A 56,043-nucleotide genomic window follows, 5' to 3' on the forward strand; every position below is an offset into this window, starting at 1 on the left:
GCTATCCGTTCAGCCTGTCATCGCGGTCATGATGCTCATTCTTACCTGGCAAATTGCCGCCGATGGCATCAAAGCGATCGGCTGGATCCAATCTATCGTGATTGCGGGGATTTCCCTCCTTGCCATGACAAAATTCAAGATGCATCCGGCATTTCTGATTATCGCCGCGTTTTTGTATGGCGGTCTTGTAATTCCTCATTTGTAGAAAAAAGCACCCGGACAGGTGCTTTTTTATTTTGGTCCCGAAATGCCGTTCGATATGACAATTTGTTCTTCGCCTGCATCATTCTTCTTAATGTGCTTGATTTGCAGCGTGGTCCCTGCCATTCTCACAGATTGCTTTATCTGATGCGAATTGGTTTCAATCTGAATCCAATCAGCAGGCGGAGCCTCCCAAATGAAAAAGAATGCCAGCATCAGCATGCCAGCAATGACCGACAGCAGAAACTTCATATCGCATCATGTCTTTTCAATAATCGGCTCGCAGCGGACAGCGCCTGATAATCATCAAGAATATCGCCGGGACGATTGCCTTCTCCCAATACATAGCCTTTAAAAGGCATCCTCATGAATGCAAAAATATGCTCAAATTGCTGAATCAACGGCAGCCCCTTTATTTTAGGGTTGTCTCCGCCCACTGCTGCCACATATGCCTGCTTCATCGACATTTGCTGTTGAAAATCAGGGAATCGGGGATCTCTCAATGTCTGAGACCAGCGATCAATAAACAGCTTTAACGTTCCTGACATGCCGAACCAATAAATTGGGGTAGCGAATATGAGAATATCGCATGGCAATGTCCGTTCAATGATTGAATCGTAGTCATCTTGAACCGGGCCAAAGCCGCCTTCAGCATGGCGCAAATCTTCAATTGGCTGGATACGATATTTACGCAAATGAATGTGTTCCGTATCGAATCCTTGAACAGTTTTCTCCGCAAGAATATCCGTATTTCCGCCAGACCGCGTGCCGCCATTAATAACCGCAATTTTCATGATGCATCTGCTCCTTTGTTTACGAATGATTTTCTTCATCATATAATGGATTCATTAATCAATACAGATGATTATTTCGATTAACACAATCGATAAAATCGATTTAGAAAGGAAGAGAACAGGTGGAATTGAAGCAGCTGATAACGTTTATTACGGCGGCAGAACAGGTGAATTTCACCCTAACCGCCAAGATGCTTAATTATGCACAATCAAGTGTTACCTCTCAGATCAAATCACTTGAAGAAGAAATCGGGACGCCTTTATTTGAGCGGCTCGGAAAGCGGCTCATCCTGACAGAAGCCGGCAAAACGTTCAAAGCCTATGCAGAGAAGATCATTACTTTAACAGAAGAGGCAAAAATGGCCGCAAATCAAGTTAGAGAAACAACAGGAACCTTAAAAATCGGGGCGACGGAAAGCCAGTGCACATACCGTCTTCCGCCTATCATAAAAGCATTTAAACAGGCTTTTCCCCAAGTAAAGCTCATCTTCAAACCGTATATTTCCAATGAGCAAGCGAAAGAACAGCTCTTACAGGGCCAGCTTGATATCACCTTTATCTTGGATGTAAGCCGGGCGGACGACGCACTGCACGTTGAATCTCTGGTTCAGGATGAGATTAAAATAGTAGCTGCCAACGATCATCCTTTCCCTGCACATTCACCAGTAACATTGAAGGATCTTCAAAACGAAACCCTTCTGCTGACAGAAGACGGCTGCTCTTACCGCACGCTCTTTGAAAACACTTTACATGACGCCGCTGTCTACCCTGACAAATTAGAATTTGTGAGCATAGAAGCCATCAAACAATGCGTGATGGCGGGACTTGGAATTGGACTATTGCCTGAAATGACAGTAAAAGATGATATCGCAGCAGGCCGGATGAAAGAACTCAATTGGCAGAACGATTGCCCCGTTTTTACTCAATTAGCATGGCACAAGGACAAATGGATGTCTGCGCCATTAAAGGCTTTTATCGATTTGACGAGGAAAACATTCAAATAAAAAACTTGCGGCCCATGTGCCGCAAGTTTTTGAATGAACAAGCAATTCATATCGCTAGGCATTCATTGTAAAACCATTTTCTCATTTATCATCCTTACCCCAAACACTCCGCCCGCTGCTGTTCCCTCTTTGGATTTGAACGTGACAGTTACTCTCTCTTTTCCTTTCGTCCATGCAACTGGAATGTCATAACATACATCAAAAAGCTTTCCCGGATGATTTGCCTTCAGCTGCTGTCTGGCGAGTAATTGATCATCTATCATAATCTCAAAATGTCTTTCGTAAGTTTGTCCTTCTGCTTGAAAGGTATCATCACTTCCAAAATATGTGACCAGCAAATACATGGGTTGACTCGGCTCTGTTTTCATCTCATAACTAAAAAAACCATCTCCTCTGCTGTCTCGCCAGCCTCTGTGAACAATATCCGCGTAACCGGAGTAAGAGTTTTCTTTCTTTAGGTGATGTTCGATCTCCTGCTGCTGCTCATGCGGCTGAACGGCATCAACTGTTATGCGTCTGATGATCTCCTCCTTTTCTTTTTCTTCATCTGTATAATCAAGATATTCTTTCTCGGTCATCACATCCCAATAAACGGAATACCGCTGATGATGCACATTGTAGAACGGCATTAATGTGATTTCTTTATTACCCGGCTGGCCAATCGGTTTCGTTCGAAATATGAGTGATGTTTCATCTATCCGCTTCACCCATTGATCCAATTGACGCTGATCCGCAACCAACACAGGGACATCAATTAATGGATGATTATTAAGGGCGAGATGATCAGCAAGTATATCTGTTTCAGGGAATTCCTCTCTCCCCAGTGCTCCTGCCAATACAACCGGCCCATACATCAGGACGCTTTTTTTAGGATCATCCTTCGCTTGATAGATGTGGAGTTTCATCGGCAAATCAATCTCAATACAATCTCCTGTGTTCCAATGTTTATGGATAACGAGATACCCCTTTTTCTCAACGGATTGAATTCGTTTCCCATTGACCGCAGCTTTAAGGCCGCCATTTGTCCAATAAGGAATACGAATATGCAGCGTCATAGGCACGCCGTCAGCTTTTTTGACAACTAGCCTGGTTTTTTCGGCTGCTGGAAAAGAGGTTTCCTGTGTGATCAACATTTGTTTTTCACGCAGGTCTATTTGTGAAGGAATAAATAAATTCACATACAGATCGTCTTGGTCTATATGATAAATATGCTGCGTATAGCGAGCGGGGTTTTCCATTCCCGTGCCGGTACAGCACCAAAAAGAATCTTCCGGTGAACAATACACCTTAAAATGGCCCGGCTGTGTGGAAACAAAATAAGTTTTCATGCCCGAATCGGGATCTTGGGAAGCAAGAATGTGATTATAAAGCGCGTTTTCATAGTAATCCAGAAATCTCGCTTCGTGAAACCACCGGAACAAATGCTTCGTCAATTTCAGCATGTTATACGTATTGCACGTTTCCGCGGTCGTTACCCCTAACTCCTCGCTGCCTTTTGCTCCGAAATGCTCTCCGATACTGTTGCCGCCAATTGCGTAGGAACGCTGATAGACAACCTGTTCCCAAAAGAAGAGTGCGGCTTTTCTATATGCTTCTTTACCCGTTATATCGTACAGCTTAGCGGCTCCAATCACCTTTGGAATTTGGGTATTGGCATGCTTTCCTTCAAGCTCATCCTTCCTCTCTGCCAGAGGCTGAAGTATGGCTCGATGACAGAAACGTTCCGCAAGTTCAAGATATGCTTTGTTTTTCGTCAGCATATATAGATCGGCCATCGCCTCATTCATTCCGCCATGCTCGCATATCAGCATTCGCTGAAATTGCTCGTCCGTCAGGCGATCCAGCCCCTTTTTTGCCCAGTCAGCCAGCTTGACGACGACTCGTAGAGCCGTTTGATTGCCGGTTAGCCGATACGTATCTATTAATCCCGCAAACAGTTTGTGGAGGCTGTACCACGGCACCCAAGAACCCCCCAGACTAAAGTGGTCCACTCGAAAATCACCGTTGAACACCTCATCAAAACACGCCCTAGAGAAACCGCTTACATATCCCTCTTCATCAAATCGCTGGATAACACTCAGCTCATTCACTGCATACTCTGCTTTCTTTTTTAGCTCCTCATCCCCGGAAGCCTGGTACATAGCTGATGCGGCGGACAGCCAGTGACCGATTGAATGCCCGGCAATTTCCTTTGCCTCCCACCCGCCGTAGCGCGGTTTTTTAGGCAACTGTGATACAGCCTCATAACACGGAGCCAAAAGACGGTCCACATCCAAAAAAAGCAAATATTCCTTCCCTTTCATCTGAGAATCATAAAACATGCCTTTTAATAATGTTACATTTTCCATCTCGATCTCCCCCTATCATGTTTCATCATTCATAGTGATGCTTTTATTATCTAAATGATCATAAGGGATGTGAATTCAATATTTATCAAAAACATATCCTTTTTTTAGATTGAACCGTTACACTGGAGATAAGACAAGAGAAAGATGGTGAAGCCATGTATAAAGTAAAACTCCAAGCCAATCATTTGCCTAAGATCCGTGAGGCCGGACATATGAAGGATATAGAAGGGACTTTACGGCACCCTGACAGGACGATGGATGGAATCAGTGTATTTTTTTACGTAAAACAAGGCGCGATCCATGTATTTGAGAACGAAAACGAGTACCGCATTCAAGCGGGGGGATATCTTTTTCTTAAGAACAATACACCGCATTGGGGAGGCGATTTTTATACACCCGGAACCGAATGGTACTACATTCATTTTTATGCCGAACCTTCCTTGGATCAGGAGGAAGAGTTTTCTCCATTTCACAATTCACCAATCCTTCTCGACAACATCTATTCATCGCAATTAACCTTACCGAAAAGCGGTTCTGTCTCTCATCGTGAGTACACAGAAAAACAGCTAAGCAGCATTGTTCATGCCTTTGAATCATCAAGTGCTTTCAGAGCGCTCCAAGCGTGTTCGCTCACCTATCAATTCTTCATTGACCTGTATAGCAATGCGATACATAGTCAGGCCGGCACCCGCTCTTCAAGGATCATCAGCCGAATTATTGAATTTCTTCACCAAAACAAGCATGCAAAGCTGGTTAGCAGAGATTTTGAGGATGCTTTAGAAATGAATTATGCCTATCTTTCTTCCCTCTTCAAAAAGCAAACCGGGAAAAGCATCACAGCTTATAAAAATGAACTGCTGATCGCACAGGCAATTGATCTATTCAAAACAAGCAACTTAAACGTAACCGAAGTCAGCAGCACATTAGGCTTTTCTAATCCTTATTACTTCAGCAGAGTGTTCAAACGGGTCACAGGAGTAGCCCCGTCTGTATATATAAGCGAGATATACAGGAACCAATAAAAAACACTTGCAGTTCTCGGTCTGCAAGTGTTATACGTGATTTTTTTGATAAAATGTTCGCAAGACGTGTGTTTCAAGGTCAGCAAGGCGGACAGGGATCGGCAGCCGACTTTCTTGATTGATCAGGCTCATCGCGATGTGATAGCTGCTTTCTAAATCAATATGATTTCCGCAAGACAAGAAAATAGGCTTCACGTCCCGCCGCGTCCGCAGCGCCCGTCCATATACCTCGCCGTCAATGATAATATCGGTATATGCACCAACTTCATTTTCAGGCATCACGAAATCACAGCCTTTAATTTTGAGATAGGTTTTCGCAATCCCAATTGTCGGCTTCCCCAGAAAAAAAGCCGCATGGGTGGCAACCCCCATATGGTTGTAATGCAGATACCCGTTGCCATCAAACAAAAACACATCCGGCTCCGTTTCCAGCTTTTTGGCCGCCTCAATGATCAGCGGCAGCTCACGAAACGCAAGGAAGCCGGAAACATACGGCACGCTGCTTTTTCCCACGCTGTGCACTTTTTCAATGACTTCTTTTGTATCAGCGTCAATCACGATAATGCTGCACACCCCATACGGTTCGCCGTCTTGCTCCCAATAAGCGAGGTCGACGCCTGCGTAAGTGCTGATGGAGCCTGGGTGGATAGTGGGGAATAGGTTGATTTTATGTATAAGGGATTGTTGTGTTTGGACAAAATCCGATTCATCTTTTAGATGAAAATCGTGAATTTGATGTATTTTCATTTCACTAGTTTTCCTCTCTTTACTTCTTAAATTAGACGTCTCTGTTCAGATGCTTTCAAGGCTATAAAACTTCCATGAGGATAATCCCCATTCCATCCATTAAACATTAATACTTAAACCTACTTCCACCAAGTAGTTGTTACTTGTTTTAAATGATGTTCAATAAATAAAATCACTTTATTATAGTCATCAGATGAAAATTCTTTAATAGGATCTTCCCAATCATTATTTTTGACTATTAAAACCAGATAACTACCTTTAGGAGAAATGTCAGGAACCCAGCCTAAATCAAGCGTTATTGAGGATTGTTCATGATAAAGCTGCAACAAACTGTCTGTGAATAAAAACCAGGAATCATCATTCGGTTCTAAAGTTCTTGGGTCTATTTCAATAAAATAATTATAATTCACTTTCCAACCTTGTGTTATTCTCAGAGGTTGTATATTTGCTTTTGGGACATTTCATTTAACATGTTTTCTCACAATCATAACCTCTATAGTAACTAGTTTACTTCTATCTGATGATATTCTAATCTCTGACTTGAGAAGACTCCAGTCAATAGTCTAATTAGACAAATGATGCTTCATAGAAAAAAGCAGGTAGTACAACCTGCTTTTTTATTAGTATTCATTTTTAATTTCTTTCATAAAAATATTATCCAATTGTTTAATTAGTTCTTTAAGTTCTCTGCACATAATATCCTCTATCGGATTTTCCCAATCTTCGTTTTTTATAAGTTCAATACCATAACTTCCGGTTGGATCCCCTTCAGGGTACCACCCTACGTCAAGCAACAAGTTTTTTGTCTTGTGAGAAATCTGTAGGAGATCTTGGTTAAAGTCAAATAACCAAGCATCATCATTTGCCTCTAGGGTCTTAGGATCAGTATCTTTTAATGTAATATAATCAACAGTCCAACCAGCCGGTATCTTTAGCCTTAAGAAATTGGGAATCTGTTGGCTTAGTGGCTGCAAACCCTCTAAAACCCCACTTCCCACACTCCAGATTTGATATTCTAACTCTTCTAATAATTGTTCTATCTCATCAAAAGATTCATCTTTATAAATCTTATCTGTATTTAAGCCAGCTACTTTGATATGGTACTGATTATTTTCAAAAATTGCCTTAATAACAGCATTACGTTTTTCATTTTGCAGTATTAGTAATTCATATTTTTCTTCCATTCTTTTTTCGGAATTTAAATTGTTCAGTACTACAGACCAGCCATCACAGATTTTTAATGGCTGCAATTGAGAAATATGATCTCTGCCCATCCCTCTTCTCCTTGTACTCCACATTGTTATACTATCTATAAAAAAACTTGCCGATGACAGCACGGCAAGTTCTAAACTATAGCAATTCTAATACATCAGTAAACAAGGCATCTCCTAATGTTAATCTCCTGTTGAAAGGCTGTATATGTGGCAATTCACTCCACTCATATACAGTATCGTAGTAATCATAAAAATAACTGAGTTCGATAAACCCTTTCTCTTGCATTATTTTATTGATATAGTTCGTTCCCTGAATGAATTCTAAAGATTCAGCGGTCCCTACAATATCATAAGCGCCATCAATTAAATCGTGTCTTAGGGAATAACTATAATCTAGTACATAAACAGGAACCAATTTAGATACTTTCATATTGATTTGCTGTTCTAAATGAAATCCATTTTCTCCAGAAAAATCTTGCAAGTAGATATTGATTTCTCCTGAAGGATTGTTTAAATCTCTAACTTCAATTTTTTTCAAACCTTTTATTTGATTAAATTCATCAGGCACTCTTATTTTCTCTGCACATTTGTTTTTGTACCATTCGTCTAATTCCCTATTCACTAAAAGACGATGCAGCAATTCACCTATCTCCGGGTTTTCAACAGTAAATCTTATTCCATGTTCCATGATTTAACCACAATCCGTTCCTATCACAGGCTTTTCAACATCTGTACATTGGTCGAATGTAATATTCTCTTGCTTTCGTAAAATATAATAAAGCTATAAAAGCAGGTAGTTTACCGCACCTGCTTTTACGATTAAATTTTATGATCACAGTTAATTTCTTTTACAAGGATAGCTTCGTTTCCGTACTCTTCAATGTCCGCCTTTAGCCAACTGCTTTCCTCTTCTCTAAATTTATAAAATCTAAGTGTCGCAAAACCTTCATCAATACTTAGAATCACAACAAATTTATGCTCAGGAAATTTTTCTTTGAAGTGATGTTCCCAACCGTCCATTACCTGAAGCGCATATAGTAAAATTTCTTCATCGGATAAATCACTGTAGTCTAAATAATCGTTTATGCGGAGCTCATTACACGATGCTTCATACCCAGTTTTATCCCCATACATTTTCAAAATTCTATTCCAATTTATAGTTGGACTATCAGTTAACTCATACTCTAGATCTAGAATAAAGCAATCGTCTACTTTAACTATATTAGGTGAAATAATATCCTTTAAATTAGATAGGTCAACTTTTTTTTGTATTGCTCAGATCTTTAGGGACTTTCATTAGTTGACTAGGTCTCAGCCTATCAAAGTTATAATACATTACTCATATAAACTTTCTATTTCAGTACTCCAAAAGTTTCCTTCATTTATACAATTTGAGTCTACTCTCTTCAGTTCTTCTTTCAACCATTCAATTACATCTTCAGGAATATCGTTGTCGATAAAGGCATCCTCGCCATTAATTTTAATGGCCTTGTCAATCATTTCTGAGAAAAGTAATATACATTCTGCAAATTGATTTATTGATGAGTTAATAAATACTTCTTTATATTCATCACCATTATTTAGATAAACAATCCTCTCGTTATTTTCAATGATACATATTGGATCTCCAGAACCAGTGGATCCCAACAGCCAATATTTTTGAAATGCTTCAGACATATCAAAAATACTTGTAATTGGTTTAAATGATGACTGGGAGGAAGTAAAATCTAAATAAGGTGGAGGTGTCTCAGGTAAGCCTCCTAAAGATAAAAATTGTTTAAATTCCTCCGAAAAAGGAATTTCTATTATAGCATCATATGAAAACTTTAATAACGGACCATTTTTATTAACGTCCCAGTTTCTATTAAATTCTTCTGGCAATAACATATTGTCACCTTCCCGATTCTTTTCTGAATGTTTCTAGTCTATTTGCAATTTGATCATCTACCCCGGTAATTCCCCATTCTTTTTCGACATTATGAATACCACCATATCCAGGATGCAAGCTTTTAGGTAAAGCTGCTGCTTGACCTCCTTCTCCAATATGATGATGTCTCATAGGGTCTTTTAAGTAATCAGCATACTGTGGAAAATGTTTTATAAATTGCTCATCAACAACCGGAACTCTTCCTCTTTTAATCTTAGCAGTATTTTCAGTACTCCAAAACTCAGGATTACTTTTAAGTAACGTGTTGAAGAATTTTTTCGCGTTTCTTTCCCAGCCAGCTGCATTTGTTCCAGATTTGCCTTTCCCCTTAAAATTCATCTCTACTACAAGTCTTGGATCAATTAAATATTTATTATCGTATTTTGCAAGATCTCTGCCTTTATAACCTCTAATCCGATCATATTTACCATCATTACTCCATTTACTCGCCATCTTCACAATCCCAAGATCCTTCACAGCCGTCTTTTCCACATCTACACGGACTGTCGGGATTCCGAACGTGGAGCCATCCGGAGTTACAGGGCGTTCTGCGTATACGCGGACGTTGGTTGGGACTTTGAATTGTTTTACTTTTTCTAGTGTCTTGTTAGCTTTTTGGACTTTTGAATGGGTTGCAAGCGGTATGCCTTTGTCTACATGCTTCGCCAGTGCCCCTGCACCAACTAGACTCAGAGCCGCTTCCAGCGCACCCTGCTTCCGCTTCTCCTCAGACACTTTGTTCCCAAACATATCCCGTCCAGTAACTGCTTCTGAGAATCCGTTAGACGCAACTAGGCCGTATGCGCCCATTTCTGACATTTTGAGAATATCTAAAGTTTTGCCTGTTTTGTAGGCGTCTAATGCGTGTTCTGCGGCAATAGCCGCTTTTCCGGTTTTGTAGATCGCTTTTCCGCCTTTGAAGGCGCGGCCTGCCCAGCCGACGACCGGGATGTACCCTGCGGCTGCCATGGCGCCGGCTGTGACGCGTTCGGCTGTGGAGAGTTTTTCTCCTGTGACAGGGTCGTAGCCTTCGGTTGCTCTTATCGTATCATAATAGCCAGTGACTTCGCCTGTGAAGGTGCAGATGCCATCCCATGTTTTTTCATACCATGGTTTATTCGCTTCTTCTTCCGCTTTTTCTTGAAGGCGTCTTGCTTCTGCTTGCTGTTCTTTCGCCTCAATATAAGAAGTCGCTTGCTTTTCCGCTTCTATCGCACCTTTATAAACTTCGCTTGAGGTGAATGCTTTTTTGTTGTAGTGAATGGGAGAGGCGCTTTTTCCTTTGCTTGTCGCTTGCATTAAAGCGGTGTATTTAGCAAGCACGGCATTATCGAGCGACTGCAGGTTTTGATATTCTGTGGTCAGCGACTCGTCCAGCTCATCAATCGCTGTAATGGTATCGAGCCGGATTTTCTGTGCGTCGTACATCTTGTCGGCGTAATCATCAAGAGAATAAGAGGATAAATCCAAAATGCCGACAAGATCGGCGAGAATGTTGTCAATCTCCAATTTGTGCGCGGAGACGATTTCAGACGCTTTCAAACTCCCGTTTGGCAGCTCGTTTTCCAGATATGACGTTTCCACATAATGATCTTTCAGTTCTTTTTCTTTGATATCCCCTGAGATTCCTTTTAAAAAAGCGATTTGTGCCGAGACAAGCTTCAGCCACGTGTCTACAATATCAGCCTGTCCTTGAAAAAAATCTTTGATGTTGTCTGCGCCTTTCCCTGTAAAATCTTGGCCTAGATCGGCTACAGCCTGAAACGCTTTTTTTAGGGTTTCTAACTGCTCTTCAAGCGTTTCATATTGCTTTTTCCTGCTCTTCGCTTCTTCGATTAAAGTCTTTGATTCAAATACTTTACTCATTGCACAACCCTTTCTATGCTATTTTGCGCCAATTGCCTCGTCCTGCTCCTTCAGTGAATCAACATTGTCTTTCGTGTCTTCTATGTTTTTTTGGACGGCTTTTTTATAATCGCCCAGCATGGTTTTAATGCTTGCCTCGCGCTCATGGTACTTTTTTGTATATTCCAGATTGTTTTTCCCATTGGATCCCGCGGCGCCGATTGATACACCAGCAAGCGCGTTTTTAACGGTCTCTAATGTTTTGATGACGGTATCGTACTTCAATTTAATTTCTGACATAAAAAAAGATCACCACCATTTTAGTTGTCTAATTGTATTTCCGACTTCTTCCGCGAATTCTTCTCCCTTTTTAAGAAGATCTCCTGCACCATTTGCTATGAGCAATTCCCCTGCATAAGTGGCTTTTTTTAATTCTAGACTAATAATTTCACCGCTAATCGAAGCCATATACCCGTTATATTTATCATTCACAATCTTGGATGCTTCCGATTTCGCTTCTTCTCTGCCCTTGTCGAAATCATCCGCTTTTGTTCCCGTCCAGTGCTTGCCCAATTCCGGTTTCACAATGTCTTTGATTTCTGTAATGGCCTCTTCTTGCAGTGTGTCTATGTCTTTTTTTGCTTTTTTCAGCTTTTCGATCTTGTCTTCGATATCGGAAATTTTTCCGTTGAGCGAACTTTTGATGTCCGCTAGCATACTTTCATAACCCATCTGAATCACCTCTTAATACTCAAAAAGTCGTATGGAGGGGCTAATGAAGATAGACTTTTCCATACTTTATTTCCATATATTATATTTTAAAATAGCCAGAAGGCGGCATAAATAGGGTAAACGACTTAATTTAGGCGTATAACACTCTCAATATGTAGGTCTATGATCTTGTTTTTGTTCGTCACACAGCTAATGAAAGCGTTTTATGATATTAGAGCACCTAAAGTCATAGTTATAAAGACACTTGAAAGAGACAGATATTAATGATCTGTCTCTTGTTGTAAGAGTACATTCTGCTTTTGTTATTTTTTCGCTTTAGACCTTAGCAGAAAAGAAAAAAACCGGCTCCCAGCCAGTTTTCTCTTTTCCAACTATTGAATTGCGCCTGCTGGAACAACCGACTTCCGTCCCACAGAATAATATTCCACCTCTGCAGCGGCTGCTTCATCCAATGTGTAGCAGTTTCTGCCGTCAAAGATGAGCGGCGTTTCCATCAAGTTCTGATAGGCCGCTAACGGGAATTGTTTAATGTCGGCCCAGTCGGTTAAAATCATGACGGCGTCAGAGCCTTTGACAGCTTCCTCGATTGTCTCTTTATATTCAACGGCTTCTGGCAGAACACGCTTTGCATGGTCCGCGGCAATCGGATCATAGGCTTTAATATGGGCGTCGAGCGCAGCGAGACGGTCTGCGATGACAATCGACGGCGCTTCCCTCAAATCATCTGTATTCGGTTTAAATGAAAGTCCCAAAAGGGCAATCGTTTTTCCCGTCACCCCGCCGAGCCTGTTCAGCGCTTTATCTACCAGGATCGCCTGCTGATTGTTGTTGACTTTGATGACCGATTTCAGCAGTTCAAAATCATGCTCGACATTGCCGGCAATTTGCACGAGGGCGTTTGTGTCCTTCGGAAAACAAGAGCCGCCGTAGCCTATGCCCGCTTTTAAAAACTGGCTCCCGATCCGCTTATCCTGTCCCATGCCGTACGCGACTGCTTCAATATCGGCGCCGACCTTTTCACATATATTTGAAATTTCATTTATAAAACTGATCTTAGTGGCCAGAAAAGCATTTGAGGCATATTTGATCATCTCGGCGCTTCTAATATCCGTTTGATAAATCGGAATTTGGAACGGGCGGAAAAGCTCCTCAAGCGTCTTGGCTGTTGTCTGATCCGCTGTTCCGATCACGATCCTATCGCCATGAAACGTGTCAGAGATTGCCGACCCTTCACGTAAAAATTCCGGATTGGACGCGACCGAAATGCTGACAGGCTCCGCAAGATGTTCAGTGATCAGCCCCTTAATCAAATCGTTTGTCCCGACGGGCACTGTGCTTTTCGTTACCACGATGGCATCCTGTTTGACATGCCGGGCGATGCGTTTGGCCGCATCTGTAATATGCTCCAGATTCGCGTGCCCGTCGCTTTTCTGCGGTGTGCCGACCGCTATAAAAATAATGTCTGCCTGTGCCAAGCCTTTCTCATAGCTCATTTCAAAGTTCAGCCGTCCATCAGCTGTATTTTTCCTCATCAGCTCTTCAAGACCCGGTTCAAATATGGGGGAAATGCCCTTTCTCATTTCATCAATCTTGTGAGCGTCAATATCAATGCAGGTTACATGATATCCAATCTCAGAAAGAGAAACACCTGTCACAAGACCGACATAGCCTGTTCCGATGACTGTTATATTCATTGTTTCCCTCCAACAGTTAAATTGCTGCTTTGCAGCTTCCGTAATATCGTATGAGAACATCCTATCATGAATGCGGATGATCTCCCGAATAGCCTGTCGGGTACAGCCTGTACAGATTTCTGAAATGTGATTCAATCATACAATATACTATTATATCGCGCACAGAAAGGAAGTGGTGAAATGAGAACCGGCTGTTTAAAAGAACCCAAATAATTTTCTTCTTTTGACCGGCCGCGGAGGCTCTCTGAAGATTGTCTGATTCTGCAGGAGAAGCTCGGCGTTTTCCGTCAGTATATAAGGAAATTCCCGACCGAATTCTTTCTCAAGAACATCAAGGGCTTCCCGGCAGCGAAAGTCTCTTGTTTTCAGATTATGAGCATCTGAGGCTACGAAATGAATCAAATTGGCTTCAGCCAGCCGGAGAGAAAATGCTTTCATCTGTTTTCCGAAAGTCCCCGCAAGACTTCCTGAAGTAATCTGAGATACCGCTCCTTTCTCCACAAGATGATACAGCAAGGACGGGTTTTCGCGAATTTCCCTGTTGCGTTCAGGATGGGCGATAACCGGAATATATCCTTTCAGCTGCAACTCATAAAAAAGCCGCTCCGCATATCGTGGAACCTGATCAAACGGAAATTCAATCAGGATGTATTTTGTATCATTCAGCGAAAGCAGCTGCCGTTCAGCAAGGTCCCGCTCTAAATCGCCGTAGATTCTGATTTCCTGTCCCGGAAGCACGGTTAAAGGGATATTTTCTTTGATTAAACGTTTGTTTAACTGATCTGCCGCTTCTCTGACTGCCGCCGGCTCATTTTCATACACACCGTTCTTATGATGCGGTGTCGCTAGAATGGTCCGGATTCCCTGATGAACAGCAGCTCTTGCCATTTCTATGCTGTCGGCTGAAACGCTTGCCCCGTCATCCATTCCAGGAAGAATGTGACAGTGGATATCTATCATGTCTTAGCCCCCTTTTTCCGCAAAAATAAATAACGGGCAAGATGCACGTTATTTATTTTGTATGAAGTTATCCTTGTTTCCGTTGTATCCATATGCAGAATCCCTCGAAAACTTTTTACCGTTCATAACCGCCCCAAGGAGCTTGCTATTGCACGATTCAAGTGCCTCTTTCGCTTTTGCGGCTTGTTCTTTTTCTGTTTTCCCGCTTGAAATAACCAAAATAGAACCGTCTGCCACGCTCCCTAAAATCTGTGCATCCGCTACAGCGAGAATAGGCGGCGTATCAAAAATGACCATGTCATATGCCGCACACGCCTCGTCGGCAAGTTCTTTCATCCACTTTGAGGAGAGAAGCTCGGCCGGGTTTGGCGGGATAGGACCGCTCGTCAGCACGTCAAGCTGTTTTTCATTAGATGTTTGTACAGCCTGTTCCAGTGAACTTTTCTTTAATAAAACAGATGTTAAACCTATTATATTTTCAAGATGAAAGGCTGTATGTACTGTTGGTCTTCGCAAATCAGCGTCAATCAGGAGCACTTTTTTTCCCTGCTGGGCAAATACGACAGCAAGATTAGCGGCCGTTGTTGATTTTCCTTCTCCGGGACAGGCCGATGTAATCATCACTGATTTCATTTGGCGGTCCACTGAAGCAAATTCTATATTCGTACGAATCGTCCTATATTGTTCAGAGTTCAAGGATTTCGGCTCTGTCATTGCAATGACATTCCTGCGCATCCAAGAGCCTCTGCTTTTTTTAAGCGCCAAAATGCCCACTCCCCGCTTTTTCAGATTGGATACCGTGTAAGCTTGCCGCTTTTTTCTGCTCATTTGCAATGGTGGAAACCGTCCCTAAAACAGGTATGTCCAGCAAGGATTCGAGCTGTTCTTCCGATTTGATCGTATTGTCCAAATACTCAAGCAGGAACGCCAGTCCGATGCTTCCCGCCAATCCCGCCGCGAACGCGATAGCAATGTTTAGGAGCGGCTTTGGCGATACAGGTGACGGATGTCCTGAAACCTCGGCTTTTGACAAAATACTGACATTGTCAACATTCATAATGGTTGTGATTTTGTCTTGAAAGACAGATGCGATGGTATTGGCAATATGAGCCGCTGTTTCCGCATTTACATCCTTGACTGATATGTTGACCACTTGGGAGTCCTGCTCGCTGGATACGGTAATTTTGTCATTCAGCTCTTGAGATGTCATCGACAGGCCCATCTCTTTAATGACTTCGTCTAAGATGGCAGGGCTCTTAATGATGACGTTATACGTATTGATTAACTGAAGATTGGTTTGGACATCATTAAATTGGACTTCTTTTCGGTCGTTTTTCGATTGATTGACCAGAATCTGAGTTGATTTTTCATAGATGGGTGTAAGTGCGAAGAAACTGATAAGTCCGCCGGCAGCAGTGGCAGCTGCGGTTACAATCATAATCAAAAGCATGCGTTTTCTTAACGTTGATAATATCTCTTTTAAACTAGTAGATTCTCCCATGATACCTCCAAATCTCTTATAGCATCCTTTTCCATATACGATTATACAACGTAGAAACCGCATTTCTCCAGCTTTTCACATGACATTATTCGACAATTTTTTACAAAACCTTATGTTGCGATCATTTATGAAAGCGCTCTATTTTCTATCTTGACAAAACTGTCCCTTTTTTTCCATTCAGGCATTCACGTCATCTCGCATAAAAAAAATCCCGCATCAAGCGTGCGGGATTCTTATGTTGCATATCCATTTTTAATATGAGAAATCAAATTTTCAAGCATTTCCTTCGTCGTCATCTCAGATGACCGTTCACCAATCTCATGTGCATGCATCAAAATTTTCAGAAATTCCTCTTGATTCAATTTCTTTTCACTCATCTTCTTGTTCCTTTCAGCTTCCATTAAGTTGAAAACACGATTATTATATGATGCCGGTTCTCAATTTGCAATCTCTAATACATCATTCGACACATCCCATTTTTTATGTCCTTTTTTAGGAAAAACTTTTTCATGCCGATGTGTTGCGATATAATAGAGAAATTGGATCTTTTTATTACGTGACTCGGTTAGGAGCGATAATCATGCTTCAGAATATGATTTCCAAAGACGATGTGCTGGCATCCGCTGAACAGTTGAAAGAACTGCTTCCCTACAACGAGGAAAATGTTCAGCTGATTAAAAAAGCCCTTATTTTATATCGGCAGGATTCAGTCTATCGTTTACAAGCAGTGAGTCCGACGGAAGTTACGGCTTACGTGCAGGATGTTGTGCCTGTGCGGGTCACATTGAACTTGTTTGTCATAGCCAAAAGCGGCTGTTCATGTCCGTCCGGAAGAATCTGCCGCCATATGCTGGCTGTTTTTTTATATGTATATGCAATGTTCGAGCGAGTGGGTACCTTTACAGAGCATTGGCTGGAGAGGGAAAAGCTTGAGGAAAGCAAAGAGCTCGTCCGCCGGCAATTCCAGGAAAAAGTGCTTCCTAATGAAGAATCGCTTTCAAGCTGGCTTGCTTTTTTTGATTCAGAGTTCTCTCTCTGGCAGGCGCGCACGCCGGAAGGCAGCCAAAATATGCAGGGCCTCTATTACGGCTACCTGTCCGCTTTAAAAAAGCACACGCCAAACAAGCCGGAGCTAAAAAACCTGTACCAGATTCATTCCGCGATTGCGGTGTGGCTTCGCATGTTTACATTGATTGAAGCGGGCAAACTGAACCCCGATCAAGACTTTTATTCCCTCAATCCGTATGTTGAACAGCTGATGGATACGATCTACAGCTCTATTGATAAATTAAAAACATACGCGCTGTCATTTGCGCTTGATCCGTTTTTGGAGAAAACACCCGATGTTATCCGGCATTTGCTCTTGAAAGAAGATATTTTCCAATATGAACGAATCCGCATTTTCGGTGAAATTTGGAGCGCGTTGCTGTCGCGGCCAAAATGGGTGGCGCGCGAACAGGACATTTTGAAAAAAGAGGCCGGACGGCGCTTTTCTCCTGAATTGCAATTCGGGCGCCTGCATTTGGAATTCCTGCAAAAGAATGATGATGTTATTTTTGCAGAAGCTGGTCAATTCCCGCCGGATGCGCTGCCATATACGTTTCAATGGCTGAGTGAAATCACTGCCAAAAAAGATTGGAAAAGGCTGAAAACATGGTATCAGCGAATCGAACCGATTGCGATGGGTTATACGAAACTCGATAAGCCGTTTAAAGAAATTCGCGACGTGATTGGCGAGCTGTTTCTTCTGCTGAATGCCTATGTGAAGCAAACCAATGACCAAGCGCTGTTTGAACGCTATGCTGCAGGCTGCCTGCCGTATACGTTCACAGAATACAGCCATCATTTATATGAGCAAAAACGGTATGCCGAGTGGATCGAAATTCACAGCCTTGTCGGCTTTTCCATCTATGAAATGGATAAAATGATGCTGAAAGAAATTGCAGCGGGCGACCCGGAGGCGCTTATCCCGGCTTACCACAGAGAAGTGGCCTTTTTTATCGATCAGAAAAACCGCAGCTCGTACAAGGAAGCCGCCCGGCATTTAAAAAAACTGCGCACCCTGTACAGAAAAGCGAAGAAATTGAAGGTGTGGGAGCGGTATATTGAGCAGCTGAGCTCGCATTATAAGCGCCTGCGCGCGCTTCAAGAAGAACTGCAGAAAGGAAAGTTGATTGATGGCGAGTCTTAAAGAAATACTCATTCACGTCGAACAAATGGAAGATGGGTCATTTACGCTCTCAGCCTTTGATGAGAATGAGCAGCCCCTTCCCTACAGCCATATGAAGAGGCATTTGTTCCAATGGCATGAATCCTCATTTTACGGAACCTTTCTTGAGGATGTCAGCTTCATCGGGACAACCGCTGTTTTGCTTTCTCCATGGATGACTGTAGAGCTTCTCGGCAAAAACTCGTTCAACTCATTCAGCTCCGTGCAGCTTACAGAGGAAACGGAGCCGCTGATTGAGGCGGCATCAACCATCTATGAATTTATCGCAGACGGTGATTATCTGCCTGACTATGAAGCATGGACAAACGGTGTTTTTCGCTGGAAGGACCGCGATAATATGCTGGATGGCTTTACGGCGGATTGGTTTTCCGCCGCAGTGCAGGATTACATCCAATACGACGATGACCTGCAGGAGAAATGGGAACACATCAAGGAGAAATCGCCTGCGGTCACGTCATTCCGCGGACATTTTCTTGATGAAGAGGATTTTCTTGAAGGCATCGGCTGGATTGACGATCAATCTCCATTTACAGTCGGCCTGCGCTTAAATGAGCCAGATTTTGACGGAGACGATTGGAAAATCGAACTGTTTTTACGCGATAAAAAGAACGGCGCTGTTGAATTCTTTGACGGGCTGAAAAGCCTCAAAAAATCATGGCAGGCGCACAGCGATAAAATCGCGCGTGAGCAAGACCGCTTTCACAGAACGGTTCCGTGGCTGTCATTTGATTCCGGGACCACTCTGATCTCGGAGGAAGAAGCCTGGATCTTTCTGTCAGAAGCGAGTGAAACGCTTGTCGATATGGGCGTTGAAATTCTTCTGCCGTCCTGGTGGCAAATTGTCAGAGACAGCAACATGATGCTGAAGGCAAAGGTGTCATCCGCCCCGCGCGGCGAGTCATTTGTCGGCATGAATGCGCTGCTTGATTTCAACTGGCGGTTTGCAACAAATGGAATTGAGCTGACTGAGGCCGAATTTAATGAGCTTGTCGCCAGCAACAGGCGCCTTGTTAATATCCGCGGGCAATGGGTCAAAATCGATCCGCAGTTTATCAAACAGATGAAACGCCTGATGGAAAAAGCGGAATCAGAAGGACTCCACATGTCTGATATTCTGTCGCGCGAACTAATGGATCAAGAGGAAGGCGGGCTTGAGGATTCAGATCTGATTGATACATCCGCTTTTGCCGGCATTCAATTCGATCTGTCTAAACAGCTCCGGTCACTGATTCGGAAGCTTACTGCCGCTGAAAACCTGCCGGATCACGAAGTCAGTCCTTCTTTCAAAGGCACGCTCCGCCCCTATCAGAAATACGGCATGAACTGGCTGCTGTTTCTGCGGGAAAGCGGTTTTGGCTCCTGTCTGGCTGACGACATGGGCCTTGGAAAAACGATTCAAATGATCGCCTATTTCCTTCACGTGAAGGAAAGCGGCCGGCAAAAAACACCGAATTTGATTATCGCACCGACATCCGTACTCGGCAACTGGCAGCGGGAGCTTCAAACCTTTGCTCCTGACCTGACTGTCGCGCTCCATTATGGGCCGCGCCGGCCAAAAGGTGATGATTTCGACGCGCATTACGAAAACGCAGATGTGGTACTCACTTCATACGGATTGTCGCACGCCGATTCGGAAGAGCTGTCTTCTGTGACATGGAACACAATCTGCCTTGATGAAGCGCAAAATATTAAAAACGCGCATACGAAGCAATCACGCGCAATCAGAAAGCTTAAAGGGCTTCACCATATCGCGCTGAGCGGCACGCCAATGGAAAACCGTTTAACCGAGCTGTGGTCCATTTTTGACTTCATGAATAAAGGCTACCTCGGCAGTCTGACGGGGTTCCATAAACGCTATGTGCTGCCGATCGAAAAAGACCGGGACGAAAAAAGAATCGGACAGCTTCAACAATTAATCCGACCATTCCTTCTCAGGCGGACGAAACGGGATGAAGAGGTCGCGCTTAATCTTCCTGAAAAGCTGGAAGAAAAAGAATTTATCCCACTGTCAGCCGAACAGGCGTCACTATATGAGCAGCTTGTCAAAGACACATTTGACCATATGACATCACTGACCGGCATGCAGCGAAAAGCGCTGATCCTCAGCATGCTCGGACGGCTTAAACAAATATGCGATCATCCCGCGCTTTATTTAAAGGAAGATCAGACCGAATTGCTGGCCGGCAGATCAGTTAAGCTCGAAAAATTGCTGGAACTCATGACGGCGATCCGCGCCCAAAACGAAAGCTGCCTCATTTTCACGCAATACATTCAGATGGGGAACATGATGAAACGGCTGCTTGAAAAAACGTTCGGCGAACCCGTGCAATTTTTAAACGGGAGTCTCTCCAAGCAGGAGCGGGACACACTCGTTGAGAAATTCCAGAATAAAGAATACCCGACACTGATTCTTTCATTAAAAGCTGGAGGCACCGGGCTCAATTTGACCGCCGCCAATCACGTCATCCATTATGACAGATGGTGGAACCCGGCGGTTGAAAACCAGGCCACTGACCGGGCATACCGCATTGGCCAGGAGCGCTTTGTCCACGTTCATAAAATGATTACGACGGGAACAATCGAAGAAAAAATTGATGTCATGCTCGAATCGAAACAAACCCTGAACGACCAAATTATCCAAAGTGAAAACTGGATTACCGAGCTTTCCACACAGGCACTCGAAGAATTGTTTACATTAAGCACCTCAGCGCGATGATCATGACTATAAAAAAGCTGGCTCTTTGAAAGAGCCAGCTTTTTTCCGTTCGTAGCCGTCACGCCGGAATGTCCAGAGAATCCGTTACGCCGGTTATTAACAGGATGCACTTTTAATGCAGCATATAAACCTACAGTAAATGTTTAATCATATGTGCGACGCCGTGTTCGTCATTGGTCAAGGTTACAGCGTCGGCCATCGCTTTGATATCTTCCCGCGCATTGCCCATCGCTATACCTTTTCCCGCAGCCTCCAGCATCGATTTGTCGTTTAAGCTGTCACCGACAGCCACGGTTTCTTCGATCGGAATATTCAGCCGTTCCGCAAGCCGCGCCTGCGCCTGCCCCTTGGAAGCTTTGCGGGAAGAAAGCTCAAAGTTATGCTCAGCCGAACTGACAAGTGTTAAATCTTCAGCATGTTCATATCTTTTCCAGCCTGCCTCAAGCTTCTCTTTGAAGAAAGAAAAACCGAGAATATTATAAAAGTCGATCTGCTGATCAGTTTCAAACAGCTCTTGAAACGAGCCAATGTAAGCGAAGCCCGATTGGCTGTATTGCACTTCGGCCGCCTGCATAAGGACAGAAAGATCCACTTCCGGATTTGCGCTTCTGAATCGGTCCAGTTCAACTTCAAGAAGCTCTCTGCCGTTTTGCGGGGTATAAATGGCTGAATCTGTAAATACCTCGTAATAATAGTTTTCCGACGCAAGCCATGAGAGAATGTCATACGCCCGTTGTTTCTCAATGGTTTCCTGATGATAAAGCCTGCCGTCAGGATCGTGAATGACGGCGCCGTTCGCGCTGATGACCCACGTTTTGATCCCGAGCGACTCAAAAATCGACATGACGTCAAAATGAGCGCGCCCAGTTGACACCACCACTTCAATGCCGTCCCGCTGCGCCTGCCGCAGCGCGTTTTCATTTACCAAGCTTACTTGATGCTTGCTGTTGAGTAAGGTTCCATCTAAGTCAATCGCAATTAATTTCACGTTTGTCAGCCCTTTCCTTCATCCTGCTCTGTTACGAGAAGTTCCACCCCGTTACGGTCAAGCAAATCACAAAATGCCTGATTCGGCAGCCTGTCTGTGACCAAGAGATCGATTTCGCTCAGCTCCGCATACTGATAAAAACTGGTACTTCCCAGTTTCGAATGATCTGCAAGCGCGATCACCTGCTTTGCCTGCTGAATCATTTTTCGCTTCACCATGCCATCTTCCTCATGTGCAATTGTAATGCTATGCTCAGAAATGCCGACCACACCGATCAGCGCTTTATCGACGTGATAGCTTGAGAGCTTTTCAATCACAGAGGCACCGTACAGAAAGCGGTGCTCCTTTTCCAGTTTGCCCCCTAACAGGTAGATTTCAATTCCTTCTTTATCGGACAGGACTTCGGCCAGATTAATCGAGTTGGTAATCACCGTGCAATCATCCGCATTCATATGCTCTGCACATGCCTGAACGGTTGTAGAGGCATCTAAAATCACCCGGTCACCATTATGAATGAGCGATGCGGCAAGCCTGCCGATCTCGCTTTTTTCCTCGGACACTGTATTCAGGCGGCCGGAATAACTTTGAATTTTCTGATGCACAGTCGGCAAAATGGCACCGCCCCTTGTGCGGATGATGGCATTCTGTTCCTCCAGCTTCACTAGATCCCGTCTGGCTGTATCTCTTGAGACTTGAAGAAACGTACAGATCTGCTCCGTTGTAATTCGGTTATGCTGTTTTAAAAAATCCAAAATCGCTACTAACCTTTCTTCTTGGTACACGCCCTCATTCCTTTTCTGATTTATCATCTTTAAGTAATTATAAGTTTCTCAAAAAATACAATCAATAATTTTAAGTGTTGTTAAGTAAAAATGCATCATAAGAACCAATTTATCCTAAATATCATAAAAAGAAAGACCAGCCTGGTCGACTGGTCAATTTTGAGGGGATGATGCGGAGATTCGAATAATCGTGAAAGGATAGAAAACGGGAGGATCAGGGGTTTGTCAATCGGCAGCTTTTTCACGGGGTTTAGGGTCCATAAAACGAACAGTGTCAGCCAACACTTCTGTTACATACACGTTAACGCCTTCTGCGTTTTCATAGCTCCTTGTCTGAATCCGTCCGCTAACGCCGACGAGAGAACCTTTTTGGCAATATAACGCTGTGTTTTCAGCGGTTTTTCTCCAAAGCGTGCAATTGACGTAATCGGCCTCGATTTCACCTGAAGCATTCTTGAAGCTGCGGTTTACCGCGAGCGTCACGTGTGCGACTGCCGCACCGGCGGAAGTGTAGCGAAGCTCAGGATCTTTTGTAAGACGTCCGACAAGCATAACCTGATTGAACATGCGATTCCTCCTCTCCTTGCGCTTATATGTATTGTAGATGATGCAATGAGAAAAGAAAAACGCTTAAAAATGAATTTCAGCCTCTGTTTTTATCTTTTGTTTTCATTTTTCCTTCAGCTAAAAACATCTTTTGTTTTTTCCCTTTAAAGAAATATGTACTTTTTAAAAACCGGAAAAATATTTGCTTTGTCAGCCAATTTTGCGTATTCATACACACATAGGAAGAGCCATCCCATGCAAACCACTGAAAGCTCAGTTTTTTTTCCGGCATTGACAGCTCGATTTTATATTGCTCCATGCCGTCTTGCGTTTCGTATAAAAAGCTTATCCTTCTTTTTTTGTTCAGATGGACCTCAAAAACTTCTTTACGGCTTAACATATATGTTACTTCCTTTTGAATTAAACGGTTTTCAGAAGGAGTGCCGTCAATATAAATTTCTTTTAAGCGAAATTGATTCATACACATCTCTCCGTAATCCATAGTCAGTTACAGTATAATGAAAAAATTGAAATTATTAAATGTTTCGCCAATACAAAGTTCTTTACTCCCGGCATTGCACGTTTTTTCCTCTAAAACGTTTATGTTATAATGGAAGGCAAGAAATCTTTGGAAGTAATCGGGGTGAGAATAGAAATGAAAACCTTTAAACTGGTTGACCTGAATGTGGAACGAGTGGACAAGGAAGAGAAATCAATTGAACAGTTTCCCCTTATTGACGGACTGATTATCAATAAAGAAGACGGTGAAAATCACTGGCTGATTGAAGCGCTTGTAGCGAAAGAGCACCTGTCTTTTTTCGAACAGCTTCAAAACAGCCAAACTGAAGCCACAGTATTTGTAACGATCACGAAAAAAAGCAATCGCCCCGCCCAGCTGACAGCGGCAGTGAAAAATATTGTCAAGCTGGAGGAAAGCATACAGGTTTTAATCTACGGACAAATGGTCACAAGAAAACAGCAGGGCACTGAAACCCTTCTGGAATCCCTTGTAAAAGAGGGCTATACAGGAACAAAACTGATTGAGGCGTTTAAGCAAAAAATATAAATGAGAGGGACATGTCCCCTCTTCAGGTGCAGAGGTGAAAATATGAGTAAGCGAAAGATGCAAGCAATCTTTTTATCACTTATCGGTGCGGCTCTCCTCATGACATCAAGTCTACAGACACCTACAGAAGCAGAAGCTGCTGAGAAAAACACAAATTCGAAAAAGCTGAAGGTTGATGAATTCTTCACAGATCACGACGGCACTTTTATATTGCGGGATCTAAAAAACGAAAAAACCTTTGTCTACAACGATCAGCGCGCAAAACAAAGATTTGCGCCGCAGTCGACATTTAAAGTTCCTCATGCGCTTATCGGATTACAAACAGGCGCTGTTAAAGATGAATATGACATCAAATACTGGGACGGCGTCAAACGGGAACTTGACGTTTGGAACCAAGATCACACGCTTGGCTCCGCTATGAGATATTCAGTTGTTTGGTATTACCAAGCAATGGCCCGCGACATCGGAGAAAAGCGAATGAAAAAATGGGTTGAAAAAATAAGTTACGGCAACCGAGACATCAGCGGCGGAATTGACCAATTCTGGCTAAGCAGCACTCTCAAAATCTCTCCTTTAGAACAAACAGATTTTATGGAATCGTTATACAAAGAAAAACTCCCATTTGACAAAAACGTCATGAAGACGGTAAAACGGATGATGATTCAGGAAGATGAAGATCACTATACGCTTTATGGAAAAACCGGCTCTGGCTCAGGCATCGGCTGGTATACAGGCTTTGTCAAAACCGAGCACGGGGCATACAGTTTCGTGACGAACATTGATGGAACCGGTACAGAAGCGAAAAGCACCACTATGGACATTTTGAAGAAGTATGTCCTTCATTAAAAAACCGCCGTTTGAACGGCGGTTTTCTTTATTCCGGCGACCTTGTCTGCTGCTTCAGCAGATCTCTGATTTCTTTCAGCAGCTCCTCTTGAGCATCCGGCGCTTCCGCCGCCGCTTCTTCTTCTGCTTCTTTTTTGCGCCTTAATCCATTTAAAATCCGAATCACAATAAAAATGGAAAACGATATGATTAAGAAATTCACAATCGTCTGTATAAAGCTGCCGTACTTCACCACAGCATCGCCAAATGTAAACGAAAGGTTTGAAAAATCAAGCCCTCCCAGCAGCAAGCCCACCAAAGGCATGATGATATCATTGACTAGAGATGTGACGATCTTCCCGAATGCGCCGCCTATTACAACACCAATCGCGAGGTCAACGATGTTTCCGCGCATGGCAAAGGCCTTAAATTCATTCCACATACAATCACCTGCTTTTCTCATGTTTTGAAAGAAAAAAAGACAAATGTGCGTGCCGCTGCCCATCTGCCTTTTTTCATTTACTCTCCGAGAGCAAAAGTCAGTTCGACTTCGCAAACGACTTCGCCATCGACTGTAGCAACGCCTTTTCCGCGCCCGATTGTTCCGCGCGCACGAGTGATTTCCACTTCGAGATGAAGCTGATCACCAGGCTTGACTTGTTTTTTAAACCGGCAATTATCAATGCCTGCAAAGAATGCCAGTCTGCCGCGGTTTTCTTCTTTAATCAGCATCGCAACAGCTCCGACTTGAGCAAGCGCTTCTACGATTAACACGCCGGGCATGACCGGATACTGAGGAAAATGTCCGTTAAAGAACTCTTCATTTGCGGTTACATTTTTATAGCCTTTTGCCCGTTTGCCCTCTTCAACTTCCGTAATCCGGTCTACAAGCAAAAACGGATAACGGTGAGGAATAATTTCTTTAATTTGCTGAGTATCAAGCATTCTCTTGACATCTCCTTCATCTGCATTAGTATGTATAGCAATCATCAAAGATCCATTCTGTACATTTGAAAAGTATATTATGAATTAAACTCTTTTTCAACAGGCGCTAAGATGTAACCAACTGTCAATGAGAGCCGTCAATAGTTATGATATGATAATTATAGATTTTACCAATAGCAAAGAGGTAGGAAAATGATTTCGAAGTTTATTGAAAAAAGGATGCAAAACATGTTAGACGATTGGTATTCCGCAATAAGCAAACGCAAAATGAATCACGTTTGCTCAGTGAAAGAAAAAATTGACCAGCACCTTCCGAAGTTCAAAAAGAACACAAAACTTTGGATGCGTTATCAATTGTTTCAGGCCCGCCATCAGCTGCTTTTCGAAAACCAGAACGGACTAGATGCATTGTTCGATGATCTATACCGTCTGGAAGACAAAATGGATGATGAATTGAAATATTATCTGTATTTTTTCTCAGGATTATACGAAATGGTAAAAACAGCTCCGAAACATGCAGTGAATCATTTTAAAAAAGCTGAACAGTACCTGGCCGCCATCCAAAACACGTTTGAAGCCGCTGATTTATATTATCAAACCGCCGGCGCCTACTACTTGATGAAATCACCGCCGCTTTCCATCCAATACGTCAAAAAAGCATTAGACATCTATTTACAACAATTCGGCTATATCAAAAAGGTGATCACCTGCAAACTTTTGCTTGCCGTTAATTATATTGATCAAGAACGGTATGAAAAAGCTGAGCAGCTTTTCGAAGAAATCATTAGGAAAACCCGGCAATTACATGACGAAAACCTGCTATGCCACGCTTATTATAATCTTGGCTTTTTAAAAGCGACCGAAAAAAAAGACCAGGAAGCGCTTCTTTACTTTACAAAAGTATTAAAGAATCAAGCATTTGAAACGAATTCTCCAGTCTCGTATCTGCACTGTGTGTACGAATCTGTCAGAGCGCTTTTTAAAACAGGACAGATCACAGAAGCGAAAGCCATCCTGCAAAAAGGGAAAGAATTATCTGAAAGGGTAGACATTCAAACCATTTATTTAAAATTAAAAACGCTTGAGGCGCTCTATACATCAGTTGAAGACCCCTATGATCTGCTGCTCGAATATGTACTTGAGTTAGAAAAAATTGAAGCTTGGGTGGATTTAGAAGTGCTTTTAGAAGACATCACGGAATACTACAAAAAAAAGGACGATTTCGAAAAAGCCGCTTTTTTTATCATGCGCGGCTGATTGAAAACGCCCATTTCTTATTATCTGACTGAATTAATTAAACCGAGCATTTGATCTCCCATTGTAATCGTTCTGCTGTTCAGCTGATAGGAACGCTGGGATGTGATCAAATCTGTCATTTGTTCTGAAATATCAACATTGGACATCTCAAGCGAGCCCTGCTGCATGCCGATGTCCTGTCTATTAGCCCCATTCAGCTCTTCAAAAGCTGCCGCATTATCAATAGAGAAAAGGTTATTCCCTTCCGATTTCAGCTCTTGAGGGTTATTCACTTGGACCACTCCGAGATTAAACCGCTGGACCGCGTTTCCGTCAGATGCGGTTAAGGTGCCGGTTTCATTGATGGTGATATTCTTCATTGAGCTGTCGATGTTCACTGTATTGCCGTTTTCATCAAGCACCGGATGCCCATTTCCAGTAACGAGCTGAAGCTGGTTGGCATTCGCAGCTGAAGGCGTTACATACAGTGCTCCGTCCCTCGTGTACTGGCGGTTTCCATTTACGTTCACCTGAAGATATTGGTATGGAGACGTAAACGCGATATCCAGGTCGCGATCCGTCTTCTGAATGCTTCCCTGATCAGACACAAGGCGTGAATTCATCATCGCCCCAACGCCAAGGCGCAAGCCGGGCGGTGTTTTTCGGGCTTTTGCCACGTCCTCATTTTTTTCATCAACCTGATCGAATTGCTGTCTGACAAGCTCAGAAAAATTCGTATCTTTTGCCTTATAGCCGGTTGTGTTGCTGTTTGAAAGGTTGCTGCTGATTGTGTCAATTTGCTGCTGTAGCTGGTTTAAGGTTGTTGATGCCGTTAGCATTGACCTGAGCATAGTTGATGTCCCCCGTTTTTTCTTCCGTTATCTTAGATTTTTCCGATTTCATTGGCTGCTTTATCCATACTTCTATCGTAAGCCTGAATCACCTTCTGATTGGCCTCAAACGATCTGTACGCTTCAGTCATTTCTGTATAGGCGCTTGTCACATCCACGTTTGAAAGCTCAGAGACGCCTTGGTTTAATGAATAGGATACCTGGTTATTTCCAGCTGCGCTTGGCAGATCATTGCCGTCCGCCGTGCTGTACAAATCATTTCCGTCCCGTTTCAGATCGCGGACATCCTCCGCCATTCTGACATCAATCTGGCCGGCTGTCCGCCCGTTCGTTGTCACAGTACCGTTTTCAGACACAGTGAAATTCTCATTATCAACAGTGATTGGCTGGCCATCCGTTGATAAAATAGGATTTCCATTGATCGTCAGCTGATTATTCTCATTTAGTGAAAATGTGCTGCTTTTTGAATAACGGATTCCGTCCGCTGTCTGAACCGGATAAAAAAGAGCTGCGTTTTCATTGGTTTCCGCATGAACCGGCACTTGATTTTCGACCAATGTGATGTCTGTAGGCTGATCTGTGGACTTAAGGCTTCCCTGTGTGAAAAGAGGCTTAAGTTCCTGCATATACACACCGGTATTCACAGAACCGATTTCTGTCTTCGATGTTCCGGCCGGAGATTTTGATTCTATTCTGCTGAGCAGCATTTCAGGAAAGGCGCGCATGGAGCCTTGTTCTGCTTTATATCCTGATGTATTGGCGTTTGCGATATTATTTGAAAGCATTTCCGTTCTGCGCTGCTGGGCAATCATTCCGGATGTTGCTGTATATAATCCTTTTAACAAATTTCCCACCTCTAAAATGGCATTTTTTCCAGTTGTCATATAGGAACGTTCGTTCTATAATAAAAATCAGTATTTTATCTTATTATCGTCATTAATCATCCATTCGTGAAGGCTTTTCCATAAAAAAAACCTCATTCTTTTTCAGAATGAGGTTTGTGAAATCAGCTTAGTTTGCGTTTAGGAAGCTTGTCCATATTATCAAGCATGACACCTGTGCCGATGGCTACGCAATCCATAGGATTTTCAGCGACGAGGACCGGTACCTTCAGCTCTTCTGCAAGCAGCTGGTCAAGGCCGTTTAAGAGCGCGCCTCCGCCGGTAATGATAACACCGCGGTCAATAATATCAGCGGAAAGTTCAGGCGGTGTTCTTTCAAGCACTTGTTTCGCAGCCTGCACAATAACAGCGACAGATTCACGAAGGGCTTCTTCAACTTCTTTACTGTTTACTGTAATTGTTCTTGGAAGACCGGAAACCATGTCCCGCCCGCGAATGGAAATTTCCTCGTGACGTGCGTCTGGGAAAACCGTTGCGACTTTAACCTTAATATCTTCCGCAGTACGTTCGCCGATCAGCAGCTTGTACTCGCGTTTGATGTAATTTAAGATTTCCATGTCAAACTTGTCCCCAGCCATTTTAATAGAAGAGGAGGTGACAATATCGCCCATTGAAATAACAGCGATATCCGTCGTCCCGCCTCCGATGTCTACAACCATGTTACCGCTTGGCTGGAATATTTCCATACCCGCGCCGATAGCGGCAACTTTAGGTTCTTCTTCAAGGTACACATGTTTACCGCCGCTTTTTTCTGCAGCTTCTTTGATTGCTTTCTGCTCAACGGATGTGATATTCGTCGGGCAGCAAATGAGCATGCGCGGTTTTGAGAACAGGCCTTTTACATTCAGCTTGTTAATAAAATGCTTGAGCATTGCTTCTGTTACTTCAAAATCAGCGATAACTCCGTCTTTCAGCGGGCGAATCGCAACAATATTCCCAGGTGTACGTCCAACCATTCGTCTTGCCTCTTCGCCAACCGCCAGCACTTTGCCGCTGTTTTTATCAAGTGCAACTACGGAAGGTTCATTCAAAACAATTCCTTTACCTTTAACATGGATCAGTACATTTGCAGTACCGAGGTCAATACCAATATCCCTTGCAAACATCTATTTATATCCTCCTTGAAAATCTGTTTCACAGTAAATATCCACATTGTGCCCTAATTATATATATTATCATAAAATATAGAAAAAAAGTTGGAAGCACATTAAGTTCTTTACAAATTTTTGCGGATGTTTTATGAACGATTTCAGGGAAGACACTGCTGGGTGATGACAGCAAGTGATTACGATTGCTGAACAGGTTCTCCTTCGAGAATATCGTCTTTTTTATATTTCAGTTTTGTCGCTTCTCCTCCTCTTAAATGCCTGATGGATTTATGATAATCGAGTATTTCTTTCACTTCGTTTGCCAAGTCAGGATTAATTTCAGGCAGACGCTCTGTTAAATCCTTGTGTACTGTACTTTTGGAAACACCAAATTCCTTCGCAATGACACGAACGGTTTTCTTTGTCTCCACGATGTACTTTCCTATCTTGATTGTTCGCTCTTTGATGTAATCGTGCACACCACTCGACCTCCCTAAAATGGATGTGAGAAGTGTGAAATGAGATCCGTATTCTGTAAAGAGTCGTTCAGTATGCCGCTTCTTCGTTGTATGGTTTTAAAAGTAAGTTTGTGAAATATGCCCACGATCCCTCACCTCAAACACTCTCTTTGTTAGGTTTGTAACAGTGTATTAGCATTCTTTTGGGAATATGCTAAAAACTCAATAAGGACAAGGGGTGAAACAAACTTTTTCAGCTTCAGCAAACTATTTCGTGTCACTACATTTTTATCTTTACATCCCTTCACCGCTCCTGTAGAATTAAATAAGCGATTAGTTACTTAGGTAAGTTTTTTAGAAGGAGACCGAAATGACCTACGTCAACAGACACCTCATTCATCAAATCAACCAAAGCGCCCGCCTGATTGCCAAGAAAGCCAATGAACAGCTGGAGCCATTCGGCCTTTATTCCTCTCAATGGTCAGTTTTATATTGTTTGCGTACGATCGGACCAATGACTCAAAAAGAGATTTGGTCCTATTTAAATGTGGAAGCGCCGACTGTGACGCGGACGATCAAACGGCTGGAAGAAAACGGCTGGGTACAGAGACGGCAAGGTGAAGACAAACGGGAGAAACTTGTTGTCCTCACAAAAGAAGCTGAGAAAAAATACGAAGAAATCAATGTGAAAATGCTGAAATTCGAGGAAGAGCTGCTTGCGGATTTCCCAGATGAAGAAAAGGAAGCTTTTTCTCATTTATTTCGCATGTTTTTACAACAATGAAAATAAGGAAGTGACATACATTTGAAAAAAGCGGATGCGATATGGACCAAGGATTTTATTATGGTCCTGCTTGTCAATTTATTTGTGTTTGTGTTCTTTTATACATTTTTAACTGTCCTGCCGATTTATACGATTCAAGAGCTTGGCGGCACAGAATCACAGGGCGGGCTTTTAATCAGCCTGTTCCTTCTGTCTGCGATCATTACACGGCCTTTCTCCGGAGCCATTGTTGAGCGTTTCGGGAAGAAAAGAATGGCGATCGTCTCTATGGCGTTATTCGCCCTTTCGTCTTTTCTGTATATGCCGATTCATAACTTTTACCTGCTGCTCGGATTGCGCTTCTTCCAAGGGATTTGGTTCAGCATTTTAACGACTGTTACAGGTGCAATTGCAGCCGACATTATCCCGGCCAAACGCCGCGGTGAAGGGCTTGGATACTTTGCCATGTCTATGAACCTCGCCATGGCAATCGGGCCTTTCCTTGGGCTGAACTTGATGAAGGTCGTAAACTTTTCTGTATTCTTTACAGCCTTTGCGCTGTTTATGGTTGCAGGCTTGCTTGTTTCGTTCTTGATAAAGGTGCCTCAAAACCAAGACAGCGGCACGACTGTATTCCGTTTTTCCTTCTCGGATATGTTCGAAAAAGGCGCACTTAAGATCGCGACGGTCGGTTTATTTATTTCTTTCTGTTATTCAACTGTCACAGCGTATTTGTCTGTATTCGCCAAATCAGTTGATCTTTCGAATGTCAGCGGATATTTCTTTGTTTGCTTCGCGGTGACAATGATGATTGCACGCCCGTTCACAGGGAAATTGTTCGACAAAGTCGGACCGGGCATTGTCATTTATCCATCAATCATGATTTTCTCAGTAGGGCTCTGCATGCTGTCCTTTACACATAGCGGCATGATGCTTCTGCTTTCAGGAGCGGTTATCGGTCTCGGATACGGTTCAATTGTTCCTTGCATGCAAACATTGGCGATCCAGAAATCTCCGGCTCACCGCTCTGGTTTTGCGACGGCAACGTTCTTTACCTTCTTTGACAGCGGAATTGCTGTAGGTTCGTATGTGTTCGGATTGTTTGTAGCGTCTGCTGGCTTCTCTGCCATTTATTTATCAGCGGGGCTGTTCGTTCTGATTGCTTTGCTTCTCTACGCGTGGAGCCAGAAACCTGCTGAGGCTGAAGGGAAAGTGTCTATTGCGGAATAACTCTCAGACTGCCGAAAAACCCGGCAGTCTTTTTTTGCATATAAAAATCGGCGTCCTGCTCCGTTGAATGGCAGAGGACGCCGATGATTGTATGTTATTCAATGACCGGCCGCGCAGGTGAATCAGGATCTAACGTAAAGTCATAGGACTCTTCATCACGATACATCGGATCGGCATAAATGGATTGCTGATCGTTATTTGTCGCTTTTCGATACGCTGCAAACGAATCGTATTCATTCTTTTTCCACATCCATATACCGTCTTGATCCGTTTCCTTATGGTACACGTTATGATTGACCGTATTGCCTTCATTTGCCGTAAAATCGTTTCCAATAAATAACCTTGAATCGCTGGCCGTCAATATATTCTTTTCGATTGTGTTGTTTTTTGTGTCGTGCTGCAGCAGCAGCTGGCCGCCATACAGCCCCTTAGTGTCATTCCGGTACATAATGTTGCGGGCAATCAGAGAATTGCTGGTGCCGCCCCGCTTTTTGTCATACCCTCCGACTGAAATACCGGTGTACGCATTGTTGTACACTTTGTTGTCTGTTATCTGAATAGCGGTTGCGTATTTCCCTTTGTGTTCAGACGTTGCTTCAATCCCAATATCATTATTGTAAACTGTGTTTTTCTTAATCTTGATACTGTGCCCTCCATCGACATATATCCCGCCCGCTGAGTAATCATCTCCATAAGCAGGATTTCCGTAAGTTGAGTTTTGATAAACCGTATTGTTTTCTACGACTCCGTTTCGCACGTAATCGTTTTTCGCCGCGGTTCCCTCATACCCGATAAGGTCGATCCCGATGTTGTTATTGTTGCGGACCACATTGCCCGCAACGGTGAAGCCGTCAATATTTCCGTTCAGCACAACCGCTTCACTCGCTCCAAGCGTCAGATTCTCTACAGTATTGTCCTCGATTTGAATGTCTTTCATGCTGCCAGTCCCATAGACTGCGATTCCGTGGGCATTTCCTTCATCCGCTGTTGTCTTAATGTCCCGGACATGATTGTTCTGAATCGCAATATGACTGCTGGAGCCCGATACATAAATCCCCATAGCAGTTGCTTCCTCAGATGAAACAGAAAGATCTTGAATCGTTAAACCGCTGATGGCAATGTCGTGTTTATCGTGAATATGAATGAGCGGTGTTTCATATTCTGCGTCCGCAATGGATTCTCCGCTGATCACGACTTTTTCATTTTCATAGTTTCGGAACGTGATCGGTTTTCCGTCTGTACCGCTGTGCTTTACCTCAAGGGTTTCATGATACGTGCCTCCCCGAATCATCACGGTTGTGCCGGCGGCAGCCTCCTCTGAAGCATGTGCCAGTGTACGAAACGGCTTGTCTTTTGTCCCTTCATTTTGATCACTGCCATTTGGCGAAACATATAGGTAATCTCCAGACCCTTCCTCATTCGCTTTTGTCTTATCAAAAACGAAAGCGAGGATAACAGACGTTAAAACACCTGCCAACAGAAGAAAGTACAATTTTCTCATATTCGATTCCCATTTCGTTTTAGGATAGATTTCTAAAACAATTATAAATGTTCTATTTATGGAAAACCATTTCAAAAATATGAAAATATACCGTGAAATAGATCTTATTCAGCCCGACGAACCTGCCCAGATTCAAACGTCTCAATCGTCGACGAAGCCGGCGGGTGAACACGCATCAGAACAATATAGAAAAGAAATGAAATCAGCACACCTACAAACCAGGAAATGTCGTATAAGCTCTTCAACGCAGGAACATACATACCAATCAGTGAGATCATCGCGCCCAAAATCGTGGCTGCAAACGCACGGTAATTGTAGCCTTTAAAATACACATAACGCCCTGTTTCAGAATACAGGTCATCTACCGAGAGCTCCCGTTTGCGAATGATAAAGTAATCAGCCATCATCACGCCTGCCACCGGACCAAGCATGCCGCCTATTAAGCCCAGAAACGCATATACGCTTGTCGCACTCTCCATCAGCTTCCACGGAACCGTGAATAAAGCGAGCAACGCAGTGATAAAACTGCCGCGTTTGAAATTAATATATTTCGGCAGGGCATTCGCTATATCATAAGCGGGTGATACGATGTTCGCGGCGACGTTTACAGAGATCGTGGCAATGCACAGCGTAATCACGGACAATACGATGACATAAGGGTTATCAAACCTCGCCAAAATATCGACAACGTCCCAAATCGGCTCACCGAAAGCAACCTGCGAACCGGAGGTCACTGTAATACTGGCAAACGCAAACAGCGCGAAGGTTCCCGGCAAACCGTAAAATTGCCCTTTGATTTGCTCTTTTTGCGTTTCAGCAAATCGTGTGAAATCAGGTATATTTAAGATCAATGTCGCCCAGATGCCGATGATGCCGGTAACTCCGGCAGCAAACGGCCAGAACGTTTCTGAAAACGTATGGAACTTTCCCGGCTGGGAATAGATCGGCCCCAATCCTCCGGCAATATCAACGGCCCACCATACCATGCCGCCAAATACCAGATACACTAAAGGACCAGCCCATACCTCAAAGCGTTTAATCGATTCCATGCCGTGATGCAATACGAGTAAATGAATGGCCCAAAAGAATACAAATGAAAGCAAACCAGACAAGTGAATGCCGAGAAGGTTCCACTCGCCGCCAATTTCTCCCCAGCCCGGCCACATATTTAAAAGCAAAATGTTCAGCGCCGTGCTTCCAGCAAAGGTCTGAATGCCGAGCCACATGATCGCTGTAAACGCCCTTAGAAGCGCCGGAATATTCGCGCCGTATATTCCGTAAGAAGCCCGGATGATCACCGGAAACGGCAGCCCATATTTTGTCCCCGCATGACCGTTTAAAGCCAAAGCGCCAAACAAGATAAGCGATGCCGTAATAATGATTGCCAGCACCTGCCAAGGCGAGAGGCCGATCGCAATTAATCCGCCCACCGTCGCGTAGGTCGGTATATTATGTATACATCCCATCCAAATGGAGGCAAAGTTCAATGCTTTCCACGTTCGTTTTTCCTGTCCTAAAGGCAGCAGATCTTCATTGCTCAGTCTGTTGGATTGATGCTGGCTCTCTTTTAATGTCATAGCCGGCTCCCCTTTCAATATTGTCTGTTTTTCGTTACATGTGCAGTTTTCTAACATTCGATGTCACATAATATAACTGAAAAGTCAGACAATAACATTGGCTATGATATACAATTTTCCTTTTTTTATTTGAACAGCTTAAACAAGAAAAAGAGACAGACCCAGCGCCTGTCTCTTTTCTCACGATGCAGTTTTCATTCATGGCGCAAATCCCCCAGCTATAAACAGGCTCGCTCCGCTCGCAATGATCATGATGATGCCCATCCTATCAAAATGGGCTGCCATAATTTCTTTTCCAAAAAAGAAGACCAAGGATCACCGAATACAAAATCGACTCTAAATAACCTCTGGTTTGAAACACCCTGAAGTCGCCCCCGCCATGTTGGAAGGACTTGTTTCCAGCATTGCCGCTTGAAGCGCGACACTTCCAAGTCTGCAGCCTATACCCAAATTCCCAGAATGTCGAGCTGCCGGATAATCGTTTTGATTCCTATCCCTGTTTTCTGATCTTTCGGGGAACATATACATGCCCAATAAGATGCTTGTGAAATACCCAGAAGGAGCGATTTCTCATGATTTTTCTTTTATGTAAAAGTAGCAGGTCGTGCATACGAACAGACCGGCAAGCACTGTCATCATAAAGGGTGTCATCGCTTCATCACCTGCCCGCCGTTTAACGGTTCCTGCCTGAAAATGCCCATGAATTTACTGCGGTCCACCCAAAGCAGGACGAGACACATCACCATTAATATCGTGCTAAGATCCTGCACGCCAATGTCAAAACAATAGTTAATCAAGACGATGTTCATAATAATCGGCATAAATACAACCGCCCCTAATGCAGCTGTTCGCGGGATCAGCAATAAAACAGCTGCAATGATTTCACCGAAACCTATGAACAGTTCATAAACATGAGAATACCCGAAAAATGTCCACGCAATAGTAAATCCTTTCCCAGCAGCTGCCTCGATTCCAGGCGTTACCTCACCAAACTGGCCGATCACTACTTTCGCCAGGCCGTATACGAAAAAATTAAAGGCTAAAAACAATCGGAACGTCGCTGGAATCGATTTACTTATCGCTCTCCTGAGCCTGCCGCCTTTGTTCATAACGAACCCTCCTCTTAGTGTATTAATTAAGTTAGTACACTTAATACACTATAAAACATTCTAATTATTGTCAATTCCCTTTTCCGCTCATATAGACAGCATCTTTTATAGATACAAAGTCTTATAATCTTAAAAAATGCCATTTCCCATTCTTTACACCCTCGATAACATTCCCTAAAAAACCATGTAAGGAAATCTTACATGAAAATGTTTTATCATTCTTTTTTCTCTATAATGAGGAAATATAATAATTCTTTTATTCTGAAAAATACGGAGGAATGAGACATGCAAATGGGCGATACAGTTTTTATGTTCTTTTGCGCTTTACTCGTGTGGCTGATGACCCCGGGATTAGCGTTATTTTATGGAGGAATGGTAAAAAGCAAAAATGTGCTGAGCACTGCTATGCACAGTTTCTCTTCCATTGCCATCGTTTCCATCGTTTGGGTGCTGTTCGGATATACACTCGCCTTCGCACCAGGCAATTCAATCATTGGCGGACTGGAGTGGGCCGGTCTGAAAGGGGTTGGATTTGATCCGGGAGATTACAGTGATACCATTCCCCATTCATTATTTATGATGTTCCAAATGACGTTCGCTGTTCTGACAACAGCCATTATTTCCGGCGCTTTCGCAGAGCGGATGCGATTCAGCGCTTTTCTTTTATTCTCTGTTTTATGGGTTTCCTTAGTTTACACGCCGGTTGCGCACTGGGTATGGGGCGGCGGCTGGATCGGCCAGCTTGGCGCGCTCGATTTCGCCGGCGGCAACGTTGTTCATATTTCCTCCGGTGTGGCAGGCCTTGTTCTCGCTATTGTGCTCGGAAAACGGAAAGAAGGCACAGCGCCTTCTCCGCACAATCTCATTTACACCTTCTTAGGCGGGGCTTTGATTTGGTTCGGCTGGTTCGGTTTTAACGTCGGCAGCGCCCTGACCTTAGATGGGGTGGCCATGTACGCCTTCATCAACACAAACACTGCAGCGGCAGCCGGGATTGCCGGCTGGATCTTAGTAGAATGGATCATTAACAAAAAACCGACGATGCTCGGAGCGGTATCCGGCGCAATCGCCGGGCTTGTGGCGATTACACCAGCAGCTGGATTTGTCACCCCGTTCGCTTCTATTATTATCGGCATCATAGGCGGTGCGGTTTGTTTCTGGGGGGTTTTCTCGCTCAAAAAGAAATTCGGATATGATGATGCACTCGACGCCTTTGGGCTGCATGGCATCGGAGGCACATGGGGCGGAATCGCAACAGGATTATTCGCGACTACCTCTGTTAACTCGGCGGGTGCGGACGGATTATTCTACGGTGATGCCAGCTTAATCTGGAAACAAATTGTAGCCATCGCCGCCACTTATGTTTTTGTATTCATTATCACTTTCGTTATTATTAAAATTGTAGGCCTCTTCCTTCCCCTTCGCGCAACCGAAGAAGAAGAGTCACTTGGGCTTGACTTAACGATGCACGGGGAAAAAGCATATCAAGATACTATGTGAGGAGTGACGCTATGAGCGGTCAAATGTTCAAGGTAGAAATTGTAACGCGTCCGGCAAATTTTGAAAAGCTGAAACAGGAACTCGGAAAAATTGGAGTAACCTCTCTGACCTTCTCCAATGTTCACGGCTGCGGCCTTCAAAAAGCACATACGGAGCTCTATCGAGGGGTCAAAATAGAAAGCAATGTATATGAGCGTTTAAAAATTGAGATCGTGGTCAGCAAGGTTCCTGTTGATCAAGTGACTGAGATCGCTAAAAGGGTTCTGAAAACGGGATCACCCGGCGACGGAAAAATATTTGTCTATGAAATCAGCAATACGATCAACATCCGCACCGGCGAGGAAGGACCTGAAGCACTGTAATCGTTGTGAAGAGATTCGGAATTCCGGATCTCTTTTTTTGCACATAGAATCCCCCCAGAAAGACTGTCTCCCCTTCGAATTCTCTTCAAGCATCACGCTTTCCGGCAAACTTTTTTTGATTTGAAACTTTTTACGAGTATAATGAGTCTACTATTAAAAATGCAAAAGGTGATTATTTGAATTACGAACTATTTAAAGCCATCCATGGACTATCTCATCACAATTCGGTTCTCGATTCCATTATGGTCTTCATAACGGAATATGCCATTGTCGCTTACGCCCTTATCCTGCTGACAATCTGGGTGTTCGGGAACACGCAAAGCAGAAAAAATGTGCTTTACGCAGGCCTTACAGGAATTGCGGGTCTTATCATCAACTATTTGATTTCGCAAGTTCATTTCGAACCGCGCCCGTTCGTCGCACACACAGTGCATACGCTGATTCCGCATGATGCGGATGCATCATTTCCGAGTGACCACACGACAGGCGCGTTAGCGATTTCTATTGCGATGCTTTTCAGAAACCGCAAAATCGGCTGGCCGCTTGTCATTTTCGGGCTTTTGACAGGCTTTTCGAGAATTTGGGTAGGGCATCACTATCCGGCAGATGTATTGGGCAGCCTCGTTGTCTCTATCATTATCGGGTTCCTATTCTTTAGGTTTTCAGATCTGCTTCGCCCATTCGTCGATTTGATTGTAAGAATCTATGAAGCCCTCATTAATAAGCTGACGAAAAAACCAACCGATCAAAATTTCTAAACACGATAAAAGCCGGCGTCTGAATCCAAGACAGCCGGCTTTAATATTTTTCATACATCTCATGTTTTCTCCGCTTCGCCAACACATATAAACCATAAAACAATACAATTCCAACAGTATCAATGAGCACATCCCGAATACATCCGTTCCTGCTGAAGAAGAGCTGAAGAACTTCTGTGAAAAACGCAAACGCGAAAGTGCCGGCTGCAGCTGCTTTTATGCTGCCCCGCTGTTTCCACAGCAAATAGGTCAGCACAAAGAAGGAAAACGCGTGCCCAATTTTTTGAATAAACGCTTCAGGTACAGCAAGCTCAGCAAAATCCATCACTAAGAATTGAGACAGATCGGGATGCGGCTGAAAATGAAAAGCTACCGTTTGCGATCCGACCATGCCGCTGAAGCTTTCCGTACAGACAGAAAGCAGAATAAAAAGGGTCCAGCCTCCGAGTAATAGACGGTTCATGACATAACCTCCTTTATAGCGTACGTGTCAATGTGTAACGACATAGACGGTGAAACATAGCAAAAAGTAACAGAAAAAAACGCCCATCACACGGATAGACGTTTTCTTCATTAAGACTGCTCAGTGTCTTCTGTTGTGCTGCTTTCTTTAGAACCAGATTTGTCAGTTGAATCATCCGTTTTTTCACCGGATTTTTCTTCTGTTCCTTTATCAGTTGATCCGTCCTTTTTCTCGGAAGATTGCTGAATGGATTCTTCTGTTTCTTCAGTGGCAGCTTTTTCTTCAGCTGCTGCTGCTTTTTCAATAGAAGAAACCGGCTTGTCCATAAAGTTCAGCGGGTTCATTGCGACTCCGTCTTTACGGATTTCAAAATGCACGTGGTTTCCGCTGTCTTCACTGTAAAGGTTCTTGCCAGACTTTCCAATCACTTGGTTTTGTTTTACCTTGTCACCTTGCTCAACACTTACTTCAGAAAGAGATTGATACACAGTTGATAAGCCGTCTGCATGTTCAACTTCAATCACGTATCCCAGCACTGGATCTTTTTCAGCTTTGACAACCGTACCGCTCAGAGAAGCAGAAACATCGAAATCTTTTCCGGCTTTCTCAGCTAAGTCAATTCCTTTGCTTAGGCTGTACGTGTTATTATAGGTAACGAGTGCTGCTTCTTTCTCTTCTTTTGCGGCATCGGTTTCATAGAACTTTTTCACAACAGATACGTTTTCAGAATCAACAACCGGCATAGCGACATTTTCCATTGACTTTCCTACTTCAACTGCATCGTCGTTGTTGTCATATGCGGAGTTTCCGCCGTTATCAGCCAACTGATCCTTTACATCATCATTTGATACAGATTGATACCAAAGGACAGCTGTTAAAATGACGGCCGCACTGACTAAGTAAATTGCAGGGAACACCCAGCGTTTACGAAAAAACTGCTGAAGTTTTTTGACTTGAGAAGTTTTCTTTTCTTCCTCTCTCATTGTTTCATCACCTCAGCAACATTCTGAACACTTTTCTGAAAATATATACACCTATACAAAAAAACTTTTTTTAAATGTAGTTTGCGCAGGCTGATACGAAAATATGTGATTTTTTTGAGAGGAGTGCCAAATACGTATGAACATGACATTGCGTCTTGCTGAACATAAAGATCTGGAGGCTGTTGTTGCGATTTATAATTCAACGATTGCTTCACGAATGGTAACAGCCGATACTGAACCGGTAACACTTGAAGACCGGATGGAGTGGTTTATGGGTCATACAGAGTCACGGCCGCTCTATGTTGCCGAAGACGGAAGCGGGAACATTGCCGCCTGGATCAGCTTTGAAACATTTTACGGAAGGCCCGCCTATAATAAAACAGCGGAGGTCAGCATATACATTGACGAAGCATGCCGCGGCAAAGGCGCCGGATCGTATTTGCTCCAGGAAGCGCTTCGCATTGCGCCGGAACTTGGCATCCGCTCACTTATGGCCTTCATTTTCGGACATAATAAACCAAGCCTGAAGCTGTTTGAAAAGCATGGGTTTGCAGAATGGGGATTGTTCCCCGGCATCGCCGAAATGGACGGCAAAAGATACGATTTAAAAATTCTAGGGAGAGAGCTATCATGATTAGTCTGGATAAAGATGAAAACGAGATTGAAAATCATAATGAAGGACATGATGCCGTTGAACAGGAGATTGCGGCTGAGGAAAGTGAGAGCCGCCAGCTGAGCGCCGCTGCTGTCAAGTCGCTATCAGACATTGCCAAGTGGGGCAAAATGTCAGGCATTTTACTGATCATTATGGGATCGCTGGTCACTCTGTCTGCTTTGATGACAGTGATCGGCGCGATTCCGGGCGTGCTGCTCATTATTTCGGGTGTCTTTCTGATGCGTTCAGCAAAAGCAGCCGCAGAAGCCGAAGGAAATCTTGCCGGCAGCGCTGGTGAAAGCATGCTTGAGAATTACGGAAAGTTTATAAAAATGCAGTTGTTCTACGCTGCATCCAGTATTATTTCGGGCCTGATCGGGATCGTTATGGTCATTTTCATACTGGTGATTATCGGCATTGCCGCTTATGAAAGCACCGATACGTATGAAGATACGGATTCTTATTACTATGAGGATGATCCGGTGTTTGAATAAAAGCATCAAATGAGGAGACAGTACCGGGCATGGGTTCCAGATAAAACGGAACCGTGCCTTTTTTAATTGTCTATTTTTCACACTTCACTTCAATTTGTTTATATTTTCCAAACAAAGCAGGCAGGTGCAAACACCAAGTTCTTAAGGAATCATACAATTAATAAAACGACTTGGTCTTTTTTTGTAAACAGCTTTGTCAAGTGGCACCTGCCAGATCACTGCAGGATTGTCCCAATAAAAAATAAAGGAGCGAGGCATTTGGAAAGTAACAGCATTTCGGAAGAAGTAAAAGTCATTGCTGAAATTGCAAACGCCCATCAAGGAAAAGAGGAGAACCTCAAAACACTCATCAAGGCTGCTGCAGAAAGCGGAGCAGATGGTGTGAAATTTCAGTGGTTCAAGTATGACTGTATTGCAACACCGTGTTTTTTTGCTTATGAGTCTTATATCGAGCTGTTTTTGAATGAAGATGTATGGAAAAGTTGTGTCGCTTATGGAAAAAGACTTGGATTAGAAATTTGGGTAGATATTTTCGATTCATGGGGGGCAGAGCTCTTTTTGCACCTACAACATGACATTGATGGCATAAAGCTTCCAACAACCATCCTTCAATCCACAGAGATCATGAAAACGATAGGTATGACCGAAAAGCCTGTACTCATTGGAGTTGGGGGTTGGTACGAAGATGAGATCGATCAGATGGTGTCGCTTGTAAAACAACATATGAAAAATCAGCTCATTCTCATGCATGGATTTCAAGGGTATCCGACAAAATTAGAGGATATTAATCTAAAACGAGTTCAACACCTAAAAAATAGATACAATGTTCAAATTGGATTTGCGGATCACATTGACGCAGATCATCCGCTTGCGGCCGACCTTCCTGTCTATGCATATTTCTCAGGGGCAGCTGTTATTGAAAAACATATTACCCTAAATCGGGCAGCTAAAGGGTTTGATTATTACTCTTCACTTGAGCCAAACGAATTCAAACTGATGACGGAAAAGCTCCAGCAGGCCCAAATTGCAGCTGGTTCAACTGAAGTAAATGAATCCGAAAGAAAGTATTTGCATGATTCATCATTACGTGTGACAGCCAACCGGGATATAAAAAAAGGAGAAATCATTACACTGGACAAAACGAGTTACAAAAGATGCGGAAATAAGAATGCATTAATGCCTTTACAAGCCGAGGACTCATTTCCTCAAGTAGCAACTGCTGATTTATCGTTAAACCAGCCAATTACATCAAACGAAATAAAAAGTCCAAGAATTGCGATTGCAGTGATATGCCGGCTAAAATCGACTCGTTTGCCGAAAAAAGCGCTACTCCCTATTTATGAAATCCCCTCTGTTGAGCGCTGTTTAATCAATTGCCTGGCTGTCCCTGGTGTTCATGAAGTTGTGTTGGCAACGTCAAATCTTCCTGAAGACGACCCGCTTGAAGGTTTCACTCTAAACGGAAAGGTCAGAATCGTGAGAGGCGCCCCCGAAAATGTTGCAGAAAGAATGCTTGAAGCCGCAGCTTTAACAAAAGCCGATATTATTATCCGTGTGACAGGTGATTGCCCAGCAGTTTCACCTGAAGTACTTCAATATTTAATTGACGGGCACTTGCAAAAAGGAGCAGATTATACTCAGGAGCTTTCAAGTTCAGCAGGAATTTCCGGTAATATCATTACTGTTGAAGCCCTTCAGCGGCTTGTACAGCAGCCAAAACCGTTAACCCATACAGAATATCTTTCTTTTTATTTTTTAAACAATCCTTCCCTATTCTCCATCAATCAAGTCAGCCTGCCAGAAGCACTCCATTATCCATCATGGCGTTTAACACTGGATGAACCTAAAGACTTAGAGCTGTTTGAACAAATATATCGAAACCTGAATGTCAAAAACGAACCGCTCTATTTCAGCCGGATAAGAGATTATTTATCAGAAAACCAACACATTACAAAAATAAATCAAAATGTGTCAACCAAATGGATCGATCAGACATCTCTAGTGGAGGAAATAAACAAAGCAACACGGTTGCCAGCGGAGAACAAGTAATATCTCGCCAAAATAAACGGTGCATGAGTTCGGAATCATACCGAATCCGTGCATTTTTATTTTGACTGTTCATATCCCGTATGTCTCCTAAAAAAACACCCGATTGTCAGGAAAATCCTAACATTCCGGGTGCAGTTCTTATTTAATACAATTTCTTGCGTCTGTCTTCCTCAGTCAAAAATTCCACAAAACTCCGCATCGCAAACGGTTCTTCCTTAATCTGGCGCGTATAGGAGTCTTTCCGCTCTTCTGAAAGGATGTCGCTCTTTTTGATCCTGTTCAGCATATAGATGCGAACCGTTTTTTGGACCTGTTTATGCTGGTAGCCCGCTTCTTTGAAAAATGCTAATCCAAGCGCCGCCAGAAGGGCGAATATTCCTGCGCTGATCAAGGACTCCCTGTCTGCTGAAGCGTGAAATAGAAAAGCGACCAAATTAAAGAGAGAGAATGCTGCAAGCGGAAAAGCAAGAAAACGGTAAATGACGGTTTTCTTCATGAAAGGCTGTACGGCCTTTTGAATTTTTTGCATTTCTGTTTTAATGAACCCCGGCATTTGTTCGACTCTGTAAAAGTTCATGTAATCCTCCCCCTTTATTTGATGTTGCAAAGCTTCACGAACGTTATCATATGTGTTTATTTTAACGCAGGTGCAAGCTGGTTTTAAAGAAATCTGCCCGACTTTTCGGCGAAGAATCTGGAGCGCCGCTCTTTATTCTTTTAAAATGGGAGTGTTATAATTTGTAATGGGAATCAGATCGCTGTTAATCATGGAATACTAATGGCAATCTTCTTGATAAATATTGAATGAGCGGGGTTACAAATTGAGTATTTCTTCCATCCTTTTATCACTTTTTTTCATTTTGAATATTCTTTTGGCCATCATTGTCATTTTCAAAGAACGGCGCGATGCCAGCGCATCTTGGGCTTGGCTGCTTGTTCTTTTCTTTATTCCCGTTTTAGGCTTTATTTTATACTTATTATTCGGCCATAATCTCAGGCGCAAGCAATTGTTTCAATGGGAGGACCGAAAAAAGATCGGAATCGAAAAGCTGCTGAAGCATCAGCTTGAAGACTTAGAAACCAGGCAATTTCAGTTCAACAACCGGGCAACATTTGATAATAAAGATTTAATTTATATGCTTATTATGAATAATCATGCTGTGTTTACAGAGGATAATTCAGTTGACGTGATTACAGACGGCCGGGATAAGTTTCAGCGGCTGCTGCATGACATCTCAAAGGCTAAGGATCATATCCACTTACAATATTATATTTATAAAGGTGATGAATTAGGCAAAAAATTACGGGACGCTCTCATCCAAAAAGCGAAAGAAGGCGTTCAGGTCAGGGTGCTATATGATGAACTCGGGTCCAGAACACTGAGAAAAAAGTTTTTTAAAGAGCTCCGCGAGGCCGGCGGGCATGTGGAGGTCTTTTTTCCTTCAAAACTCAGGCCGATTAACTTGCGGCTGAATTATCGGAACCACCGAAAGCTTGTCATCGTAGACGGAGTGATCGGTTATGTCGGAGGATTTAACGTCGGAGATGAGTACCTCGGGCTTAATCCGAAATTCGGCTATTGGCGTGATACGCATATCCGGCTGCAAGGAACCGCCGTGCACGCCATCCAGACACGTTTCATCCTTGACTGGAACCAGGCTTCCCATCGCCATACGCTGACATATATTCCGAATCACTTTCCTGATCACGGCCCAAAAGGCAACGTCGGGATGCAGATTGTCACAAGCGGCCCGGATTCCGAATGGGAACAAATTAAAAACGGCTACATTAAAATGATTTCGAATGCCAAGCGTTCCATTTTAATTCAGACGCCTTATTTTATCCCTGACGCAAGCCTGCTCGATGCTTTAAGGATCGCGTGCCTGTCAGGCATTGATGTCAACATCATGATCCCGAACAAGCCTGATCATGCCTTTGTATACTGGGCGACACTTTCGTACATCGGCGATCTGTTGAAAGCCGGGGCCACTGTCTATATATATGATAACGGCTTTATCCACGCGAAAACCATCGTAGTGGATGACGAAATTGCATCAGTCGGGACAGCGAACATCGATGTCCGAAGCTTCAGGCTGAATTTTGAGGTTAATGCATTTATTTACGATATCTCCATTGCGAAAAAATTGGTTTCTACATTTAAAGAAGATTTGCTCGTATCCAGAAAATACACCTATGAAGAATACCTGCAGCGCCCCTTATGGATTCGAATGAAAGAATCCATCTCGCGGCTGTTGTCGCCGATTTTATAAGATGCGCCAAACCCCCGGCCTTTATGGCCGGGGGTTTTCCTGATAGTCACAGTAGATGATCATCGCTTCTCGCAAAAAAGCGGCAAGGCCATCTCCATATTGATTGATAGAATCGGTAAATCGTTCGTCAGTGATATACACTTCTCCAAGCCCTCTGAAAATGTCGAGCGTGCAATCGTAATGATAGTGACAAATATGGTCGCGAAACGCTCCCACAGCGGCCTGAACCTCTGCATCACCGGGACCGTGCTCCATTCGCGCCGCGATTCGTCTGTATATCGAATCAAATTCAGCCATGATCGTACGCCAATCGTCTGCTGAGTATGCAGATGTCCTCTTCTCTGTTTCTTCTGCGATTTCCTTTCCATAGAGCTTTCTGACTTCATCAGCGTATGTCTGCTGGTGCTCTCCAATGTCTTTCATGCTTAATCCGGCAAATAAATCCCGCTTATTCATTTGTTCTCCTCCCTCAATGGACTGAATCGTCCTGTCAATCGTTTGAATCATCTCTTCCATTCTTTGTTTTTTCTTCATCAACATATCCTTTTGCGATTGAAGCGCTTCTTTCCGGTCAAAATTCGGATGATCCAGCAACTTTTTAATATCATCCAAACGAAAACCTATTTCCTTAAAAAATAAAATCTGCTGCAGTCTTTCTAGATCTGAATCACTGTATAAACGGTATCCCGCGTCAGTAACCGTTGAAGGATTCAGAAGCTGAATATCGTCATAGTGATGAAGAGTCCGAATGCTGACGTCCGCTATATCCGCCACTTGTTTGACCTGATATTTCATATTTTCCGCCTCCTCGTCTTTTATCGTAAACAATCACGTAACGTCAGGGTCAACCCCAAAATTGTTAATTTTGATATACAAAACTTCTCACAAATAGTGTATAAAAGAAAAGTGAGTATTTTTTTGTAAAGGGGAGCCAGTGTACATGAATCCTGAAACAATGAACAAAACCCTCGTAAGCATTGCGAAATGGGGGAAAGCAACAGGCATTTTATTTATTATTATGGGCGCTCTTACCGCGCTTTCAGGCGCGTTCTTTTTTCTAATCGGTGCCGTGCCGGGCGTACTGCAAATTATCGCTGGAATCTTTTTGATGCGGTCAGCTAAAGAAGCAGGACAAATGGCTGACCACAACAGCGGACAGTCTGAAGACTTAATGCTGGAGAATTACGCGAAGTTTGTGAAGATGCAAGGGATTTATTTAATCGTAAGCATTGCTGTATCTATTCTTGCGATTATCGCCTTCTTCGTCTTCTTAATGCTTGGGATTGCTGACGGCCTTTTCAGCGATTATGATACGTACAGCACTTATTAATCAGAAAAACCCGGAGGAAACTCCGGGTTTTTTATTATTCCGCTTCGCTTACCACTGTAAAGCGTTCATTTTTGTGTGCAGGATGTTCAAGCTCATCCACTACAGCAATAGCATAATCCGCATAGCTGATATAGCTATCGCCTTTTGCGTTAACGATGACATTGTCTTTTCCTTTTTGATAAGAACCCGTCCGTTTTCCTGCCGGATCAAAAAATGCCGCAGGGCTGAGGAACGTCCATGAAACGGAGTCTGTCTGCTGCAAATCATTCAGGTTCTCCCCTTGGTTTGATGCAGTCGGCACATATTCTTTCGGGAATTCTGGTGTATCCATTAAACGGATTGTTTTGGCTTCATCAACAAACAGGCTTCCTGCTCCGCCAACAACTAGCAATCTTGTGTTTTTCGCGTCCTTTAAGATGCTGATTAGTTTTCTGCCCGCCTCAACATGAAGATGTTCCTCACCAGCCGCTGCTCCAAAAGCGTTGACGACCGCATCGAAAGGCTTGATGTCTTCTGCAGTCAGTTCAAACACATCTTTCTCCAAAATCGCTATATCCTGTTCCTTCACTTTTGAAGCGTTTCGGACGATGGCAGTTACTTCATGCCCTCTTGTTTTCGCTTCTTTCAAAATCTCGTTTCCTGCTTTTCCGCTTGCACCGATAATTCCAATTTTCATTTTTCATGTCCTCCTTATTGTAACTGCTTTAGTTACATGTTGGTGGTGAGAAGTCATCCCTTTTTGATTAAAAGAGATGATTCATAACATCTTTTAATGACTTGCTTGCCAGTTCATTCTCCATCGCTTTTTGCACACTTTCAAAAGTTTCATCCAGTGCGTTCTGAATTTTTTTCCCTACCGGACAGTTCGGATTCGGGTTTTCATGGACCGCAAAGAGTTCATCTTGCTTTTGGACAGCTCGATATACTTCTAAAAGAGAAATATCAGCCGGATCTTTTTTGAGTCTTGCACCCGGCACCCCGGCGCGTGATGTGAGAATATCCGCTTTTTTCAGCAGGCTGATCATTCTTCGCACGACAACCGGATTGGTGTTGACGCTGCCAGCGATGATTTCTGAAGACTCTTTTTCATCCATCGAAATGAGGGATAAAATATGAATGGCAACAGCAAGACGGCTGTTAATCATGTTTTTCACCACCGTTGTAACTATAATAGTTACATTTGATTCGTTTGTCAACATCTAATATACACTAATTACGGGGTTCGTGTGTACCGTTTTTAGTCAATAGAACGGCCGGATGCACCCCGGCCGTGTCTTGTCAGAATAAGAAATATCTTTGTCCAAGCGGAACATAATCGACAGGCTGGCAAGACAGTTCCTCTCCGTCAGCGAAGACCTGATAGGTTTTTGGATCCACTTCGATCTTCGGCAAAGCTGAGTTCAATTTCATATCCAGCTTGCTGAGCTTTCTGATATTTTTGACAGGAGAAATTCTTTTTTCCAGCCCTAAACTTTCCGCCACACCCCGCTCAATGCTTGCCTGAGACATAAATGTAATGGATGTTGAGCGGTTGGCTTTTCCGTATGACGCGTACATTTGGCGCATAAATACCGGCTCAGGCGTCGGAATGGACGCGTTCGGATCTCCCATTTGCGCACGTGCAATCATGCCGCCCTTTAAGACCAGTTCAGGCTTAACGCCAAAAAATACCGGGTCCCACAAAACGAGATCAGCAAGCTTCCCTTTTTCCACCGAGCCGACTTCATGGCTGAGCCCATGAGTAATTGCTGGATTAATCGTGTATTTGGCAATGTAGCGTTTTGCTCGCACATTGTCGTTTCCGTTTTCGCCGGCAAGAGCGCCGCGCTGTTTTTTCATTTTGTCGGCTACCTGCCACGTTCGGATGATCACTTCACCGACCCGCCCCATTGCTTGGGAATCCGATGATGTCATGCTGATCGCGCCGATATCATGGAGAATATCCTCTGCCGCAATGGTCGCAGCCCTGATTCTGGAATGGCTGAATGCCACATCTTCAGGCACTTTCGCATCTAAATGGTGGCAGACCATCATCATGTCAAGATGCTCCTCCATCGTATTAACAGTATAAGGAATGGTTGGCGTTGTGGATGACGGCAGAATGTTTGCGTAAGAGGCGAGCTTCATAATATCCGGAGCGTGGCCGCCGCCTGCTCCTTCAATGTGATAGGTATGAATGACCCGGTCCCCGATCGCGTCGAGCGTGTTTTCCAGGAAGCCCGCTTCGTTAATCGTATCGGTATGGATGGCGACTTGAATATCAGTCTCATCCACAACTTCCATACACGTTTTGATGGCGCTTGGCGTCGTGCCCCAGTCTTCATGAAGCTTAAGGCCGATGGCGCCTGCTTCCACCTGTTCGATCAGCGGCGCTTTATCGGATGCATTCCCTTTTCCTAAGAAGCCGACATTGATCGGAAACGCCTCGGCCGCTTCCAGCATCCTTGCCATATACCACGCGCCAGACGTACATGTTGTCGCTTTGCTTCCTGTAGCGGGTCCTGTCCCGCCTCCCAAAAGGGTCGTCACACCTGAAGAAAGCGCAACTTCCATCTGCTGAGGGCAAATAAAATGAATGTGCGTATCCACTCCTCCGGCTGTTAAGATTTTGCCTTCACCGGAAATCACCTCTGTACCCGCGCCAATGACCATATGCGGATCGACTCCATCCATGATATCAGGGTTTCCGCTTTTTCCGACGCCGACAATCCGTCCGTCCTTAACACCGACATCGGCTTTAACAATGCCTGAGTAATCCAAGAGCACGACGTTGGTAATGACCAAATCCAAAGCGCCGTCTCTCCCTGTGATTCTGCCGTTTTGACCCATGCCGTCACGGATCGTTTTTCCGCCGCCAAAGACCATTTCTTCACCGTATACTGTGAAATCCTTTTCAACCTCGATCCATAAATCCGTATCGCCCAATCTGATTTTATCGCCCGTTGTCGGACCAAACAGCTCAGCATATTGCTCCCGTGACATCTTCATCGGATTACACCCTCCATCCAGCCGGCTTGTTTTAAGTTGGCTAACGTTTTTTCTTTGCCGCGTCCATCGATATATGTATCGGCCATTCCGTTCAGTCCCCGTACTGTTTTTCGTCCGCTGAATTCAACAAGCGTGACGGTTTTCTCCTCACCTGGCTCAAAACGGACCGATGTGCCTGACGGAATGTCGATACGCATGCCGATGGTTTGTTCACGATCAAACGATAATGCACGATTGGCTTCCGCAAAATGAAAATGCGAACCGACCTGAATGGAGCGTGATCCGGTGTTTTTCACCGTTACCTCCCGTGTCTGGCGGCCTTCGTTAATCGTAATCGTTCCCTCAGCAATTTGAAATGCTCCCGGCTTCATGACGTCACCTCCGCAGAAATCGGCTGGTGTACGGTGACAAGCTTTACTCCGTCAGGGAATGTGGCTTCCACCTGAATGCTGTCGAGCATCTCAGGCACACCCTCCATCACGTCTTTTTCCGTTAACACATGGCGGCCGGCTTCCATCAGCTCCGCCACTCTCTTTCCGTCACGTGCGCCTTCCATGATAAAGCAGGTGATATAAGCGGCGGCCTCGGGATAATTCAGCAGAACGCCGCGCTCCTTTCGCTGTTTGGCTAGTTCTCCCGCTGCAAAAATGAGCAATTTCTCTTGTTCAACCGGTGTCAGTTTCATCTGTAGTCCTCCTTCTTTTTTCATATAAAGCAGATGTGATTACTGTGAATTAACGGAACATGCAGGCGGGACATCACCTCCCTTACTCCAGCATAAAAATCATACAGTAAGATGCCTTTCAAAGCGGCGTGCCGTTTCTTCATCGGCCTTCCCATCGTCAATAACCGTTCCCCTGTCGATCACATAAAGGTGGTCAGCACATGTTAACGCATTTTCCAGACTGTGCTCGACTAACATAACAGAAATATCCTTTTTTCTGGCAATTTCTACGATAACTTGTCTGATTAGTTCGACAATTGACGGCTGAATTCCTTCCATTGGTTCATCAAGTAAAATAATTTTTGGATCCCCCATCAGCGCTCTGGCAATTGCAAGCTGCTGCTGCTGCCCTCCGCTTAAATCGCCGCCTTTGCGGTCAAGCATCTCCTTTAAAACTGGAAACCACTGAAAAATTTCTTCCTTGATCTGCCCCGTCCGCTTTTTCTTCGGAAGCGGCTCCTCCCCGAGCAGCAGGTTGTCACGAACGGTTAAGGAGGAAAAGATATCTCTTCCCTGCGGAACGTACGCAATCCCCGCTCTTGCCCGTGTTTCCGCTTTTTCGTTTTGAACAAACGTTTGATTAAAACGAATATCCCCCTGTTTAGCCGGAAGCAGGCCTATGATTGTTTTCAGCAAAGTGGATTTGCCGACTCCGTTTCGGCCTAATACAGCGACAATCTGCCCCGGACGAACCATCATGCTGAGGCTGTGCAAAACCATCGATTGATCGTAACCGGATGTTACATTGCTGACGGTAATCATCACACACTTCTCCTTCCTAAATACACCGCTGCCACCTCTTCATTGCTTGTGATGTCATCCATCGATCCTTCACAAAGCACTTTGCCTTCATGCATGACCGTGACTTTTCTGGAAAACGAACGCACAAAATCCATATCGTGCTCGACAATCAGAACAGAGCACGTTTTCGCGATCTCTTCAAGCAAGGCTCCGGTTTTTTCCCGCTCCTTTCCCGTCATGCCGGCAATCGGTTCATCCAGCAGCAAAAGCTTTGGCTCCATGGCGAGCTGCATGCCGATTTCAAGCCATTGCTTCTGTCCGTGTGACAGACTGCCGGCTTTTAGATCCCGCTTGTCATCTAACCCTATCAGCCTCAGGGTGTCTATCATCCTGTCACTTTGCTCTTTTGTCATACGCGCTGTCAGCAATGAAAGAATCGTTTTTTTCTGTTTCATGGCAAGCTCGAGGTTTTCAAACACAGTCAGCCGTGTAAAGACACTCGGAGCCTGAAACTTTCTGGCGACCCCCAGTTTCGCGATCTGATATTCCCGAGTCTTTGTCAATTCATCCGCTTCCTGAAAAAGAACTTCACCCGAATGCGGCTTTGTTTTTCCGCAAATGATGTCCAGCAAAGTCGTTTTTCCGGCGCCGTTCGGCCCAATCAGAAAATGGATATCACGTTCCTGCACACTGATATCAGCGCCCCGCAAAGCCCAAAACCCGTCAAACTTAACCTTCACGTCACGGCAGGTAAGTATCGGTTTCATAAGCAGCCGCTCCTTTCTTTTTTGAGGAGGACAGTTGGTTTATAAACTTCTCGAACAGCCCGACAATCCCTTTTGGCATATAGAGCACGACGATGATAAACAGTGTGCCGAGGAAGTACAGCCAAATGTCAGGATAATATTCGCTTAAATAGCTTTTCATTCCGTTCGTTAGAAGTGCGCCAAGCACCGCCCCGAAAATGGAGTGCCTGCCGCCGATCGCCACCCACAGCACCATTTCCACCGAAGGAATGATGCCCATCATTTCCGGCGAGATCATCCCGTCCTGAAGCACAAACAGCATCCCTGCAATCCCCGCCATCGCAGCGGATACACAGTAAATAAACACTTTAAAAACGGTGGAATGATACCCGAAAAAACGGACTCTGTTTTCTCCGTCGCGCACCGCCTGCAATAGCCGCCCAAAACGGCTTCTCGTCAGAAACAAAGCGAGCACGACAGAAACACCGAGGAAAAAGAGTGCCGTAAAATACAAAATCCGCTTCATTGCGGGATCGGCCAGAGAATACTGGAAAATGGAATAGAAATTCGTGAGGCCATTCGTACCGCCTGTGATTCCCTGGCTGCCGATGAACAATGTGACAACCACCACAACAACAGCCTGAGAGATCAACGAAAAATAAACGCCCTTTATGTTGTTGCGGAAGGTAAAGTAACCGAGTAAAAAGGCCAGAAAGACAGGCACAGTGACAGCCGCGCCAATCGCAGCTAAAGGGTTCCTGAACATTGCCCAGATCCACGGCAGTTCAGTGACCCCTGTCCACTGCATAAAGTCAGGAATGCCTGACGGCGAGGCTTCTATTTTTAAATACATAGCCATGCAGTAAGCACCCAATCCGAAAAAGACGCCATGCCCCAAACTCAAAATGCCTGTATATCCCCAAATCAGGCAAATGCCGACCGCTACAATCGCAAAGCACAAAAACTTTGCCAACAGCCCTAATCGAAACTCCTGCAGCAAGAACGGAGCGGCGATAAGAAGAGCAAACATCACCAGATACGGACTGAATTGTGAAAACCCCTTCATCCGGTTCCCTCCTAATCAAGTAATCTCGTTCTGACACTCGCAAGACCTGAAGGCCGCCATTGCAGAAAGAGAATAATAAATGCAAACACGACAACCTTGGCAATCGTAGCACTTGTGGAATACTCAACGAATGTGCTCAGCAAACCGACAGTCACCGCACCTATAATGGTGCCTTTTAATTTTCCGATTCCTCCTAAAATAACGATCATGAAAGCATCAACGAGGTAAGATGAACCGAGAGTAGGCCCAATTGAGCCAAGCAATGTAAGTGAACTCCCCGCGATACCTGCCAGTCCGCTTCCGAGAGCGAAAGCCAGTGTATCTGTTTTTCTCACAGATACACCGAGACACGATGCCATGCTCCGATTTAGCGTGACAGCCTGCATCCGCCGCCCCGCAGAAGTTTTAAACAAATAGAATCCGAGCAGCGTAAGCGTAAATAGTACAAGCGCCAAAATAAACAGCCTTTTATACGGAAAGGTGACGGAAAACAGCGTCACTCCTCCCGTCAGCCACTCAGGAGACTTGACGGCCACATTCGGCGCGCCAAAAATCGATCTGGCCGCCTGCTGCAGAATCAAGCTCACTCCCCACGTCGCCAAAAGGCTGTCGAGCGGACGGTCATATAATCGCCTGACGATCACTTTTTCAATGACAATCCCAATAAGCGCCGCAATCGCAAACGCCATGATGATTGCGATTAAAAAATAGTAAGAAAACAGGGAAGCCGGCAAATAGCTGATAAATAGCTGCTGAACGACATATGTCGTGTAGGCTCCTGCCATAATCAGCTCACCGTGCGCCATATTAATCATGTTCATCAAACCGAATGTAACGGCCAACCCAATCGCAATGAGAATCAAAATAGAACCGAGACTGATCCCGTTAAATAATTGCGTCATGACGACAGACATGTTCCGCCTCCTCTCCCGCAAACGGCTTTGATTTATTTAGATAACCCCTTTGCCCAATCGTACGATTTTAGATACGGATCAGGTTTTACCGGATCACCTGAGTTCCATACTTCTTTAAACTGTCCATCCCCCGTGATTTGCCCGATTCTGACCGTTTTGTAAAGATGCTGTGTATCTCCGTCGATTTTCACTGTGCCGCCCGGAGCTTTGAATGCAATCCCGTCAGCCGCTTTCTTCACCTTATCGACATCAAAGGACTTCGCTTTTTCAACAGCTGCTGCCCAGAGATAGACCGCATTATAGCCAGCTTCAATCGGGTCGCTCGTCACCCTGTTATCGCCATTCATCTTTTTATAGTTCTTCACGAATGTTTGATTTTCGCTCGTATTGGTTGTCTGAAAGTAATTCCACACCGCATAATGTCCTTTTAGCACATCAGGGCCGATCCCCCGAATTTCTTCCTCAGCGACACTTGCCGACATGACAGGCATATCGTCAGCCGAGATGCCCGCATCTTTCAGCTGTTTGAAAAACGCCACGTTGCTGTCGCCGTTTAATGTATTAAAAATGACATCAGGCTGTTTTTCTTTGATTTTGCTGACGAGCGTACTGTAATTCGTGTGGCCGAGCGGCGTATACTCTTCACCGGCAAGTTCTCCTCCGGCCGCTTTCACCTGCGCTTTAATGATTTTATTGGCTGTTCTCGGGAACACGTAATCTGATCCGATCAGAAAGAACTTCTTACCTTTATTCTTCAGCAGCCAATCAACAGCCGGAACAATTTGCTGATTCGTCGTTGCTCCGGTATAAAAAATATGAGGTGATGACTCCATTCCCTCGTACTGCACCGGATAGAACAGCAGCCCGTTGTTTTGCTCCACAACCGGAAGCATGGCTTTGCGGCTCGCTGATGTCCATCCGCCAAAAATAGCAGCGGCTTTATCCTGCTGAAGCAGTTTTCTCATTTTTTCCGCATAAACAGGCCAGTCTGAAGCGCCGTCTTCCACGACGGGTTCAAGCTTTTTGCCGAGAACTCCGCCTTTTTGGTTGATTTCTTGAATCGCCATTAACTCCGCATCATGGACGGACACTTCGCTGATCGCCATAGTTCCGCTTAACGAGTGAAGAATCCCAACCTTCACTGAATCACCGCTTGTGTCGATATCAACTGTTTTTTTCGCATCCCCGCTGGCTTCCG

At 44.1% G+C, this 56,043-nt stretch carries 63 protein-coding genes and 1 pseudogene (2 of these 64 running past the window's edge); 18 read left to right on the top strand and 46 right to left on the bottom strand.

What is annotated here, in order from left to right; translation table 11 throughout:
- On the top strand, window positions 1-205 hold the 3' end of the coding sequence (gene chrA / locus ACY3LV_RS00250) for a chromate resistance efflux protein ChrA (protein WP_148962577.1). It extends 332 nt beyond the left edge of the window; 205 of the gene's 537 nt are visible here — the last part of the coding sequence; its start codon lies beyond the left edge, outside the window; the stop codon is at window positions 203-205.
- A gap of 26 nt (window positions 206-231) precedes the next feature.
- Here chrA and ACY3LV_RS00255 read toward each other — a convergent pair whose 3' ends face one another.
- On the bottom strand, window positions 232-453 hold the full coding sequence (locus tag ACY3LV_RS00255) for a hypothetical protein (RefSeq protein WP_464863163.1): 222 nt from the start codon (window positions 451-453) through the stop codon (window positions 232-234).
- The gene (locus ACY3LV_RS00260) at window positions 450-995 is read right to left on the bottom strand and encodes a flavodoxin family protein (protein WP_464863164.1); all 546 of its coding nucleotides are present in this window, start codon (window positions 993-995) and stop codon (window positions 450-452) included. Before ACY3LV_RS00260 ends, ACY3LV_RS00255 begins: the two co-directional genes overlap by 4 nt.
- Before the next feature lie 122 nt (window positions 996-1,117).
- Here ACY3LV_RS00260 and ACY3LV_RS00265 point away from each other — a divergent pair, with 122 nt between their 5' ends.
- A complete protein-coding gene (locus tag ACY3LV_RS00265; RefSeq protein ID WP_148962574.1) occupies window positions 1,118-1,999 on the top strand; it encodes a LysR family transcriptional regulator in 882 nt (293 codons plus the stop codon).
- 62 nt (window positions 2,000-2,061) lie between these two features.
- On the opposite strand, the gene ACY3LV_RS00270 is transcribed toward ACY3LV_RS00265, so the two are convergent.
- A complete protein-coding gene (locus ACY3LV_RS00270; protein ID WP_464863165.1) occupies window positions 2,062-4,347 on the bottom strand; it encodes a beta-L-arabinofuranosidase domain-containing protein in 2,286 nt (761 codons plus the stop codon).
- A gap of 155 nt (window positions 4,348-4,502) precedes the next feature.
- Between ACY3LV_RS00270 and ACY3LV_RS00275 the strand changes: the two genes are divergently transcribed.
- Window positions 4,503-5,369: a helix-turn-helix transcriptional regulator gene (locus tag ACY3LV_RS00275; protein WP_464863166.1), complete on the top strand. Its 867-nt coding sequence runs from the start codon at window positions 4,503-4,505 to the stop codon at window positions 5,367-5,369.
- 30 nt (window positions 5,370-5,399) lie between these two features.
- On the opposite strand, the gene ACY3LV_RS00280 is transcribed toward ACY3LV_RS00275, so the two are convergent.
- The 14 genes from ACY3LV_RS00280 to ACY3LV_RS00345 form a co-directional block, all read right to left on the bottom strand.
- Window positions 5,400-6,116 carry an endonuclease V gene (locus ACY3LV_RS00280; RefSeq protein WP_464863167.1) on the bottom strand — a complete coding sequence of 239 codons (717 nt, stop codon included), beginning with the start codon at window positions 6,114-6,116 and terminating at the stop codon, window positions 5,400-5,402.
- 119 nt (window positions 6,117-6,235) lie between these two features.
- On the bottom strand, window positions 6,236-6,526 hold the full coding sequence (locus ACY3LV_RS00285; protein WP_252400951.1) for a hypothetical protein: 291 nt from the start codon (window positions 6,524-6,526) through the stop codon (window positions 6,236-6,238).
- Between the two features lie 210 nt (window positions 6,527-6,736).
- Window positions 6,737-7,390: a hypothetical protein gene (locus ACY3LV_RS00290; protein ID WP_333561036.1), complete on the bottom strand. Its 654-nt coding sequence runs from the start codon at window positions 7,388-7,390 to the stop codon at window positions 6,737-6,739.
- Window positions 7,391-7,466: 76 nt separating this feature from the next.
- Window positions 7,467-8,018 carry a hypothetical protein gene (locus tag ACY3LV_RS00295; protein ID WP_333561037.1) on the bottom strand — a complete coding sequence of 184 codons (552 nt, stop codon included), beginning with the start codon at window positions 8,016-8,018 and terminating at the stop codon, window positions 7,467-7,469.
- Between the two features lie 131 nt (window positions 8,019-8,149).
- Window positions 8,150-8,470 (bottom strand): hypothetical protein, encoded by a 321-nt coding sequence (locus ACY3LV_RS00300; RefSeq protein WP_333561038.1) that lies wholly within the window; start codon window positions 8,468-8,470, stop codon window positions 8,150-8,152.
- A gap of 195 nt (window positions 8,471-8,665) precedes the next feature.
- Window positions 8,666-9,217 carry an SUKH-4 family immunity protein gene (locus ACY3LV_RS00305; RefSeq protein WP_333561039.1) on the bottom strand — a complete coding sequence of 184 codons (552 nt, stop codon included), beginning with the start codon at window positions 9,215-9,217 and terminating at the stop codon, window positions 8,666-8,668.
- A gap of 4 nt (window positions 9,218-9,221) precedes the next feature.
- Window positions 9,222-11,123 (bottom strand): T7SS effector LXG polymorphic toxin, encoded by a 1,902-nt coding sequence (locus ACY3LV_RS00310; protein ID WP_333561040.1) that lies wholly within the window; start codon window positions 11,121-11,123, stop codon window positions 9,222-9,224.
- Between the two features lie 18 nt (window positions 11,124-11,141).
- Window positions 11,142-11,402: a YwqI/YxiC family protein gene (locus ACY3LV_RS00315; protein ID WP_333561041.1), complete on the bottom strand. Its 261-nt coding sequence runs from the start codon at window positions 11,400-11,402 to the stop codon at window positions 11,142-11,144.
- A 9-nt stretch (window positions 11,403-11,411) separates the two neighbouring features.
- Window positions 11,412-11,834: a YwqH-like family protein gene (locus ACY3LV_RS00320; protein ID WP_333561042.1), complete on the bottom strand. Its 423-nt coding sequence runs from the start codon at window positions 11,832-11,834 to the stop codon at window positions 11,412-11,414.
- 371 nt (window positions 11,835-12,205) lie between these two features.
- Entirely contained in the window at window positions 12,206-13,528 is a 1,323-nt protein-coding gene (gene uglF / locus ACY3LV_RS00325; RefSeq protein ID WP_148962566.1) for a UDP-glucose 6-dehydrogenase UglF, read from the bottom strand.
- A gap of 195 nt (window positions 13,529-13,723) precedes the next feature.
- On the bottom strand, window positions 13,724-14,488 hold the full coding sequence (locus tag ACY3LV_RS00330; protein ID WP_464863168.1) for a tyrosine-protein phosphatase: 765 nt from the start codon (window positions 14,486-14,488) through the stop codon (window positions 13,724-13,726).
- Between the two features lie 48 nt (window positions 14,489-14,536).
- Window positions 14,537-15,253 carry a CpsD/CapB family tyrosine-protein kinase gene (locus ACY3LV_RS00335; protein ID WP_333561045.1) on the bottom strand — a complete coding sequence of 239 codons (717 nt, stop codon included), beginning with the start codon at window positions 15,251-15,253 and terminating at the stop codon, window positions 14,537-14,539.
- The gene (gene tkmA / locus ACY3LV_RS00340; protein WP_087992647.1) at window positions 15,243-15,989 is read right to left on the bottom strand and encodes a protein-tyrosine kinase activator TkmA; all 747 of its coding nucleotides are present in this window, start codon (window positions 15,987-15,989) and stop codon (window positions 15,243-15,245) included. The genes ACY3LV_RS00335 and tkmA overlap by 11 nt, the downstream gene beginning before the upstream one ends.
- Window positions 15,990-16,222: 233 nt before the next feature.
- Window positions 16,223-16,366, bottom strand: a complete 144-nt coding sequence (locus ACY3LV_RS00345) for a hypothetical protein (protein ID WP_003221769.1) — start codon at window positions 16,364-16,366, stop codon at window positions 16,223-16,225.
- Between the two features lie 203 nt (window positions 16,367-16,569).
- Here ACY3LV_RS00345 and ACY3LV_RS00350 point away from each other — a divergent pair, with 203 nt between their 5' ends.
- Window positions 16,570-18,180, top strand: coding sequence for an SWIM zinc finger family protein (locus ACY3LV_RS00350; protein WP_333561046.1), 1,611 nt, complete (start codon window positions 16,570-16,572; stop codon window positions 18,178-18,180).
- Complete coding sequence (locus tag ACY3LV_RS00355) at window positions 18,167-20,935, top strand: DEAD/DEAH box helicase (protein ID WP_333561047.1); 2,769 nt, start codon at window positions 18,167-18,169, stop codon at window positions 20,933-20,935. The genes ACY3LV_RS00350 and ACY3LV_RS00355 overlap by 14 nt, the downstream gene beginning before the upstream one ends.
- Window positions 20,936-21,065: 130 nt before the next feature.
- On the opposite strand, the gene ACY3LV_RS00360 is transcribed toward ACY3LV_RS00355, so the two are convergent.
- The 4 genes from ACY3LV_RS00360 to ywpG all read right to left on the bottom strand — a co-directional run bounded on the left by ACY3LV_RS00360 (window position 21,066) and on the right by ywpG (window position 23,732).
- Window positions 21,066-21,923 carry a Cof-type HAD-IIB family hydrolase gene (locus ACY3LV_RS00360; RefSeq protein ID WP_464863170.1) on the bottom strand — a complete coding sequence of 286 codons (858 nt, stop codon included), beginning with the start codon at window positions 21,921-21,923 and terminating at the stop codon, window positions 21,066-21,068.
- Between the two features lie 5 nt (window positions 21,924-21,928).
- The gene (glcR, locus tag ACY3LV_RS00365) at window positions 21,929-22,705 is read right to left on the bottom strand and encodes a transcriptional regulator GlcR (protein ID WP_464863171.1); all 777 of its coding nucleotides are present in this window, start codon (window positions 22,703-22,705) and stop codon (window positions 21,929-21,931) included.
- Window positions 22,706-22,930: 225 nt separating this feature from the next.
- On the bottom strand, window positions 22,931-23,272 hold the full coding sequence (gene ssbB / locus ACY3LV_RS00370; RefSeq protein ID WP_014665657.1) for a single-stranded DNA-binding protein SsbB: 342 nt from the start codon (window positions 23,270-23,272) through the stop codon (window positions 22,931-22,933).
- 76 nt (window positions 23,273-23,348) lie between these two features.
- Window positions 23,349-23,732 carry a DynA interaction protein YwpG gene (gene ywpG, locus ACY3LV_RS00375; RefSeq protein ID WP_148962559.1) on the bottom strand — a complete coding sequence of 128 codons (384 nt, stop codon included), beginning with the start codon at window positions 23,730-23,732 and terminating at the stop codon, window positions 23,349-23,351.
- A 174-nt stretch (window positions 23,733-23,906) separates the two neighbouring features.
- Between ywpG and ACY3LV_RS00380 the strand changes: the two genes are divergently transcribed.
- Window positions 23,907-24,317 carry a YwpF-like family protein gene (locus ACY3LV_RS00380; protein WP_148962558.1) on the top strand — a complete coding sequence of 137 codons (411 nt, stop codon included), beginning with the start codon at window positions 23,907-23,909 and terminating at the stop codon, window positions 24,315-24,317.
- A gap of 42 nt (window positions 24,318-24,359) precedes the next feature.
- Window positions 24,360-25,163 (top strand): class D beta-lactamase, encoded by an 804-nt coding sequence (gene blaOXA, locus ACY3LV_RS00385; protein WP_464863172.1) that lies wholly within the window; start codon window positions 24,360-24,362, stop codon window positions 25,161-25,163.
- Between the two features lie 28 nt (window positions 25,164-25,191).
- Here blaOXA and mscL read toward each other — a convergent pair whose 3' ends face one another.
- Together mscL and fabZ are read right to left on the bottom strand one after the other, a co-directional pair.
- A complete protein-coding gene (mscL, locus tag ACY3LV_RS00390; RefSeq protein ID WP_333517990.1) occupies window positions 25,192-25,584 on the bottom strand; it encodes a large conductance mechanosensitive channel protein MscL in 393 nt (130 codons plus the stop codon).
- 77 nt (window positions 25,585-25,661) lie between these two features.
- Window positions 25,662-26,087 (bottom strand): 3-hydroxyacyl-ACP dehydratase FabZ, encoded by a 426-nt coding sequence (fabZ, locus tag ACY3LV_RS00395; RefSeq protein ID WP_003235662.1) that lies wholly within the window; start codon window positions 26,085-26,087, stop codon window positions 25,662-25,664.
- A 192-nt stretch (window positions 26,088-26,279) separates the two neighbouring features.
- Between fabZ and ACY3LV_RS00400 the strand changes: the two genes are divergently transcribed.
- Entirely contained in the window at window positions 26,280-27,344 is a 1,065-nt protein-coding gene (locus ACY3LV_RS00400; RefSeq protein WP_333561050.1) for a response regulator aspartate phosphatase, read from the top strand.
- Between the two features lie 20 nt (window positions 27,345-27,364).
- Here ACY3LV_RS00400 and flhP read toward each other — a convergent pair whose 3' ends face one another.
- From flhP to ACY3LV_RS00425, 5 genes are all read right to left on the bottom strand, one after another.
- The gene (gene flhP / locus ACY3LV_RS00405) at window positions 27,365-28,174 is read right to left on the bottom strand and encodes a flagellar hook-basal body complex protein FlhP (protein ID WP_289348491.1); all 810 of its coding nucleotides are present in this window, start codon (window positions 28,172-28,174) and stop codon (window positions 27,365-27,367) included.
- A 32-nt stretch (window positions 28,175-28,206) separates the two neighbouring features.
- Window positions 28,207-29,019, bottom strand: coding sequence for a flagellar hook-basal body complex protein FlhO (gene flhO, locus ACY3LV_RS00410; protein WP_148962550.1), 813 nt, complete (start codon window positions 29,017-29,019; stop codon window positions 28,207-28,209).
- A gap of 161 nt (window positions 29,020-29,180) precedes the next feature.
- Entirely contained in the window at window positions 29,181-30,182 is a 1,002-nt protein-coding gene (gene mbl / locus ACY3LV_RS00415) for a cell shape-determining protein Mbl (protein ID WP_003221803.1), read from the bottom strand.
- 179 nt (window positions 30,183-30,361) lie between these two features.
- Window positions 30,362-30,643: a sporulation transcriptional regulator SpoIIID gene (gene spoIIID, locus ACY3LV_RS00420; protein ID WP_019715977.1), complete on the bottom strand. Its 282-nt coding sequence runs from the start codon at window positions 30,641-30,643 to the stop codon at window positions 30,362-30,364.
- Between the two features lie 14 nt (window positions 30,644-30,657).
- Window positions 30,658-30,768: a protein usd gene (locus ACY3LV_RS00425; RefSeq protein WP_087992655.1), complete on the bottom strand. Its 111-nt coding sequence runs from the start codon at window positions 30,766-30,768 to the stop codon at window positions 30,658-30,660.
- Between the two features lie 224 nt (window positions 30,769-30,992).
- Between ACY3LV_RS00425 and ACY3LV_RS00430 the strand changes: the two genes are divergently transcribed.
- Together ACY3LV_RS00430 and ACY3LV_RS00435 are read left to right on the top strand one after the other, a co-directional pair.
- On the top strand, window positions 30,993-31,406 hold the full coding sequence (locus ACY3LV_RS00430) for a MarR family winged helix-turn-helix transcriptional regulator (RefSeq protein ID WP_333517987.1): 414 nt from the start codon (window positions 30,993-30,995) through the stop codon (window positions 31,404-31,406).
- Window positions 31,407-31,427: 21 nt separating this feature from the next.
- Entirely contained in the window at window positions 31,428-32,615 is a 1,188-nt protein-coding gene (locus ACY3LV_RS00435; RefSeq protein ID WP_148962548.1) for an MFS transporter, read from the top strand.
- A 94-nt stretch (window positions 32,616-32,709) separates the two neighbouring features.
- On the opposite strand, the gene ACY3LV_RS00440 is transcribed toward ACY3LV_RS00435, so the two are convergent.
- The 4 genes and pseudogenes from ACY3LV_RS00440 to ACY3LV_RS00455 form a co-directional block, all read right to left on the bottom strand.
- The gene (locus tag ACY3LV_RS00440; protein WP_464863173.1) at window positions 32,710-34,116 is read right to left on the bottom strand and encodes a right-handed parallel beta-helix repeat-containing protein; all 1,407 of its coding nucleotides are present in this window, start codon (window positions 34,114-34,116) and stop codon (window positions 32,710-32,712) included.
- Window positions 34,117-34,220: 104 nt separating this feature from the next.
- Complete coding sequence (pucI, locus tag ACY3LV_RS00445; RefSeq protein WP_464863174.1) at window positions 34,221-35,693, bottom strand: allantoin permease; 1,473 nt, start codon at window positions 35,691-35,693, stop codon at window positions 34,221-34,223.
- 198 nt (window positions 35,694-35,891) lie between these two features.
- A pseudogene (locus ACY3LV_RS00450) lies at window positions 35,892-36,143 on the bottom strand (MFS transporter); the annotation flags it as partial.
- Between the two features lie 197 nt (window positions 36,144-36,340).
- Complete coding sequence (locus ACY3LV_RS00455; RefSeq protein WP_148962545.1) at window positions 36,341-36,802, bottom strand: hypothetical protein; 462 nt, start codon at window positions 36,800-36,802, stop codon at window positions 36,341-36,343.
- A gap of 285 nt (window positions 36,803-37,087) precedes the next feature.
- On the opposite strand from ACY3LV_RS00455, the gene amtB reads away from it, so the two are divergent.
- From amtB to ACY3LV_RS00470, 3 genes are all read left to right on the top strand, one after another.
- A complete protein-coding gene (amtB, locus tag ACY3LV_RS00460; RefSeq protein WP_464863175.1) occupies window positions 37,088-38,302 on the top strand; it encodes an ammonium transporter AmtB in 1,215 nt (404 codons plus the stop codon).
- Between the two features lie 11 nt (window positions 38,303-38,313).
- Entirely contained in the window at window positions 38,314-38,664 is a 351-nt protein-coding gene (locus ACY3LV_RS00465; RefSeq protein ID WP_014665678.1) for a P-II family nitrogen regulator, read from the top strand.
- Between the two features lie 176 nt (window positions 38,665-38,840).
- A complete protein-coding gene (locus ACY3LV_RS00470; protein WP_464863176.1) occupies window positions 38,841-39,422 on the top strand; it encodes an undecaprenyl-diphosphatase in 582 nt (193 codons plus the stop codon).
- 40 nt (window positions 39,423-39,462) lie between these two features.
- On the opposite strand, the gene ACY3LV_RS00475 is transcribed toward ACY3LV_RS00470, so the two are convergent.
- Window positions 39,463-39,885 (bottom strand): VanZ family protein, encoded by a 423-nt coding sequence (locus tag ACY3LV_RS00475; RefSeq protein ID WP_464863177.1) that lies wholly within the window; start codon window positions 39,883-39,885, stop codon window positions 39,463-39,465.
- A gap of 110 nt (window positions 39,886-39,995) precedes the next feature.
- On the bottom strand, window positions 39,996-40,868 hold the full coding sequence (spoIIQ, locus tag ACY3LV_RS00480) for a stage II sporulation protein spoIIQ (protein WP_148962541.1): 873 nt from the start codon (window positions 40,866-40,868) through the stop codon (window positions 39,996-39,998).
- 142 nt (window positions 40,869-41,010) lie between these two features.
- On the opposite strand from spoIIQ, the gene ACY3LV_RS00485 reads away from it, so the two are divergent.
- The 3 genes from ACY3LV_RS00485 to ACY3LV_RS00495 all read left to right on the top strand — a co-directional run bounded on the left by ACY3LV_RS00485 (window position 41,011) and on the right by ACY3LV_RS00495 (window position 44,066).
- Window positions 41,011-41,502, top strand: a complete 492-nt coding sequence (locus ACY3LV_RS00485; RefSeq protein WP_464863346.1) for an N-acetyltransferase family protein — start codon at window positions 41,011-41,013, stop codon at window positions 41,500-41,502.
- Entirely contained in the window at window positions 41,499-42,017 is a 519-nt protein-coding gene (locus tag ACY3LV_RS00490) for a DUF5362 family protein (protein ID WP_148962540.1), read from the top strand. Before ACY3LV_RS00485 ends, ACY3LV_RS00490 begins: the two co-directional genes overlap by 4 nt.
- 258 nt (window positions 42,018-42,275) lie before the next feature.
- A complete protein-coding gene (locus ACY3LV_RS00495) occupies window positions 42,276-44,066 on the top strand; it encodes an N-acetylneuraminate synthase family protein (RefSeq protein ID WP_464863178.1) in 1,791 nt (596 codons plus the stop codon).
- Window positions 44,067-44,208: 142 nt separating this feature from the next.
- Here the strand turns inward: ACY3LV_RS00495 and ACY3LV_RS00500 are convergent, their stop codons facing one another.
- Entirely contained in the window at window positions 44,209-44,643 is a 435-nt protein-coding gene (locus tag ACY3LV_RS00500; protein WP_087992667.1) for a DUF5392 family protein, read from the bottom strand.
- Between the two features lie 244 nt (window positions 44,644-44,887).
- On the opposite strand from ACY3LV_RS00500, the gene cls reads away from it, so the two are divergent.
- A complete protein-coding gene (gene cls, locus ACY3LV_RS00505; RefSeq protein ID WP_087992668.1) occupies window positions 44,888-46,336 on the top strand; it encodes a cardiolipin synthase in 1,449 nt (482 codons plus the stop codon).
- Window positions 46,337-46,357: 21 nt separating this feature from the next.
- On the opposite strand, the gene ACY3LV_RS00510 is transcribed toward cls, so the two are convergent.
- The gene (locus tag ACY3LV_RS00510) at window positions 46,358-47,131 is read right to left on the bottom strand and encodes a MerR family transcriptional regulator (RefSeq protein ID WP_464863179.1); all 774 of its coding nucleotides are present in this window, start codon (window positions 47,129-47,131) and stop codon (window positions 46,358-46,360) included.
- 145 nt (window positions 47,132-47,276) lie between these two features.
- Between ACY3LV_RS00510 and ACY3LV_RS00515 the strand changes: the two genes are divergently transcribed.
- A complete protein-coding gene (locus tag ACY3LV_RS00515) occupies window positions 47,277-47,666 on the top strand; it encodes a DUF5362 family protein (protein ID WP_148962537.1) in 390 nt (129 codons plus the stop codon).
- A gap of 34 nt (window positions 47,667-47,700) precedes the next feature.
- Here the strand turns inward: ACY3LV_RS00515 and ACY3LV_RS00520 are convergent, their stop codons facing one another.
- The 10 genes from ACY3LV_RS00520 to urtA form a co-directional block, all read right to left on the bottom strand.
- Window positions 47,701-48,342, bottom strand: a complete 642-nt coding sequence (locus ACY3LV_RS00520; protein ID WP_464863180.1) for an NAD(P)-dependent oxidoreductase — start codon at window positions 48,340-48,342, stop codon at window positions 47,701-47,703.
- Between the two features lie 67 nt (window positions 48,343-48,409).
- Complete coding sequence (locus ACY3LV_RS00525) at window positions 48,410-48,811, bottom strand: Rrf2 family transcriptional regulator (RefSeq protein WP_087992672.1); 402 nt, start codon at window positions 48,809-48,811, stop codon at window positions 48,410-48,412.
- A gap of 133 nt (window positions 48,812-48,944) precedes the next feature.
- Complete coding sequence (gene ureC, locus ACY3LV_RS00530) at window positions 48,945-50,654, bottom strand: urease subunit alpha (protein WP_464863182.1); 1,710 nt, start codon at window positions 50,652-50,654, stop codon at window positions 48,945-48,947.
- Entirely contained in the window at window positions 50,651-51,025 is a 375-nt protein-coding gene (gene ureB, locus ACY3LV_RS00535) for an urease subunit beta (RefSeq protein WP_148962534.1), read from the bottom strand. The genes ureC and ureB overlap by 4 nt, the downstream gene beginning before the upstream one ends.
- Entirely contained in the window at window positions 51,022-51,339 is a 318-nt protein-coding gene (gene ureA / locus ACY3LV_RS00540; RefSeq protein ID WP_148962533.1) for an urease subunit gamma, read from the bottom strand. The genes ureB and ureA overlap by 4 nt, the downstream gene beginning before the upstream one ends.
- A 99-nt stretch (window positions 51,340-51,438) precedes the next feature.
- The gene (gene urtE, locus ACY3LV_RS00545) at window positions 51,439-52,140 is read right to left on the bottom strand and encodes an urea ABC transporter ATP-binding subunit UrtE (RefSeq protein ID WP_464863183.1); all 702 of its coding nucleotides are present in this window, start codon (window positions 52,138-52,140) and stop codon (window positions 51,439-51,441) included.
- Window positions 52,140-52,886 carry an urea ABC transporter ATP-binding protein UrtD gene (gene urtD / locus ACY3LV_RS00550; protein WP_148962531.1) on the bottom strand — a complete coding sequence of 249 codons (747 nt, stop codon included), beginning with the start codon at window positions 52,884-52,886 and terminating at the stop codon, window positions 52,140-52,142. Before urtD ends, urtE begins: the two co-directional genes overlap by 1 nt.
- Window positions 52,861-53,931 (bottom strand): urea ABC transporter permease subunit UrtC, encoded by a 1,071-nt coding sequence (urtC, locus tag ACY3LV_RS00555; protein WP_464863184.1) that lies wholly within the window; start codon window positions 53,929-53,931, stop codon window positions 52,861-52,863. The genes urtD and urtC overlap by 26 nt, the downstream gene beginning before the upstream one ends.
- Window positions 53,932-53,942: 11 nt before the next feature.
- Window positions 53,943-54,845 (bottom strand): urea ABC transporter permease subunit UrtB, encoded by a 903-nt coding sequence (gene urtB / locus ACY3LV_RS00560; protein ID WP_464863185.1) that lies wholly within the window; start codon window positions 54,843-54,845, stop codon window positions 53,943-53,945.
- Between the two features lie 32 nt (window positions 54,846-54,877).
- Window positions 54,878-56,043, bottom strand: the 3' portion of a protein-coding gene (gene urtA, locus ACY3LV_RS00565; protein WP_464863186.1) for an urea ABC transporter substrate-binding protein. Its footprint extends 91 nt past the window's final position; 1,166 of the gene's 1,257 nt are visible here — the last part of the coding sequence; the start codon falls outside the window, past its right edge; it ends in the stop codon at window positions 54,878-54,880.

This window comes from Bacillus sp. 11C (assembly GCF_055486375.1).

Coding starts and splice junctions, on each gene's coding strand:
- ACY3LV_RS00520 (WP_464863180.1), bottom strand. CDS start 48,342: ATGAAAATTGGAATTATCGGTGCAAGCGGAAAAGCAGGAAACGAGATT.
- ACY3LV_RS00270 (WP_464863165.1), bottom strand. CDS start 4,347: ATGGAAAATGTAACATTATTAAAAGGCATGTTTTATGATTCTCAGATG.
- ACY3LV_RS00355 (WP_333561047.1), top strand. CDS start 18,167: ATGGCGAGTCTTAAAGAAATACTCATTCACGTCGAACAAATGGAAGAT.
- urtD (WP_148962531.1), bottom strand. CDS start 52,886: ATGAAACCGATACTTACCTGCCGTGACGTGAAGGTTAAGTTTGACGGG.
- ACY3LV_RS00320 (WP_333561042.1), bottom strand. CDS start 11,834: ATGGGTTATGAAAGTATGCTAGCGGACATCAAAAGTTCGCTCAACGGA.
- ACY3LV_RS00290 (WP_333561036.1), bottom strand. CDS start 7,390: ATGGGCAGAGATCATATTTCTCAATTGCAGCCATTAAAAATCTGTGAT.
- tkmA (WP_087992647.1), bottom strand. CDS start 15,989: ATGGGAGAATCTACTAGTTTAAAAGAGATATTATCAACGTTAAGAAAA.
- amtB (WP_464863175.1), top strand. CDS start 37,088: ATGCAAATGGGCGATACAGTTTTTATGTTCTTTTGCGCTTTACTCGTG.
- blaOXA (WP_464863172.1), top strand. CDS start 24,360: ATGAGTAAGCGAAAGATGCAAGCAATCTTTTTATCACTTATCGGTGCG.
- ssbB (WP_014665657.1), bottom strand. CDS start 23,272: ATGTTCAATCAGGTTATGCTTGTCGGACGTCTTACAAAAGATCCTGAG.
- ACY3LV_RS00515 (WP_148962537.1), top strand. CDS start 47,277: ATGAATCCTGAAACAATGAACAAAACCCTCGTAAGCATTGCGAAATGG.
- fabZ (WP_003235662.1), bottom strand. CDS start 26,087: ATGCTTGATACTCAGCAAATTAAAGAAATTATTCCTCACCGTTATCCG.
- ACY3LV_RS00295 (WP_333561037.1), bottom strand. CDS start 8,018: ATGGAACATGGAATAAGATTTACTGTTGAAAACCCGGAGATAGGTGAA.
- ACY3LV_RS00350 (WP_333561046.1), top strand. CDS start 16,570: ATGCTTCAGAATATGATTTCCAAAGACGATGTGCTGGCATCCGCTGAA.
- ACY3LV_RS00305 (WP_333561039.1), bottom strand. CDS start 9,217: ATGTTATTGCCAGAAGAATTTAATAGAAACTGGGACGTTAATAAAAAT.
- ACY3LV_RS00510 (WP_464863179.1), bottom strand. CDS start 47,131: ATGAAATATCAGGTCAAACAAGTGGCGGATATAGCGGACGTCAGCATT.
- ACY3LV_RS00400 (WP_333561050.1), top strand. CDS start 26,280: ATGATTTCGAAGTTTATTGAAAAAAGGATGCAAAACATGTTAGACGAT.
- ACY3LV_RS00345 (WP_003221769.1), bottom strand. CDS start 16,366: ATGAGTGAAAAGAAATTGAATCAAGAGGAATTTCTGAAAATTTTGATG.
- ACY3LV_RS00465 (WP_014665678.1), top strand. CDS start 38,314: ATGAGCGGTCAAATGTTCAAGGTAGAAATTGTAACGCGTCCGGCAAAT.
- ACY3LV_RS00490 (WP_148962540.1), top strand. CDS start 41,499: ATGATTAGTCTGGATAAAGATGAAAACGAGATTGAAAATCATAATGAA.
- urtC (WP_464863184.1), bottom strand. CDS start 53,931: ATGAAGGGGTTTTCACAATTCAGTCCGTATCTGGTGATGTTTGCTCTT.
- spoIIQ (WP_148962541.1), bottom strand. CDS start 40,868: ATGAGAGAGGAAGAAAAGAAAACTTCTCAAGTCAAAAAACTTCAGCAG.
- ACY3LV_RS00455 (WP_148962545.1), bottom strand. CDS start 36,802: ATGAACAAAGGCGGCAGGCTCAGGAGAGCGATAAGTAAATCGATTCCA.
- ACY3LV_RS00430 (WP_333517987.1), top strand. CDS start 30,993: ATGACCTACGTCAACAGACACCTCATTCATCAAATCAACCAAAGCGCC.
- ureC (WP_464863182.1), bottom strand. CDS start 50,654: ATGAAGATGTCACGGGAGCAATATGCTGAGCTGTTTGGTCCGACAACG.
- urtE (WP_464863183.1), bottom strand. CDS start 52,140: ATGATTACCGTCAGCAATGTAACATCCGGTTACGATCAATCGATGGTT.
- mbl (WP_003221803.1), bottom strand. CDS start 30,182: ATGTTTGCAAGGGATATTGGTATTGACCTCGGTACTGCAAATGTACTG.
- urtB (WP_464863185.1), bottom strand. CDS start 54,845: ATGTCTGTCGTCATGACGCAATTATTTAACGGGATCAGTCTCGGTTCT.
- ureA (WP_148962533.1), bottom strand. CDS start 51,339: ATGAAACTGACACCGGTTGAACAAGAGAAATTGCTCATTTTTGCAGCG.
- pucI (WP_464863174.1), bottom strand. CDS start 35,693: ATGACATTAAAAGAGAGCCAGCATCAATCCAACAGACTGAGCAATGAA.
- ACY3LV_RS00500 (WP_087992667.1), bottom strand. CDS start 44,643: ATGAACTTTTACAGAGTCGAACAAATGCCGGGGTTCATTAAAACAGAA.
- ywpG (WP_148962559.1), bottom strand. CDS start 23,732: ATGAATCAATTTCGCTTAAAAGAAATTTATATTGACGGCACTCCTTCT.
- ACY3LV_RS00475 (WP_464863177.1), bottom strand. CDS start 39,885: ATGAACCGTCTATTACTCGGAGGCTGGACCCTTTTTATTCTGCTTTCT.
- uglF (WP_148962566.1), bottom strand. CDS start 13,528: ATGAATATAACAGTCATCGGAACAGGCTATGTCGGTCTTGTGACAGGT.
- ACY3LV_RS00315 (WP_333561041.1), bottom strand. CDS start 11,402: ATGTCAGAAATTAAATTGAAGTACGATACCGTCATCAAAACATTAGAG.
- ACY3LV_RS00525 (WP_087992672.1), bottom strand. CDS start 48,811: ATGATTAACAGCCGTCTTGCTGTTGCCATTCATATTTTATCCCTCATT.
- ACY3LV_RS00440 (WP_464863173.1), bottom strand. CDS start 34,116: ATGAGAAAATTGTACTTTCTTCTGTTGGCAGGTGTTTTAACGTCTGTT.
- flhP (WP_289348491.1), bottom strand. CDS start 28,174: ATGCTCAGGTCAATGCTAACGGCATCAACAACCTTAAACCAGCTACAG.
- mscL (WP_333517990.1), bottom strand. CDS start 25,584: ATGTGGAATGAATTTAAGGCCTTTGCCATGCGCGGAAACATCGTTGAC.
- ACY3LV_RS00310 (WP_333561040.1), bottom strand. CDS start 11,123: ATGAGTAAAGTATTTGAATCAAAGACTTTAATCGAAGAAGCGAAGAGC.
- ACY3LV_RS00485 (WP_464863346.1), top strand. CDS start 41,011: ATGACATTGCGTCTTGCTGAACATAAAGATCTGGAGGCTGTTGTTGCG.
- ACY3LV_RS00380 (WP_148962558.1), top strand. CDS start 23,907: ATGAAAACCTTTAAACTGGTTGACCTGAATGTGGAACGAGTGGACAAG.
- ACY3LV_RS00275 (WP_464863166.1), top strand. CDS start 4,503: ATGTATAAAGTAAAACTCCAAGCCAATCATTTGCCTAAGATCCGTGAG.
- ureB (WP_148962534.1), bottom strand. CDS start 51,025: ATGAAGCCGGGAGCATTTCAAATTGCTGAGGGAACGATTACGATTAAC.
- ACY3LV_RS00255 (WP_464863163.1), bottom strand. CDS start 453: ATGAAGTTTCTGCTGTCGGTCATTGCTGGCATGCTGATGCTGGCATTC.
- ACY3LV_RS00330 (WP_464863168.1), bottom strand. CDS start 14,488: ATGATAGATATCCACTGTCACATTCTTCCTGGAATGGATGACGGGGCA.
- ACY3LV_RS00260 (WP_464863164.1), bottom strand. CDS start 995: ATGAAAATTGCGGTTATTAATGGCGGCACGCGGTCTGGCGGAAATACG.
- ACY3LV_RS00280 (WP_464863167.1), bottom strand. CDS start 6,116: ATGAAAATACATCAAATTCACGATTTTCATCTAAAAGATGAATCGGAT.